Origin of the sequence: Roseovarius marisflavi (assembly GCF_900142625.1) — a bacterium.
GTDB lineage: Bacteria > Pseudomonadota > Alphaproteobacteria > Rhodobacterales > Rhodobacteraceae > Roseovarius > Roseovarius marisflavi.
The window spans coordinates 112,045-155,027 of record NZ_FRBN01000007.1; the positions used below are offsets into that span (position 1 = coordinate 112,045).

Here is a 42,983-nt window from a genome sequence, read left to right on the forward strand (position 1 = left end):
CTGAAGAGCAAATTCCACCCCGCCGACCGTCGCCTGCTGGATCACGCCGCCGAACTGGAACGACAGGTCGGAAAAGCTGTCTACTGAAAGCTCAAAAATCACCGCTTCGATAAGGACCTGATCGGGACGCTGATCAAGGCCACGCACGGCAGTCACAATCGCCTTTACCCGATCCGAGGGCGCGGTGATGATAAGCGCGTTTTGCTGTGGCTCGGCCACGATGGTGATCGCAGAATTGCCCGTGACGCCCCCTTCCGCCGAGGTCGCCTGAGCGCCAAAGCTCTGACGGACCACATCGGCAAGGTCACTCGCATCGGCATAGTTCAGACGCACCACCTCGGTTGCGATGCTGCGCTGTGGTTTATCAAGCTGATTAACAATATTGCGCACCCGATCACGGAATTCAGGCGTGCCCGACACGATAAGCGCATTCGAACGGCTATCGGCCGACAGGCTTGATCCGGCCGGTGTAATCGCAAGGGTGTTGATCACCCCAAGCATGTCTGACGCATTGCCATTGCGCAGCGGGATGGTTTCAATCGAATTGCGGCTTGGGGTGTCAAGGCGGTCGACAAGCTTGACGATCCGCTGAAAATTCTCGCGCCGGTCCGACAGGATCATAAGCCCCGCATCCGGCACCGTCGACAGCACCGCCTCGGCAGGCAAAAGCGGGCGCACCACCTCGGCAATATCGGCGACCGGGCTGTTGCGCACGACGATGACGCGGGTTTCATAATCCCCGCCAAGCCCACCGCGCTCCTGTCCGGGGGCGAGTTCGCGCGCCACATCAATCGGTACGATCCGGTCAGTTTCTTCGCCTTCGACAATGGTCAGGCGGTTAAGCTCCAGAACATTAAGGAAAATCTCGTAGATGGCAGAGGGTGACACCTCGTTTGGCGCGACCACGGTCACACTGCCCTGCACCCGGTCATCAAGGATAAAATTGCGCCCCGTGGATTGCGCCACGATCTGCACGAAATCACGCAGACTTGCATTGCGCAAATCCAATGACACCTGAGCCGTTGCAGGAAACACCTGCGCGAGCCAGATAAAAGCCCCTAGGGCCAGAACCTTAAAAAACTGCATCGCTATAAATTACGAACATCATCAATTGATACCGCCCGTCTGTTTGTATTGCCTCAGGAATCCAACCGCCGTTTATCGACGGTTTTTTTTGCTATTACGCGGGCATACTATCCGATTTCATATGACGTTTCTATTGTTAAACGGCATCTGGCACACTTATGACTCACCTTTGAGATTTCTCACTCATACCCCGGTTTTTCCTTGGCCCGCCTCTCTTGGGTCGTGATAGGTAAGGCTCATTAAGGTTATCAGGAGGGCGCATGCGCTTTCATTTCAACAACAGCCCATTGATTTTGATGCCGGTTTTGATGGCCCTTGCGGCCTGCGAGCCGAGCGCAATCAGCGAGGGCAACAATTTTCAGCGCAAGTACAGCACGGCGCGCAAGGCGCTTGAGGCGGGCAATTACGACACCGCAATCAACAGCTATGCCTTGCTCATCCCGCAATCCGGCCCGCTCGAGCCGCGTTTGCGGCTTGAATATGCGCATGCCCTGTTACGCGCAGGGCGTTATGACGAGGCGGCCCAGGTCGCCGACACCCTCGCCAGTACCCGCAAAGGCAGTGATCGCGCTGCGGCCCTCGCGGTCAGCGGTGCCGCGAATCACGAAAGTGCGCTCGCCGAGATCAACGCCGGTACGGCCGGGCCGAAAACCGTGGCCAAGCTGCGCGCGGCAGATGCCGCCTTAAAGGAAATGATGGCGCTTGACGGCGACCTTGATCCGCTTGGGGCCATGGCCTCGCGGCGCCGGGATATCAAGGTCGAACTCAAACAGCTTGGCGCGCGCGGCTAACGCGCGCGGCATAGGTCACAAAAGCGGCCAGTCCAGCGACAGATCCAGATCACGGCGCACAATCCAGGATGTACCGTCCTTGCGCGCCACCCGATCAAGCGCCTCGCGCCAGTCGGCGGGCATCTCGCCTACATCCTCGATCCGCATGTCAAGCACCGCGACCGGCGCACCAAAGCGCCCCTCAAGCGTGCCGCTGGCGGTGATCACGTCACCCTCAAGGCTAAAGGGCGCGCGCCAGCCGCCACCCTGATCCGACAGAACCGTCATTTCGCCGGTGCCGATGTCCTGGCCCTGGATCCGCGCCCCGGTCCAGCGGATATCAGCACTGAACGCCCGCAGGGTCCGAGCGGGCAATGCAAGCTCGGCGCGCAGACCGCTGACGTTCAACAAACCGCCCAGGGCCACGCCCCGGACAAGACCCGGCCAATCCCCAAGCAGTATCTCGGCGCGCCCATCGCGAAGCTCGGCCCGGTCCCGCGCCAGAGGCAGGCCAAGCTCGCCCCCCCCGGTAAGGCCCTCTGCCACCGCTGTCAGGGTCCAGACTGCGCCGGGCGCCCCGAAGCGGGCAAACCGCCAGTTCACATTGGCCTCGACCGGAAGACCCATCGGGCGCACCCCGCGCGCGCGGCCCGTCCAAAGGGTTGCATCAGAGTCGATCGGCGCAGCCCACCCCGGCACCATTTGCGGTGCAAAGGCGCGCAAATGCCCGACCCGCCCCTCGCTCAGCAGCACAAGACCAAGGCCGCACAGAACCCCGACAACAATCAGAAGAAAACGGGTCATTGCGCAATCACCAGACGCAGATCGGCGGCGACCACGTCTTCGCGCTCGCCCCTCTCAAAGGTAAACCCGACAAGCGTATAGCCCCAGTTTGCCTCTTGCAGGGTCAGCCATTCGGCAAGCTTGGTAAAGCGCACCGCGTCAAACCGCATGGTGATGCCACCATCGGCGGCATTGGCCAGTTCGCTGGCCTGCGCGCGCAACCCGGCCTCGACAAGGCTGGCCTCGATCCCGCTGATGCCGATGGGCGGGCCGCCGTTTGCCCCCTCGCCCGCATTGCGCAGCGCCGTGGTTTCCGAGGCATAAAGCAGCGATTGATCCGCCACCCAAAGCTCTGTCGCGCGGGCCTCGGCCACGGCGCGCTGTGCCTCCTGGCGCGCATCCGCAAGCGGCAAGGCCACTCCGTAAACCACCCCCAAGGGCAGCGCCACCAGCGCCAGCACCGCAACCAGTAGCCGTTCACGCCCACTCAGGCCAAGCAAGGCCCCGATGATCGCGTCCATCATCCCCGTCATCGTCGGGCCCCGTTCTGTGTGACCGCCATCGCCAGCACCGCCTCGATGCCCGCCCCCTCGCGGGTCACCGATTGTGCGACGCGCGGCTCCACCCCCGTTGTGCGCAAGGCACTGACAAGCGAATCGAGCGCCGCGAAATCCGCCAGTTGAAGATCAATCACCAGACCCGCTCCGGGTTGATAGCTGACCCGCGTGATGGTGCCATCATGATCGGCCAGAACCGCCCCTGCGCGGCGCAACACATCCAGCGGGCGCGCCTCGGCGTCGCCCTCTCTGCTCGCGGTTCGGGCGCGTTCAAGGCGCTGTGTCACCTGAGTTCGAATGTCCAAAATAGGCCCCGTCGGGATCATCACGTCGCGCAGGATGCGCTCGGCGTTCTGGCGATAGGCCAGCGATTGATCGCGCAAATCGCGGGTCTCCATCACCGTGGCCGCGACCCAGCCCACCAGCCCCAGAACCGCCAATCCCACCGGAAGGCGCAACTGGCGCAAGCGGCGGCGCATTTCGGCGCGCTCGGCGCCTGGATCGCGCGCCAGATCAAGCGCAAACTCGCCATATCCAAAGATCTGCGGATCGGCCACGCCATGGCTCGCCAGCTCTGACGCCGCACCACAGACGGCAAGGTTCTGCGCGTCAAGATAGGCGTCAATCCCGGGCAAAACCGCGCCAAGCCGAAGCACCGCGCGCGGCGGCGATAGCGCCGCCGCCTTTTCAAGCAGGGCAAGCGCAAGATCGGCCTCGCCGGAAAAGCCATCCTCGGGCCCGAGACGCGCGCGAATTTGCCCGCCGCGCGCCTCGATCACCCAAAGATCGGGCGCGGCGGGCAAGGCAAGGTAGTCGGGCAGAACCGCACGACACAGCGCCCCCGCCGGGGCCACGGCGCGGGCCCAATCCTGACGCTCTGCGATATCGGTAACCAGCACCCGGCTCCAGCCATCACGCGTGCCTGCAAGGCGCGCCGGGCGAAGATCAAGCCCCGCATCCAAGCCGCCGTAGGCATCGCGCAATTGCCGCGCCGCCACCCGGTCGCGCGCTTGTCCCTTGAGGGCCTCGGGCAGATCAAGCCCCACCAGCGGCGCCGCCGTCCCCGGCACCAGCGCCACGAACGGATGTGTCGGCAACGCCCCGCCAGATGCAAGATCATGGGTTTGCACCGGCGCCGCCTTGCTGCTCTTTTTACGATTTAAAACAAGGGTCATAGCGGATCCGCCCGGCGATTTTTGATTTCTACTGCACCCGTCAGCGAGGATCGTTCTACAGTCACGATGCGGCTTAGCATACGCCCATCGAGCGCGAGGTCAAACCGTACCTGAAACCAGCGGCTTGTGACGCCAAACCCGCCCTTGGGGGCCTGGGATTGCTCGATTACGCGCGGGTGCAGCAAGGTCTCGGCGCGCTCTCTGAAGTCTGCTGCATTGGCGAAGGGCAAGCGGCCGCGATCCGCAATCAGGCGCTCGATCCCGGCCGGGTTGGCCGTGGGCAAAACCGCGCCAAGCACAGCGGCAGGGGTGGTATTTACGTTTAGGGAGACGCCCGCAGGCAGGGCCGCGACGAAGGGCAGAAGGCGGGCGTAATGCTCGGCCGTCATGCCACGCACAAGGCGCAATTCCTCGATCGCGGAAATCGGCCCGCCCGGCGGGCGCAGCGGGATGGCGCGCGCGGCGTATTCCTCAACCAGAACCGGGCCGCGCACCTGCACGAAACCGGCCACTTCGCGCGCCAGGGCCACCGGAAGACCAAGCCCGCGCAACAATCTCTCGAACGCCTGCACCGCCGCAAGATCGCTTGGATTGCTCAGAGCGTTGACGTTGAAAAGCCCCTGAAGGTCAGTGATTGTTCCCGCCAGAACCGCGCGATCAATATCGGCGCCGAACCTCTCGAGCGCCCAGCCTTCCAGCAGGTGATCAAGGTTCTGGTCGCGCTCCCAATCGGCCCGCAACACCGGATCAATCAGCATTTCCGCCGCATCCAGATGCAGCATCGCCTGCTCGCTGATCTGCACGTGCTCGACCCGGCTCCGGCTTGTTTCGGCGCGCAGCATAAGCCCGGCCGCCACAGCAGAAATCGCCGCCACCATGATCAGCGCATTCAACAAGGCTATGCCGCGATCCTGTGTCATCAAAAGCGCACCATGACCCGCAAAGGCCCGTAAACATCCGAGTCAAACTGAATGTCGACCGCATCGGGCAAATTCGGGCGGGGCAATGGTCCGGGCACGCCCCAGCCCGCAACCCAGCCTTCTTCGGGGCCGGCGTAGGCGCTGACGCGAAAGCTTGCGATATTGTCAAAGATCACCGTTTCCGGCGCAAGTGCGGCCTCGGAGGCAGGCCGCAAAACCGGCCAGACCTGACGGATAAGACGTTCATCCTCGCGATCATAGCGCCAGATCACCCGTGACTGCCCCGCCGCCTGATCATCGGGCAAGACCGGCTGGCCGGAGGTCGAAAAGGCAAGGCGGCCCTCATCCGCGCTCTGATCCAGAAAAGCGGGCTCGGCCTCGATGCTTTCGGGGGGCCAGAACGCGAGTGCAGCGACGGATTTCAGATCATTGCGCAACAGGACAAGCCCGCGCGACAGGGCCGCCGCCTTTTCATCGGCGTCGGTGATACGATCGCGCGCGCGCATCATGCCGCCAAGCGCCTGAAGCCCCATGACCGCGACCATCGCAAAAATCGACAGCACCGCGACGAGTTCAAGCAGGGTCAGCCCCCGGTCCTGCGCCCTGCGCGGTGGGTTTGGCGCGCTCATTTCACCACCTCGGCCACCACCTCGGTCGGCGCGATCACCACGACGCGGCCGCCCGGCTGATCCGGGCTGCGCGCGGTGATCGTGGCCTCGGTAAACCCGGCGCGCGTGGCCTCTTCACTGACCGCGACCTGCCAGTTATAGGGCCCGTAAACGACCCGGTTGCTCAGGCTGCGCGCGCCGACCGCCCCCAAAAGCCGAAGCTCTTCAGCCCGGTTCAGGGCCACCTGCATGGCCATGACACGAGCCGCCTCGCCGCCCAGAACGCGGCCGGCCTGATCGGCGCTGCGCAGGGCGGCGATGGTGCCGATGGAGAGCACGAAAACAGCGATCACCAGTTCCAGAAGGGTCACGCCGCGGGTGCCATCATGAGGTTTGATACCGGGGGTAAGGCGCGTCATATCCCCTCGCAAATCAGGCCCGAAAGCCCGCCCGACGCACAGCTGATGAGCGTGCCATTGCCGATAAAGCTGACCTCAAAGCGGGTCACCTGACCATCGGGAAGGAACACCAGATCGGGTATGGGTTCGCGCGCCAGATCCTCGGGGAAAATCGGCCCCCTCGCTCCTTTAAACCGCACCTCGCCGCGAAATTTCTGAGCCCTGCCATTGGGTTGCCAGCCCTCGGCCTCGGCGCCCGGAGGTGCCGGCAAAAGCACTTGCCAGCCGTCAGGCAAGAGCGCGACACCGCGTGCGGAATGGCCCAGAATCGCCGCGTCGCGCAGCCGGTCATAGGCCGCGCCAAAGCGCAAGACATCGCTGTCACCGCTGTTGCGCTGCGTCACGGAAAACGTCGCCGTGATTGACAAAACGGCGATCACCGCCACAACAATCACCATCTCCAGAAGGGTAAAACCACGCTCGGATGCTGGTCCTATTCGCTCCATGAGCCGATATCCGCATCAACGCCATCCCCGCCCGAGACGCCATCCGCGCCAAGGGTGAAAATATCAAATTCGCCGTGAATGCCTGGCTGCAGATATTGATAGGGATTGCCCCAGGGATCCTGCGGCAGGCGATCGATATAGCCGTTTGACGCGTAATTCTGCGGCACAGGCGCGATTGTCGGCGCCTCTCTCAGGGCAAGCAGGCCTTGTTCGGTGCTGGGATAGCGGAAATTGTCGAGCTTGTAGAGCTTGACCGCCCCGCTCAGCACCGCAAGATCCGATTGCACCCGCGCCACGCGCGCCTGATCGGGCCGGTCAATGATGCGCGGCATCACCACGAGCGCGAGAATCGACATGATGACCACCACGACCATCAGTTCCAGCAACGAAAACCCGGCCTCGCCATCGGGTTTGGCAGGTTTGGTCATCGGGTGTGACGTATTGATTTTCATGGTAAAATCGGTCCGTAAAAAATATAGGATACAAAACAAATCATAAACCAACGACGCGCCTTGCACAATCAAAGCCTTGCACCCGCCGCCCCTTTTCAAGCATCGGATTGCCCATGCCAGCCACAGCCCCCCTTGCCTTTTTCCTGATCCTGAGCGGCGCGGCGGTCGGATCATTCATGGCCGCCTGGGCGGACCGTCTTCCACGGGGGGACAGCGTGGTAAGCGAACCATCGCGGTGCCGCGGATGCGGAACAAGGATTTCCTGGCGCGACAAAATGCCGATCCTGTCCTGGCTCATATTGGGCGGCAAATGCCGGACCTGCGAAACGGCAATCCCCAAGCGCCTGTTTTACGCCGAGATTTCAGGGGCATCTCTGGCGATAGCGGCAATCTGGGGGGCGCAATCGCCGCTGCATATGGTGCTTGGGGCACTTTTTCTCTGGCTTCTGCTTGGCCTGGTGATGTGTGATCTGGCCGCCTTTCGCCTGCCCAACGCGCTGACCGGGCTTTTGTTTGTCACCGGTTTGGGGCTGGCCTGGGAGAACCCGTTTCGTGCCCCCCTTGACGGGCTTATCGGCGCCGCCGCCGGGGCCGGTGCGTTTCTTCTTATTCGTGTTGTTTATCAAAAGCTTCGCGGGCGCGAGGGGTTGGGATTGGGCGATGTCAAACTGATGGGGGGAATAGGCGCCGCCCTGGGCGTAACCGCCCTTCCGGTGGTGGCTTTGATCGCCGCGATGGCCGCTATGCTTGTTGCGATCCTGGTTGGCTGGCGCAAAGGCGAGCGCCCCGGATCGACCGAAGAAATTCCCTTTGGGGCCTATCTTGCCGGCGCCGCAGGTCTTTGGTTTCTGATCGGCTAAATCACCAAAATCATCGAGGCAAAAAACATGGGCGGCGGGTTTCCCCACCGCCCACTGCGTACCGTTAGAGCCCATTACTCAAAACCCTAGGGTACGATCCAATCACTGACGACGCGGAAGCCAACCCGCTCTTCCGGTGCCAGCTCTGCGATGAACGCTCCTTTAGAGGCGAAGCGTTGCCCCGGTCCAAGACCCAGTTCGGGATGGGTGCCGGGATTTAGCTCATTTTCTGCCTCATGTTCAATGATTTCAAGCACATAATCGCGATAAAAATCACTAATTGCATGCATGAGGCCGAATTCCATCAGTGTCAGCGCATAGTAAGTTTGCAGTTGGATACGCGGATGGGTGACATCCAGCCTGCGGGTGTGCATCCAGCCCCTTATACGATATTTTCGCGGATGATACGAGCCCGGTTTGTCATAGGGCCAGATCAATTTGGTGCGCGCAATCATGTCGCTTGGGAAGGCCGCGTTGGCGAAATCCTTGCTGACCGACGGCAAGGTGATCAGCGCAGCCTTCGGGTCGACATCGACCAGAACCTTGACCGCTTCGGCGGCATCCTCGGGCCAGATCACAAGTGTGTCGGCATCGGCGTGACGTTCCAGAGCCGCCTTAAGCCCGGCGGCGTCAGCGTATTCGACGGTTTCAACCTCGGTTCCCTCAAGCACCATGTTCAGGGTCTCTTGAAAGGCCGCCGCAGGACGTGTGCCTTGCGGACCCGCGTCGTGGATCTGGACGACGCGGCCAAGCGGAAGCGCCTCATCCCCGAAATGAATCGCCAGGGCCTCGGCCTCGAGCGCGATACCGCGATTGAAAAACACCGAATAACCATAGCGCCCCTCGCCCGGTGTGGGCAATTCGGCGTTCGGCAGGACGCAGGGCAAACGCTTGTCGTCGCAGAACTTGCCGATTTCATCCCACGGGCCTTTGACCAGACCGCTCAAAGACGCAAAGACCGGCTGTTCGGCATATTTCGCCTCAAGCTGGGCGCGCCATGTTTCGGGGGCCCCCTCAAGCTGCCAGACGTGCAGGTTCCAAAGGCGATAGGCGTCCACGAAGTTCGAGCGATAGTTCGGCGAAAAGGTCGGTTTCGTGGTGTCGCCCTCGGTGTCGATGTTCATGTAGGTAAAGAAAACCTTCATCGTGTCCAGCATCGCCTTCGCCTCGGCAGGATCAGCATCCGGGCCGATGATCGTGGCAAAGTGAATGTTCTTGTCGTCAACGCCGGGGTCAAGGTCGCCCGACAGATCCTTGAGGAAGGCGGCGAGATTGGCAACATCGGCCGAGGACAGCTCGTAGCGGGGCATGATCGGGTCAAACTCGTGACCGCCCGCATCCACACCGTCGCGCAACGCACGCGCCAAAAGCACCTCGTCATAGGCCGGGCGCATGCGCGGCTGGCGCACGCGGGCCCAAAAGTTTGGCGGTTGCACCTCTTGATAGAGATCCTTGAAGATACGGTTGCGATCCAATTGCTTTTTGTCGAACAGGATATTTCCCATGATCGGCGGCACATAGTTGCCCCCCTCAGAGGTGCCAAAACCGCTTGGGCGGTGACAGTTCACACAAGAAAACTGTGCCCCGGAAATCTCGACATCGCCCTGGGTCACGCCAGTGACCGGCTTGCCGTCGGCACCGATCCCTTCCCAGTACAAGCGACGCCCCAGTTCGGCATCGCCCGCCTGCCCTGCCCCGGCCAAAACCGGTGTCACGGCCAGCACAAGCGCCAGGCCGGTGCGGCGCAGTAGTTTGTAAATCGAAGACTGTCCCGGCATCAGTTCACCTCGGGGCGAAGCAGGTTGGCATATTCATCTGCCAGTTCCTCAGAGGACAGCAACCCCTCAAGCCGAAGCCAGGGCGCCTCTTTGGATTTGCGCAGGAAGGTCAACGGGCGGTGGTACATCTTGTTCTCGCCTTTATAGACGGCATCAAAGTTGCGCACGACGGTGAAGATATCGTCAAACTGACCGGTCAAGAGCACCCAATTGTCGCGCGCATCATGCAGTTTGGCATAGTCGCGCAAGCGGCGGGGGGTGTCATATTCAGGATCAATCGAAATCGATACCATCAGATAATTCGGATCAATGGCCACCAGATCATCCTGGGTCTGGCCAAAGGTCGCCGTCATCACCGGGCAGATCGTGGCACAACTGGTGAAGACGAAATTCAGCAGCACAGGCCCGTCATAGGCCATCAGATCAGCAAAGTTGACTTTGCGAGCATGGGAATCGCGCAGGGTGACATCCGACATTTGATAATCATTCAGGGTACGCTGGTACTGATACCCGTCGATCATACCATTCTGGCTGTCATTCGCGGCTTGGCTGCTATTTTCGGCATCCATACCAAGATGAAGCGGCATACGGTGATCTTCGGCATCTGTGCCGTGATCGGTTCCGTGGCCTTGCATGGCGGCGGCGGTATTGTCATGGGTCTGGACGGAATTTGTTCCGTGTCCCGAGTCGTGGCCTGAGTGCTCGCTTCCGGCAAGGGCAGGCGCAGAAAATCCGACAACTGCGGCAAGGGCAAAGGCCGGAACAGCACTCAGAGCAGCTCTGATATGGTTCATTTCAAGTCTCCGTCGAGAAAGTAATGTCTCAAAATGACGGGCACCGGCGAGTTTCCCCGCCGATACCCTTGTTCTTATAGTCGCTTAGTGAACCGACCACACGGCCGTGTCGTGGTGCAGAGCATCGAACTGATACATCCGCAGACGACGGGACGGCTCGTAGCTGAACTGAACGGTCAGAGAATGTTTACCAACACCGTCGGTGTTAACATAGTCTGACATCGCATCCGGCGTACCGCCCATCGCTGAATAGAGCGGGTCTGTCCAGTGATGGTTGCCCTTCTTCGAGCCGATCACGTCAGCCAACGCGTTCGCCACGGGTGTCGGCGAAAGCTGTTCCGGGCGTACCGCATTCGGGATCGGGATAGCCCCTTGACCCGCAACATGGATCCAGAAGGCGTTCCGGCCGAAGGTAAAGAGCGGACCGGCACCACCGACAGGCAGGGTGTTGTGGAAGGTATTTTCCCAGCCACGCAGACCGCCAAAGTCAACCAGAACATAGGCATGACGGAAGTAGTCGCCATTCAGAAGCTCAATTTTGACTTCGTCACCACGTTTATCCCAGACACCGTCAGTCATGCGAACTTCTGCAATACCGTCATGGTCTTTGAGCTGACCATAAATGGTGTTGTTCAGGAACAGAACAGTCATGTCATAACCTTCACCCATCTCATAGCCGGTGGGCAGCTGTTTACGATTGCCCCAGTCGTAGAAGGCTTCGCGAATCTGAGCCATCTGCGCCTGAATGACCGAACCGTTCAGACCCTGGAAGTAACGACCGTGAGCACGGTTGGTGTTCATGTTCGCAAGTTCGCGGAACATGGCCCACATCCGCTTGGCCGGTGCCGTGTCGCCGATCTGTTCGATCGCCGCCAACTTGGTGGCTTCGCTTTCACGCGGGTTTTTCCCAAACACACCGATCTCGGCAAAGTTACGACGGTTGCCAGCAATCGGCACCAGAACGTTTTCAACGACCTGAACCCGCGGCGGGTGATTCCGCCAGCCCCAGTGATAGCTGAGGTTCCAGAAGCGTGCCGGGGGCATCTTCATGTTGAGGGTGTACATCAGGCCTTCCTGCATCGGGAAGAAAGTCTGATCGAAACCGACGTTCGGGATACGTGCAACGCGCGTGCCCCCTTGCGTCAGGTCGGGCCCGCCAACATCCGTAAGGTTTAGTTCCTTCGGATCATCAAAAACCATCGCATAAGGCGCAAAGTCTTCGTGCCCACGGTTCAGGATCTTGACGTTGTACTTGATGGTCCACTCTTCGTCGTTCACCACTTCCGGATCGATATAGGCGGTGTCGGATTCGATATGGGTATCGTACCAGATCTGGTTGACGGTCACCGACTTGGTCACCGGATCAACCGCTTTTTCCTTCAGCCCACCGAGATAGTGCAGCAGCGGGAAACCTTCGTATTCCCGGTTGCTAAGGGGCCCGGTAAGATCATTGCCCTCGATGATATCCACGGCATGCCGCGCAAGCTTGCTAAGCTGATCCTGGTCAACACGGCGCGGATACTTGTAGCAGTGGCGGTTGCCACGGAAGCTACGGCAGGCGCCGTAGGGTTCCGACATTGCCTCGATCTGATCCATGATCCAGTCAAGATCATCGGTCGGCGAGGTTTTGTCGATCTCCGTAACGATCGGGTCGTCATGAAGATTGTAGGGGTTTTCCGGCGTGGACGGCAACGTGTTGGGAATATAGTTGCCGCGACAGCTCTTGAGGTTTTCGTACACCGTCGGGATCATGTTGGACGGGTGCGGCGTAAAGCTGTCCCCGTTCGGATAGTCCGGGTTTTCCGGAAAAACCGACGTGCCACCCGCAGTCGTCAGATGGGTGGCAGTTCCATCTGGACTAATGACGCGTGTCTCGAAAGGCACGCGCGGTTGTTGTCCGGAACCGAATTTATCGATACAGAACTGGTTGATGCCGGCAAGACCCTGCGCCGAAGCAGTGGTCCCTCCGAGAGTGGCTGCGACTGGCAAAGCCACCACCGCCGCCCATCTAATAGATTTGAGAAACATTTTCATAGTCTCCGTTTGAATGCTGTGCTGGGATCCCGGTTGCCCGGGGCCAGTGGCTTAGACTTCGCGGTTGTGGTTGCGCGGATCCTTGAGATCGAACACACGCGGACCGGCACGACGCATTTTTCCATCCGCTGGGATGGGATGCGGCATAACCCACGAAACCCGGCTGGCGGCATCATCGGCTTGAATATCAACCGGGAATGCGCCCCAAAGACCGGCACTGCCGTTGCCATAGAAGATGACATCGACCTTGCGGTTGTTGCTGGGTTTCGCGCTATGACCCATCCGGTACATCCGGAAGGCCAGATCCGAGCTGTTCTCACGTGAGCCTGTCAGGAATGTCCAGGCTGCCGGTGCGTTGAACTCGGCCGCGAAAGCCTTGAGGCGATCGGGTGTATCATGGGCAGGGTCACGCGTGATGGAGACGATTTGAACTTCGCTCCCCACTTTGTCACCCAGCTCGGCCACAACCTTGCTCAGCTTTTCGGTAATCGGAAATGATGCTTCGTCGCGGATGCTGAAGAAGTTCATAACCACAATGCGGTTCTCGATATAGTTTTCGTAGAACGCTTTGGTTTCCCCGTGCTGGTTGGTCAATTCCAGATGCGGGAAGGAATCCCGCTTCGTGGAATCAATCACGTTGCTTGTCCTGGTGACTTGCCCGTGATGCATGCGCTCCATGGCCGCTTTGGCCTCGTGCGCCGCCCGTTCCGAGGACGAACCCGCCGTGGTAGTAAAGCCCACCGCCGCGGCAACCGGGAGTCCGGTCAAAAATTGACGTCTATTCGTCATGATAGTCTCCTCTCTTTCTCAGAGATTTCCGTATTCGGTGAAGCTTAATCGCCCTGACCCGGCTCAACGATGTCCCAACGGATCATCATGGCATGGTCTTCGTGGACAACGTTGTGACAGTGCATCACGTGCTTACCGAAGAAGTCGCGCCAGCGGCTGAAGAACGTGATTTCGTCTCCAGGTCCCAGCGATACCACGTCCTTGCGGGCACGCTCTACCGCGCTTGGCGGACGACCGTTGACCTCAAGAATCTGGAACTCTTCGAAGTGGGTATGTACAGGGTGTGCCCATGCATTGCCTTCGTTGCGGAAGGTCCAGATCTCAGCAGAACCCTGCTCGATCTTTACGTCCACGCGGTTGGGATCCATCAGGCGACCGTTCACCGTCCACAGACCGTTGTCATAATCGAAGACAAACAGACGCTTGCGGCGGACTTCCGACATACGGATCTTGGGAAGCTTGCGCATCTTGGCAGGAATTTTCGACGGATCAGCCACATCACCCGGTTTGCAGCGGAACTGCATCACCGGCATCATGTTGTCGCCCTCAAGCGTATAGCCGGTCGGGCCAGCGCCATCGGTACGAATTTCCTTGGTGTTCCAAACCTCGACAAGATCGCCATCGCCGTACTTCGAGAAGTCGACAATCACGTCAAAGCGGTTTGCAACCCACAGCTCGAACGACGGTTCGATCAGCGGAGCTTCGAGCAGGTTACCGTCGTTCGACAGGATGACCCAATCGTCGAAATAGGGCTCACCACCACCGGCAGGGGTAATCTTGAGCACCAGCGTGTAAAGACGCGACGGCCCGCCGTTCAGGAAACGGAAACGGTACTTGCGACGATCCACATCCAGATAGGGCTGAATGATGCGGTTCACGGTGATCTTGTCGCCTGTCATACCCTGTGTGGTGTACTCAAGACGGTTGGGACCGAACGTATCCAGAGCCCCCTGAGAGTTGCCCACCTCTTCGGGATCTTTGGGGTCAGGCTCAAGCGGATCATCGGGCATGAAGAAGTCCCAGATCACCTGACCGTTCTGCTGGAACTGCACGTCATGCAGGATCAGCGGAATGTCATAATCGCCCGACGGCAGGTTGAAGGCCCGCGGGTTCGGATCGTTTTCGTTGTTTGAATCACGCTCATCAAACAGCAGGTAGAAGCCCGAGAAGCCCGCGTAAACATTGGTCGCCGTGAAATCGAGGCGGTGGTCGTGATACCACAGCGTGTTCATGATCTCGGTGTTGTCATAGTCCCACCCATCGGGCGAACCCGCAGGGAAGTTGCCATAGTGGTGATCCCAGAATTCACCAGGATTGAAGAAATCCTGCGGAATACCGTCCGATTCAGACGCGGTATGGCCGTTATGCATGTGGATCGTCGGCGAGGGCAGCGCGAAGCTCACGTTGCCTGTGCCAACGGGCGGCAGCAGGTTGTTGCGACGCAGGAAAAGCGCTTCGCCATAGTTGGATTTATACGTCTCACCCGGCGTAATGCCGTTGAAACCCCAGTGCCAGGAGCCAACATTCTCATCACCGTCACGGCCAACAACACCCTCGGTGCCGTCGCCATACGGGGGCTGCCAGTGATACTTCCAGCGGAATTCGGTCATCACTTCTTCGTAATGATTGACCGGAGGGAAATCGTCGAACCGCTGATGGCGTTCAGGCTCGATCGGCGGATCATATGTCGCCGGATCGATCGGCTGCGCCGTTGGCATAATGTTGAGCGGCGCGGTAAACGGCTCGACATCAGGGCTCGGTGACGAGACGATGCTCGGTACAAAATTGTCCGGGAATACCAGACCATCCTGCGTCAAACCGTCAGCAGCGCTGTCCGGCCATTGTTTGATCTCGGCCCCGGCCTGCGATGCTACAGCAGTAGCGCCCGCAACACCCAGGCCAAGCTTCAATGCTTCTCTTCGTTTCATGCTTAGTCCTCCAGCAGAAAAAGCTCGCGAATATTACTTTTGTCACGCGTCAGACATAACGCGATCGCCCTCGCGCCAAATGTGCCGCGAGTAAGAAGGGCCAAAGGACCCCGGCTTCAGAACGGCCTAATGCCGCCTTATCTTAAGGTTCGAGCCGAGGCTCGTCAGGTGGGATTACAGGCCGGTAGAGGTGAGTAATGTGTGGCCCGCGCAGATCCGTGACCTGCGAATTTTGTTTTAATAGTTTAAGAGCAAATGCTCCTTGGCTCCGTGCACAAAGGCAGCACGGCGTTGCCGTCAGTTGAAACGACAATGCGCGTCAAATTGACACCCTTGTCATTCACCATGACACCACAAAAAGAAAGGCCCGACAACGGTAACATTTTCGTTACCCGGCGAGTAAAAGCTTGCGGCGCGACTTTTGAAGTCCGTCGCGAACACAAGCTATTGTTTAAAAGTGATAAATTGGGACTATATCCAGATCGGCAACAATCAGAAAAAATCTTTACTATGTGTTAAGTGGGAACTGAAAATTGGTTTTCCAGTGGGTTAAGCAAGAAAAGTTCACACTGTCCTTGAATGCGTACATCTTAAAGATGTTTTTCGAAGCAATCGCAATACCGAAAGGTGATAGGCTCGCGCAAAACGCAAATCTAACTCGGGCGCACTCTCCGGCGCTAGCTGCGGCCCGTAATCTTGACGGTAATTGTCCGGCGTTGTCCCCTGCGCAGAATATCAACCGCGAACTCATCAGAGCTGCGCAAAATCTGCGCGGCATTGGCAAGGGTTTCAGGGTCGGAAACCGAATAGCCATTCACCCGAAGCACCATATCGCCGCGCTGTAGCCCGATAAGGTCATAAATCTGGCCTTCGCGCACCCAGAGGATTTCGGGGAACTTCTCACCCTGCCCGCCATTGGCGGCCACCATGCGCACGCTACCCGCGCGCCCAAGCACCCGGCGCATATCACGCCCTGAAAACGCGTCTATGGGCACGTCGACATTATCGCCATCGACCGAGCCATTGGACATCACCCGCGCCATCATCTCGTTCGCGGTTTCCTCAAAGCGGATCAGAACCCGCTTTTCCTCGCGCTCGATCCAGACGCCGTTGGCCTCGATCTCGATCACCTGCTCGCCACCGATAAGCCGGTCCCCCGCACGCACAAGCACATCCCCATCCGAGGCGGTCATGATCGCCCAGGCATCCTTGCCCCCGGCCACAAGCCCGACAAGGCTGTATTTCTCTGCCTTCTTGGGCGGGGCCTGCGCGCGCGGCGGATCGGGCACATAGGCGTCAAACACTGGCGGCCACTCTGCCGGCAGGGCCTCGGGGGTGGCGGCCTCGACTGCGGCAAGCTCCGCCCCGATCTGAACCGGGGCCGCGCCCTGCGTGCCCTTTGACGCCATCACAAGCGCAAGCTGTCCACCGCCATAGCCAAAGGCGACAGCCGCGGCAAAGGTCAGGATTCCAAGCCCGCGCATCCGATCAGATCCGGTCGGCAGCACCGCGAATGACGCGGTCAGGATATTGGGGCGTGACTGGCAAAATTGGCGGTCCCTTTTGGAAAATGGGTCGAGTGTCTTGTAAAATCGCTTTCAATAACGCAGGCGATCATAGCCCGGTGCGCCCCGCGCGACAACAGGCTATGACCGCCCTAGCCCATCGGCGCCACCTGCACAGGCCGCGGCCAATCCGCAGGATTGCTCAGCTCGTCAGCGGGGCGCGCCAAAAGAACCTGCGCATGAAAATGCCCGGTGGTTTCCACGCCTTCGGTGTCATGGCCCTGCGCGCGCGCATTGGCGATGGCGCGCGCCTGCTCGTCGGCGCTCTCAAAACGGCGGTGGATAAAGGGCGGGATCGGCAGCCGTTCGACCACCAGCCCATGGGCCCGCAACACCTCGGCCGCCTCAGGCCCTTCGTTGCCGCGAATGGGAGAGGTCATCACCCAGGGCTTGCGCGGCCCCGCCGCCGCCAAAAGCCGGTCAAGCGCATCCGGCATAAGCTGAGCAACGCTGCCGCATTCAACGATCATGTCACATTCCGCCAGTTCGGCCGCCAAGGCGGGCGAGGCCGCGTTTTCCTGCAGATCCTCGACAAATCCCGTATCGAAAAGCCCCGCCGCCGTGCCATAGGCCACAGCATTGGGCGCCACATCAATGCCGACAAAGCGCATCGGCGGCGCCGCGCGCCGGATGCTGTCGAACCACGCGCGATCCTGTCGGATCACCTCGGGCGCATCCAAGCCGTCAAAGCCCGGCGCGCGATAGCGGTCAAACACCTGCGCCAGCGTCAGATCATGCCCCATCAGCGCACTGACGATGCCATAGCTGCTGGCAAAATCCACGATCCGCGCAGAGCAAAGCCCGCGCAGGCGCATCAATTCGGCCAGCCCGGCCCGAAAGGCCACTACCGCGTGATGCTGATTGCGATAGCCAAGCGCATCCATCATCCGGAAATACGCCCGGCAATCAGGCTGATTGTAGGTGTCGTCAAAAATCGTGACGAAGCCACCCTTTGCGCCATCCGATAGCTCTGTCATGTCCTGCGCTCCGCTTCGTCGTTTCAGTTTGCCTTGGGCCGTCTCGGCCCGCCATAGGGCTCAACCTTGCCGCAGAGCGGCGGTATTACAACCGAAATCACGCAGATTTTCACGTCTGACCACACAAGCGTTATCGGCGGACCGGATTTGAAACAATATTACGTGCCGCTATCGGCAACGTGACGCAGAGGTGTGCAACCGTGCATTGAACAAACCCGACATGAGGCGCATTTTAGATGTGTAAACCCATTTCAGATCAGGACTCTTATTATGAGCAACGCCACCACTCAAACCCTGCCCGATCAATCCAGGATCCTGCTGGGCGCTTCGCTGGCATGGGTTGCGGTCATTATCTATGCCTCGTCGAACTCGCTTGTGTCACTGCTGGCCGATATCGGGTCGCACAACAGGGTCATGGGGCGCAATGTCATTACCTATTGCAACCTGCTGTTTGTCGGTTCGCTGATGTCGATGGTGCCGATGGTGTTCATGTTCTGGCGCGACTGGACATTTGAGAACCTGCGCGCGCTGACCGCCAAGCACTGGGTTATCCTGACGCTCTCGGCGTTTCTGTCTTCGGCGCTCACACCGGGGCTTTTCTTTTATGCGCTGGAACATACCTCCGTGACCAACGTGGTGCTGATGGGGCGGATCGAGCCACCGCTTTTCCTGCTGGCGACCTATTTCCTGCTGCGCGAAGAGTTCGAGCCGTGGTCCTTTGCCGCCGGTCTTGTTGCCCTCTGCGGTGCGGCGCTCATGATCGCGCTCAAGAGCGGCGACAACAGCTTTGTCCTCGGCAAGGGCGAGATTGGCGCGCTGCTTGCAACCCTGTCCTATATTGCCTCGACCCTGGTGGCGCGCACCGGCCTGCGCGGCATTCCCCTGGGCATCTTCTCGATCTATCGCACGGCCGTGGGCACAACGTTCTATTTCTTTCTGGCGATCTACCTGTTCGGGCCGAAACACTTTCAGGACGTGTTCCATCCCATCGTCTGGCAATGGGTCTGGATCTATGCGCTGATCGTGGTCATCGGCGGTCAGTTCGCCTGGGCGCTAGGCCTGAAATATGCCCGCTCCGGCGATGTGTCGCTGGCGACGTCGTTCTCGCCGCTGGCCGCTATCCTGATCGCCATGCTCATGCTGGGCGAGGATCCCGGCCCCGGCCTGATCCCCGGCGGCGCAATTATCCTTTTGGCCGTTGGTATCGGCCAATATGGCCGCATCCGGCGCAACCGTGCCGATGATCGCCAGAAGGCGGCGCAGGAGAATGCCATGCAACATGAGGGCGAAGTGAACTTCAAAGGCGCCTGACCACGTATCTCCGGGACCACGAAAAAGCGGCGCAGGTCAGATCAGGCCCGCGCCGCTTTGTTCAGTGTACCCCCGCCCGGAGCAACAGGTGAGGTCAGCCTTCAGCCAACCGCGGGGCGTTTCGCCTCTGGCAAAGAGGCATAGCTTTGAAACACCTCGCTCGGCGGCGGACTATCCGACACCCTACCCTCAAGCCGGATCAGCGCCTCGCGTTTGATCGCCAGACCGTCCTGGTTTTCAATGACAACATCCGGGCGGAACCCGGCCCTCTCGCGCCCGGCCTCTTGCGTCGGCATCAGCAGCATCGCCGGGGCAAGGTCACCCGCCCCGGCATGCAACCGCGTTGCGGCCTCAATCGCCCCGGTCTCGCCGCCCTGCGGAAAAGGCGCAAAGACGCAAAGCCCGGTTGCGTTGGCACCCGGAGCAAAGCCGCTGGCCGCCGCAAGCGGCAACACCTGCGCTGTGGGATAGGGCGCAAGAACGTCACGCAACACCTGTGCATAAGGCCCCTGATCATCTGCAAGATAGATCGTGACCCGCCCGCCAGCGACCGCCCTGGCAGCCAAAGTGCCAAGGGCGTGGCGGATCACCTTGGTCCCATCCTGCGCCATCGCCACCATCTCGGTGGTGATATCGCGCTGCTGTCGGCTCAGAAAGAAGGCCAACAGCTCTTCGGCCATGGCATTGTAATGAGGCACATCGCGCGGATCATTCTCGATCCGGCCGATGTCAACCTCGGCCACCTCTGCCCCCGCCGCATAGACCCGCAGCATGATATCTAGATCAACCGCATAATCGCCAACCAGCGCATCCTGCGCGATCAGCGATTTGTTGAACAGGTAAAGCCCGGAATTGGGCGCGCGCAAATGGCCAAGACCCTGAAACATCAGACGGATCGCAGGCATCACCAACAGCCGCGTCATCGGCATGTTGTCCCCCGGATCATGCCAGGCGCCCTTGACCAGCCCGATGCCGGGGCCACGCGCTGCGGGCATGCGTGCGAAAAGCCCGGTGTCGAATTTATCAAGATCGGCATCGACCTTCATCACCCAGTCGTATTTTGTCGCCGCAATGCCAGTGCGCACCGCGTGGCCCATGCCGGCGCGCGTCTCGGACACAACCCGTGCCCCGGCGGCGCGCGCCTCGGTGGCAGTGTCGTCGCCTGATGCATTGTCGATCACCACGACTTCGCCCACATCCGGCATCGCCAACATGACCGATACAACCTTGCGGATGGTTTCGGCCTCATTTCTGGCCGGGACAATGACAGAGACCGGATCGCTCATGAAGGCTCCTTCGGCCCAAGGGCACGTCAAGTACGGGCTTGAAAAGTAATATGATCAAAGGGCGTTAACAATAGCCGATGGGCTCTCGCAGGCGAAACCGGCCGTGCCCCAGAGCGAGAGGGGGCAAGCAGACCGCCTAAAATCCCAAAGTCGCCTCAACCGCCCGTTTCCAGGCCTCGGTCTTGGTCTGGCGCAATGTCTCGTCCATCGCGGGCAAAAACTGTCGTTCAAGCGCCCAGGTGGCGGCGAACTCTTCCTGGCCGGGGTAAAGCCCGATCTGCATCCCCGCAAGCCAGGCCGCCCCAAGCGCCGTGGTTTCAAGAACCTCGGGGCGATCCACCGGCGCGTCGATGATATCCGAGAGGAACTGCATCGCCCAATCCGACGCGCTCATCCCGCCATCGACCCGCAGGATCGCATCTGCGCCCTCTCCGGCCCAATCATCGCGCATCGCCTGCAACAGATCACGGGTCTGAAAGCCGACGCTCTCAAGCGCCGCACGCGCAAGTTCTTCGGGCCGCGTGTTGCGCGTAAGGCCGAACATCGCGCCGCGACATTCGGCATTCCAATAGGGCGCTCCAAGCCCGGTAAAGGCCGGCACAAGCACCACGTTCTGTTGCGGGTCGGCGCGTTCGGCCAAGGGCTGTGTCTCGCTTGCCTCGCGGATAATCTTGAGCCCGTCGCGCAGCCATTGCACCACCGCCCCGGCCACAAAGATCGAGCCTTCAAGCGCATAGGTCGGCTTGCCGTCAAGCTGATAGGCGATGGTCGTCAACAGCCGGTTCTTCGACACGACCGGCGTGTCACCTGTATTCAAAAGCGCGAAACATCCGGTGCCATAGGTCGATTTCAACATGCCCGGCTTGAAACAGGCCTGCCCGACCGTCGCGGCCTGTTGATCGCCGGCCACCCCGCGAATGGGGATCTCGCGACCAAAAAGATCGGCCCGCGCATGGCCGAAATCATCGGCACTATTGCGCACCTCTGGCAGCATCTGCATCGGGATATCCAACAGATCACAGATCGTCTTGCTCCACCGGCCCTTGCGGATATCGTAAAGCAGGGTGCGCGCGGCATTGGTGGCGTCGGTGGCATGCATCGCCCCGCCGGTCAGCTTCCAGATCAGGAAGCTGTCAACTGTTCCGAACAGCAACTCGCCCGCCTCGGCACGCGCTCGTGCGCCCTCGACATTCTCGAGTATCCAGCGAAGCTTGGTGCCCGAGAAATAGGGATCAAGCAACAATCCGGTGCGCGCGCGGACCATCTCTTCGTGGCCCGCATCACGAAGCGCGCGGCAATAATCGGCGGTGCGCCGGTCCTGCCAGACAATCGCGTGATGCACGGCCTGCCCGGTCGTCTTGTCCCAGACAACGGTTGTCTCGCGCTGATTGGTGATACCGATCGCGGCCACATCCGCGCCCGTAAGACCCGCCTTTTCAATCACCGCACGACAGGTTCCTGCCGTGCTTGACCAAAGATCGTTGGCATCATGCGCCACCCAGCCCGATTGCGGAAAATGCTGGGGGAATTCTTCCTGTGCCGTGGCCACGATCCGCATGTCTTCATCAAACAGGATCGCCCGGCTTGATGTGGTGCCCTGATCAATGGCGAGGATATGGGTCATTGTCTTGCCCCTTCAGGTCTTACGAAAAATGCGGTCGCCGAAAAGGATCGACGACCGCAGTCTAGCGCGACAAACGTGCCGCGCAATGGGGATTGGGCGGGGGCCATGCACCGGCCCCTGCCCGCGTGGTTTACTGCCAGGATTTTATCAGCTCGTCATAGGCGACGGTGACGGGCTCTTCGTCCTCGTTGGCAAGCTTGGCCTTGGGCGATCCGGGCTGGCTCAGCCAGTATTCCGGGTCCTGCTCGTCGTTGAGCTTGGGACCGACATCACCCTGAATGCCGGCACGTTCCAGACGGGCAAGCACCTTTTCCTGATCCGCGCAAAGGCTATCAAGCGCCTCTTGCGGGGTCTTTGCGCCCGACATGGCATCGCCGATATTCTGCCACCAGAGCTGTGCCAGCTTGGGGTAATCGGGCACGTTGGTGCCGGTCGGCGACCACTGCACCCGTGCGGGCGAGCGGTAAAACTCGACCAGACCGCCAAGCTTGTCGGCGCGGTCAGTAAAGCTCTGATGCTGGATCGTGCTTTCGCGGATAAAGGTCAGGCCGACATGGCTTTTCTTCACATCCACGGTTTTCGAGGTGATGAACTGGGCATAAAGCCAGGCCGCCTTGGCGCGATCCACCGGCGTCGATTTCATCAAGGTCCAAGAGCCGGCATCCTGATAGCCGATCTTGGTGCCCTCAGACCAATACGCACCATGCGGGCTTGGGGCCATGCGCCATTTCGGCGTGCCGTCCTCGTTCATCACCGGCAGGTCAGGCTTGACCGTGGCGGCGGTAAACGCGGTGTACCAGAACATCTGTTGCGCGACATTGCCCTGTGCGGGAATGGGCCCCGCCTCGGAGAAGGTCATGCCGGCGGCGGCGGGCGGTGAATACTTTTCAAGCCATTCAATCGCCTTGGTGACGGCATAAACCGCCGCCGGGCCGTTTGTGGCCCCGCCACGTGCCACGCAAGAGCCCACGGGCTGTGAATTCTCATTCACCCGAATACCCCATTCGTCGACCGGAAGGCCGTTGGGTTCGCCCTTGTCTCCCATGCCGGCCATCGACATCCACGCATCGGTATAGCGCCAGCCAAGCGAGGGGTCTTTCTTGCCGTAATCCATGTTGCCAAAGACTTCGCCCTCGACACCCAGATGGCTTAGGTCGCGCCCGGTGAAGAATTCCGCGATATCCTCATAGGCCGACCAGTTGACCGGAACCCCAAGGTCATAACCATACTTGGCCTTGAAATCCGCCTTGTTCTTGTCGTCGTTGAACCAGTCATAGCGGAACCAGTAGAGGTTCGCGAACTGCTGATCCGGAAGCTGATAGACCTTGCCATCGGGGCCGGTGGTGAACGACAACCCGATGAAATCCTTAAGGTCGAGATTGGGGTTGGTCACATCCGCCCCCTCGCCCGCCATCCAGTCGGTCAGGTTGCGCGCCTGCTGATAGCGCCAGTGGGTGCCGATCAGGTCAGAGTCGTTGATATAGCCGTCATAGATATTCTCGCCCGATTGCATCTGGGTCTGAAGTTTCTCGACAACATCGCCCTCGCCAATAAGGTCATGGGTGATCTTGATGCCGGTAATGGCGGTAAAGGCCGGGGCCAGCACCTTGGATTCATAGGAATGGGTGTCGATGGTTTCCGACACCACCTTGATCTCCATCCCCGCCAGCGGTGCTGCGGCGTCAATAAACCACTGCATCTCGGCCTCTTGATCGGCGCGGCTGAGCGACGAGAGATCGCCGATCTCGCTATCGAGAAACGCCTTGGCGCTCTCCATATCCGCCAGTGCCGGACCAGCCGCCAAGGCCAGCGCCACCAGCGCGGTTGAGGTTTTCAGTCGAAAGTTCATCTTGGTTCCTCCCTAGGTCGAACTTCGTTATTTATAGTCTCCGGCCGCTCGCGCGCCCGAAGGGTATTCTTCACCGGGTCAAACCCAGCGAAACACCGCCGCCGCGTAGATCGCGCAGACGATCATCGCATAGGGCTGATTTGTGCCCACGAACCCGAGCCAGGCCAGATTGATAAAGGCCGAGCCCAAGAGCGTGATGAAAAGCCGGTCACCGCGCGTGGTCTCAATCCGCAAAACCCCGACACGCGGCGTCTCGGGGAACTTGATTGCCAGCACCGTGAAAGTGACCAGCAGACAGGCAATCACCCCGAAGAAGATCGCCGTCGGTAGGGTCCATGCCATCCATTCCATATCAAAGCCCCCCTTGAATCGTTGTGAGCGAAGGAACGTCACCCTCGGGATTGTGGTTAACAAACCGTTTCATCACACCCTCCCCAGGGCAAAGCCCTTGGCGATGTAGTTGCGCACGAAATAGATCACCAAAGCCCCTGGCACGATGGTCAGAACCCCGGCGGCGGCGAGCACGCCCCAGTCAAGACCAGAGGCCGATACGGTGCGGGTCATGGTGGCGGCGATGGGCTTGGCGTCCACGCTCGTCAGGGTGCGCGACAACAGCAATTCGACCCATGAGAACATAAAGCAGAAGAACGCCGCGACGCCGACACCGCTGGCGATCAGCGGCATGAAAATCTTGATGAAAAACCGCCCGAAGCTATAGCCGTCGATATAGGCGGTCTCGTCGATTTCACGCGGCACGCCGCGCATGAACCCCTCAAGAATCCACACCGCCAAAGGCACGTTAAACAGGCAATGCGCAAGCGCCACCGCGATATGTGTGTCGAACAAGCCGACGCTTGAATAAAGCTGAAAGAACGGCAAGGCAAAGACCGCAGGCGGCGCCATCCGGTTGGTCAAAAGCCAAAAGAACAGGTGCTTGTCGCCCATGAAGCTGTAACGGCTGAATGCATAGGCCGCCGGCAGGGCCACGGTGATCGAAATCACCGTGTTCATCACCACGTAAATCAGCGAATTCACATAGCCCATATACCAGCTGGCATCGGTCAGGATGGTCGCATAATTGGCAAACGTCAGGTTCTGCGGCCAGAGCGAAAACACCCCAAGGATTTCGTCATTGGTCTTGAGGCTCATGTTGATCAGCCAATAGATCGGCAACATCAGGAACAACAGGTAAAGCCCCATGACGATGGCCTTGCCATTGAGACGCGAAGCGTTTGCAGCAGCCATCAGTTCCCCTCCCGCTTATCAAGGTTGACCATGACGGTGTAAAACACCCATGAAATCAGCAGGATCACCAGAAAATACATGATCGAGAATGCCGCCGCCGGGCCAAGGTCAAACTGACCAAGCGCCATTTTCACAAGGTCGATACTGAGGAAGGTCGTGGCATTGCCCGGCCCGCCGCCGGTCACCACAAAGGGCTCTGTGTAGATCATGAAACTATCCATGAAGCGCAACAGAATGGCGATCATCAGAACACCGGCCATTTTCGGCAGTTCGATATAGCGAAACACCGCCCAACGGCTCGCCTGATCAATCTTGGCCGCCTGATAATAGGCATCGGGGATAGATTGAAGCCCGGCATAGGCCAGAAGCGCCACAAGCGAGGTCCAGTGCCAGACATCCATCACGATCACGGTGATCCATGCGGCGGTTATATCCTGCGTGTAATTATAGGAAACCCCTATCTTATCAAGGGCATAGCCCAAAAGCCCAATATCGACCCGGCCGAAAATCTGCCAGATGGTGCCAACCACGTTCCACGGGATCAACAGCGGCAAAGACATCAGCACAAGGCAGAGCGAGGCCCAGAACCCTCTCTTCGGCATGTTGAGCGCCACGAAAATCCCGAGCGGAATTTCAATCGCCAGAATGATCGCCGAAAACGCCGCCTGTCGCGCAAGCGCATCCCACATTCTCTCGGAGCTTAGCATGTCGTCGAACCATTCAAGCCCGGCCCAGAAAAACTGATTATTTCCGAAGGTATCCTGCACCGAATAATTGACCACGGTCATCAGCGGAATAACGGCGGAAAATGCCACCAGGACAAGCACCGGAAGCACCAGAAACCACGCCTTTTGATTGACGGTCTTGTCCATTACGCGGCCTCTTCTGCGGGGGATTTCGGGCTGACGCGCCAGTCGTCGGCATAGACATTGATCGCGCGCGGATCAAAGATCAGTTGCGTCATATCGGGCGAAATGGCCTGACCCTCGGCGGCGATCACATTGATCTCGGCGCCCTGAAAATCACAGCGCAGGATCTTGTGGCGCCCCACATCCTCGACCCGGCGCACAGTGACGGCAAGGCCCGTATCCCCGGCCGCCAAAGTCACGAATTCGGGGCGCACGCCGATCTGAATCCGACCCTTGGGGCGGCCATAATCGGCGCCAAGCGCCACCTCGGTGCCCGCCACAATCGCGGTTGTGCCGCTTACCTCGGCGTCTAAAAGGTTCATGCCGGGGCTGCCGATGAAATAGCCCACGAAGGTATGTTCGGGGCGCTCAAACAACTCTTGCGGCGTGCCCATCTGCACCACCCGCCCGTCATGCATCACCACCACCTTATCGGCAAATGTCAGCGCCTCGGTCTGGTCATGGGTGACATAGATCATCGTATGGCCAAACTCGTGATGCAGCGCCTTGAGCTGGGTGCGCAATTCCCATTTCATATGCGGGTCGATCACCGTCAGCGGCTCGTCAAACAAAAGCGCGTTGACATCCTCGCGCACCATGCCGCGGCCAAGCGAGATCTTCTGCTTGGCATCCGCCGTCAACCCGCGCGCCTTGCGGTTCAACTCGGCCTCCATGCCGATCATGGCGGCAATCGCCTGCACCCGGTCGCGGATATAATCGGGCGACGCGCCCCGGTTCTTGAGCGGAAAGGCAAGGTTGTCGCGGACAGTCATCGTGTCGTAGACCACCGGAAACTGAAACACCTGCGCGATATTGCGCGCGGCGGTGGCCTGCGCGGTGACGTCGTGATCGTTGAACAGGATGCGCCCCTGTGAGGGATGCAACAGCCCCGAGATGATGTTCAGAAGCGTGGACTTGCCACAGCCCGACGCCCCCAAAAGCGCGTAAGCCTCGCCATCGGCCCAGACGTGGTTAAGCTCCTTGAGGGCATAATCGCCCTCGCCCGCCGGTTTGGGCAGATAGCTATGGGCCAGATTATCAAGCGTGATTTTTGCCATGTTCCCCCCTCATGCCGCCAAAGCATAGGCCGCAGGGGCCACAAGCGCGCCGTCTTGGGCAAAGACATAGACATGGGCCGGATCAAGATAGACCCGAAGCGCCGCCCCGAGTTTCAGATCGCGCACGCCATGCACAAGCCCGACCCACCGCGCGCCGTGATGATCAAGATGCACAAAGGTCTCCGAGCCGGTGATCTCGGTCACGCTCAGGTGCGCGTCAAACACAAGGCTGTCACCGCCCTGTTGTTCCAGCTCAAGGTGGTTGGGCCGAAACCCCGCCAGATACGGTCCGTCGCCCAAATCGGCCATGCTACCGATAGCGGGGGCGGATTGGCCGTCGCCGAAAAGAATACGATCCCCCGCCTTGGTGACCTCAAGAAAATTCATCGGCGGATCGCTAAAGACCCGCGCGGTGGTGGCATCATTCGGGCGGCGATAGACCCCCGGCGTCGGGCCGAATTGCGTGACCCGCCCTTCCCAGAGGGTGGCGGTATTGCCGCCCAGCAAAAGCGCCTCTTCGGGTTCGGTGGTGGCATAGACAAAGATGCTTCCGGCCGCCTCGAAAATCTTGGGGATCTCGGCGCGCAATTCTTCGCGCAGCTTGTAATCAAGGTTCGCCAAGGGTTCATCCAGCAACACAAGCCCGGCATCCTTGACCAATGCGCGCGCCAGGGCGCAGCGCTGTTGCTGCCCACCAGACAGCTCAAGCGGCTTGCGATCAAGCATCGGCGAGAGCTGCATAAGATCGGCGGTGTTGCGCACGGCGGCGTCAATCTCTGCCGACGTCTTGCCCATAAGGCGCATCGGCGAGGCGATGTTGTCATAGACCGTCATCGACGGATAATTGATGAACTGCTGATAGACCATGGCGACGCGGCGATCCTGCACGCGCATGCCGGTTACGTCCTGGCCCTGCCAAATAATGCGCCCGGTGTCGGGCACATCCAGCCCCGCCATAAGCCGCATGAGCGAGGTTTTCCCCGACGATGTCGGCCCCAGCAGCACGTTCATCGTGCCCGCCTCAAGCGTGAGGTCGGTGGGATGGATATGCACCCGCCCATTCGCCGACTTCGATACGCCCTTAAGTTCAAGCGTCATTGATCCAAACCCTTGTTCATCCCTTGGCCACCGCACGCGCGCCGGCGCTGCGCCGTTCCTGCTTCATCCAATCGTCAAGCGCGGCAATCTGCGCCTCGCTCATCCGCAGGCCCAGCCGCGTGCGCCGCCAGACCACATCGGCGGCCTCGCGGGCGAATTCGCGGTTCATCTGCCAACGCACCTCGGCCCCCGTCAGGGTGGCGCCAAAATCCGGGCCAAGATCACCGGCCTCGCGCGCATCGCCAAGGATATCCACCGCCTCGCTGCCATATGCGCGCACAAGACGGCGCGCCCAAGACGTGCTCAGGAAAGGATAGCCCCGTTGCAGGCCTATCACCAACCCCTCAACCCCATCGACCGGAAAATCCCCGCCCGGAAGGGCCACGCCCGCCGTCCAGCCGTCCGTTGCGCCGGGAAAATGCGGCGCGAGCTTGGCCAGGGCCGCCTCGGCCAGCTTGCGATAGGTGGTGATCTTGCCGCCAAACACATTCAAAAGCGGCGCGCCGTTCGTGTCATCCAGCGACAGCACATAATCGCGCGTCGCCGCCGTGGCCGATTTCGCGCCGTCGTCATAAAGCGGGCGCACGCCCGAATAGGTCCAGACGATATCGTCGGTCGTCACCGGAACCTTGAAATATTCGCTGGCGAACCGGCACAGGTACGCGGCCTCTTCCGGCGTGCACTCCGGCTTTTGGCTGGCATCTTGATGCTCGGCGTCGGTGGTGCCAATCAGGGTAAAGTCATTCTCATAGGGAATGGCGAAAATGATCCGCCCGTCCGCGCCCTGAAAGAAATAGCATTTGTCGTGATCAAACAACCGCTTGGTCACGATATGGCTGCCGCGCACAAGCCGCACGCCTTCGGTCGAATTCAGCCGGAGCGTGCCTGAGATCACATCCTTGACCCATGGCCCAGCCGCATTCACAAGGGCGCGCGCACGCAAGCTGCTGCGATGGCCGGTCTCTTGATCGACCAGCGTGATGCGCCACAAATCACCGACCCGCTCGGCCGACTGCACCTTGGTGCGGGTGCGGATCACCGCGCCGCGCGCCGCCGCGTCGCGCGCGTTCAGCACCACGAGGCGGCTATCCTCGATCCAGCAGTCGGAATATTCAAACGCGCGGGCGAACTTGTCCTTGAGCGGTAGCCCCTCGGGCACGCGCGTCAGATCAAGCATTGTCGTGCCGGGCAAAATCTTGCGCCCGCCAAGGTGGTCATAAAGAAACAACCCAAGCCGGATAAGCCAGGCCGGACGCCGCCCCTTCATCCAGGGCATCACCAGATTGAGAATGCGCGAGGCCGGTGTCTCGCCTTCAAAGCGCATGTCCTTGTGATAGGGCAGCACAAAGCGCATCGGCCAACTGATATGCGGCATCGCCCTGAGCAGGGTTTCGCGCTCGATCAGGGCCTCGCGCACAAGCCGGATTTCGAAATATTCAAGATAGCGCAAACCGCCGTGAAACAGCTTGGTCGAGGCCGAAGAGGTCGCCGATGCCAGATCGTTCATCTCGGCCAGTTCGACCGACAACCCACGCCCCGCCGCATCGCGCGCAATGCCACAGCCATTGATCCCGCCGCCAATGACGAACAGATCGACAATCCTGTCTGCGTTGGCATCCGGCACCGATTTCCCCCCACGATATGCCCCAAAGCGAACCACCAATCCGCCCAACCGTCAAGAAAAGAATATTCGTTTGCGTTCCATTTTTCCCGCATTGATTGTTTTCATTGTTTTTTAGCAGAGCTACCGCACCCACCCTTGCGCCACTTGGGTCTCGCCCACCTGCTTGACGCTGCGTTACCCCGCTTGATTCGTCGCCGGACACGGCGATTTCAGAGTTGCCGATGCCCCATCCCCTTGCGCGGCGGACAAAAACGAACATAATCGAACGAAACCTAGCCAAGGACAGCCGCATGTCACAAAGCTTTCGCCAACCCGACATCCTCGAAATCGCGCGCGCCGAGGGCAAGGTGACCGTCGAGGGGCTGGCAGAGCGTTTTGACGTCACGGTTCAGACCATCCGCCGCGACCTGACCGAGCTTGCCAGTGCGGGCAAGCTTGAGCGGGTGCATGGCGGTGCGATCCTGCCCTCGGGCGTCAACAATATCCTCTACGAGGAACGCCGCCGCCTGAACGAAGCCGCCAAGACCGCCATCGCGCGCGCCTGTGCCGCCGCGATCCCCGACGAGGCCTCGGTGTTCCTTGATATCGGCACCACGACCGAGGCAGTCGCGCGCGAATTGCTTGATCATCGCAATCTGATGGTGGTCACCAACAACATGAACGTGGCACAGATCCTTCTGGCGAACAAATCCTGCAACATCGTGGTCGCGGGCGGTGCCCTGCGGCGGGCCGATAACGGGCTCGTCGGCAATCTGACGGCGCGCACCATCGAGAATTTCAAGTTCGACTACGCGATCCTTGGATGCTCGGCGATGGACGTCGATGGCGACCTGCTTGATTTCGACATTCAGGAGGTCGTCGTCGGCCAAACCCTTCTCAACCGCTCGCGCGAGGTGTTTCTGGTCGCCGACGCTTCTAAGTTCCAGCGCAGCGCGCCGGTGCGGATCGGTTCGCTGCGTGATGTGCATCAGGTGTTCACCGACCAGCCCCTGCCGCCGCGCCTTGCCGAGCAATGCACCGGCTGGGGCACACGCGTGCATGTGACTGGCCCCGCCCCCGACGAGCCCAGCCCCTAACCGCGCAGGAAGCTGGCAAACGGGATATAGCGCACGCTGTCGCCGGGTTTGATCTCGGCGCCCGCCTCGGGCAGCTCGACCAGACCTTCGGCCCAGCTTAGCCCGCTGATGCGACCGGAACCCTCGGATTTGAACACCTCGGCGCGCCCCTCGCGCATGCGCGCGCGCAGATATTCGCGCCGTCCGGGTTTCTTGCGCTTCTCAAAATTCGCTTGCACATCAAAACCTTGCGGCTCGAACCACCCGGCCCCTGAGAGTGAGGCCATCGCCGGGCGCGCAAAGATCAGCGCGCAGACAAGCGCCGCCACCGGATTACCGGGCAGGCCGAACACCGGCGTTTCGCGCCAGAGCCCAAGCGCCAGAGGCCGCCCTGGTTTGATCGCGATGCGCCATTCCGCCATCGCGCCCGCATCGTTCAAAAGCGCCGAAACATGGTCCTCGTCGCCCGCCGAGGCCCCGCCCGAGGTCAGGATCACATCCGCCTCGGCCGCGCCGCGATCAAGCGCGCGGCGCAGGGTCTCGCGGTCATCCGCCACCTTGCCAAGATCAACCACCTCATAACCGAAATCGCGCACAAGCGCGCTGAGCATCGGGCGGTTGGCGTCAAAAATCTGGCCCTCGCGCGGCGTCTCTCCGGCCTCGGCCAATTCATCCCCGGTCGAAATGATCGCCACCCGAAGCCGCAGGCAGACCTCTAGCCGCGCCACGCCCACGGCGGCGCAAAGCGCAAGGTCGGCAGGCGTCAGAACCCGGCCCGGCGCAAGAATGGTCTCGCCCTCGCCCACATCCTCGCCCGCGCGACGGGTGTTCGCCCCCGGCTTTATGCCTGCGCGAAAGGCGATCTCGCCGCGTCCAACGCTCACATCCTCTTGCAGGATCACCGTATCAACACCGCTCGGCAAGGCCGCTCCGGTCAGCACCCTGATCGCAGACCCGAACGGCACGTCGCCCGCGTAAGGCACCCCCGCCGCCACGCGGCCCGCAATCAGCGGCAAGGTCTGGTCGCCCTCGCCAAGGCTGGCATAGGCAAAGCCATAGCCATCGACCGCCGTGTTGGGATGCGGCGGATTGGCGCGACGCGCCGTGACAGGCGCACCAAGCACCCGGCCCAAGCCGCTTGCCAAATCGACCGGCTCCTGCCCCACCACCCGGTGCAGCCGCGCGCGCAACAGAGCCAACGCCTGATCCGCCGGGGTCCAGTCGACACCGCCCGGCAGCGCAAAGCAATCATCGCGCAGCGGGGGTGGCTTTAGCCCCTCTGCCGCGCGGCTGAATTTCTCTTCATGTCCAAGCCCCATGATCCAGCCCTCCTCGGGTGCGTCGATGGCCAACATGGCCGCCAGATCCGTTTCGGGCAAGCGCGCAAGCGCCCGCGCCATCAGCCGCACCTGATGCGCGTCGCGCACCCCACCCGCCGCCTCCGCCTGTTTGACCACCTCATTGATCAGCCCCGGCCAGATTTCAACGAAGGCCACCGGGCGCGCCAGATCCTCGAACGGCCAGACCGCCACATCGCCCGCAAAGCGGCGGCGCAACCGGTTGAGCACCGGCAGGCCGGTCAGGACCTGCCCGCCAACGGCACCGGCGCCACCCATCTGCCAACAGGTGAAGGTGCCGGGCGCATCTGCCGCCCGCCGCTCGCGCTGCCCATGCCCAGCGCGCGTATCGCGCCGCTCAAGCCCGGCAATATCGCGCCTTAGTCCGTTGAACCAAAACGGCCCCGTGCCGGGGAAAAGCCCATTGGCCATTGCCGCCACATCAAAGCGATTGTTCGCGCTTGGGTCATCGGAAATCCTGTCCTCGAACCAGTCCCAGACTGCGAAGGGATCGGCCCGCCCGGTTAGGCCCTCCGCAAAACCCGCAGGAAAGCCAAAGGGAAAGTCGAACCCGACCATAAGCCGACGCCCGGCGCAGCGCTCGGTCTCGATCAACTCGGCAATCGCCTCTTGCGCCAGCGCGCGATTGCGCAGATAGCGCGGCGGCTCCTCGCGCCCCTGACGCACCAGACCAAGCCAGATCGCATCACGACGCGGGCGCGGCCCGGTATCATTGCCGCCGGACCAGTCGACCATCGCGAAACTGTCGAATGGGATCAAAGGCCAACCTCGGCCAGGATGAAATCGGCAATCGAAATCGTATCGTCCAGATCGAAAACCGGACGGTCAAGGTCAAGCGGGCTGTCGCTTGCAACCGCGCGGATGGTCGGGTCGTTGGTGGCAATCAACGGGTTGCCAGTCTCTGCACGAAAGGCCTCGACCTTGGGGTGCGTGTCGCGTTTATAGCCCTCGATCAACACGAGATCGACCGGCGCCAGCTTGTCGAGCAACATCGCGAGCGATGGCTCTTCCTCATCGCGCAGCTCGTGCATCAGCGCAAAGCGGTTGCGCGAGGCCAGCAAAACCTCGGTCGCGCCGGCCACCCGGTGGCGGTGGCTGTCCTTGCCCGCGTGATCCACGTCAAAGGTATGATGGGCGTGTTTCACCGTCGAGACACGGATGCCGCGCCCGGTGATCTCGCTTACGAGCCTCTCCATCAAACCGGTTTTGCCCGCATTCTTCCAGCCGGTCACGCCGTAAAGCCTCATACCTCTGCCCCTAATCTGTCCCGCGCCCGTTCAAGGTCTTCGGGAGTATTCACGTTGAAAAACGGATCGCCCGCCTCCTCGAAAAGCGCCTCGCGCCCGCCATGTTTGTCCGTCCAGATGACCACCTTGCGCAAGCCCTCGGTGAGGGCCGCGCGCAAGTCATCGCGCAAGGCCACCGGCCAGAGCCCAAAGGTCGGATGCCGGATCAGGCCCGAGCCGGTCATCGACTTGGTCTCTTGCGCGCCCCGCGGCGTCGCGGCCAGAACCAGCGGATGCGCCATGCCCTCGGCCGCCAAAAGCAGGCGCGCCACCAGATCGCAGGGAAAGAACGGCGTGTCCGCCGCCACGGTCACGATCGTATCCGCATCCCGTTCCGCAGCCCAGTCAAGCCCCGCCAGCACACCGACCAACGGCCCGGCAAAGCCCTCGATGCTGTCGCCCAGAACCGGCAGCCCAAGCTCCGCAAACCGCTCCGGGGTGCCATTGGCATTCAGCGCGAGCCCTGCCACCTGTGGCTCAAACCGCGCGATCACATGGTCAAGAATGGTTGACGATCCAAGCGGCAAAAGCCCCTTGTCGCCACCGCCCATCCGCGTGGCGCGTCCACCCGCGAGAATGACACCAAGCGGCGGCTTCATGCGTCCTGCCCTCGCAACCAGCCAAGAAAATTATCCGAATTTTCTTGGACATTTTCTTGGTTCAAGAAAATGACCCGCGCCCGGCCGATCATTTAGGCGCTCCCTTGCGACGGTGTTTGTGATCCTCATCGTCCACCGTATCGGGATCAGCGTCGCGCAAAAGCCGTTCTTCTCCGGACAAACACACGAACCGCTTGCCCCGCATCCGCCCGATCAGGGTCAACCCAACCTGCCGCGCAATCTCGACCCCCCAGGCGGTAAACCCCGAGCGCGACGCCAGAACCGGGATGCCCATCATCGCCGTCTTGATCACCATCTCGGAGGTCAGCCGCCCGGTCGTGTACAAAATCTTGTCACCCGCCAAAACACTCTCGCTCAACATCCAGCCGGCGATCTTGTCCACCGCGTTATGGCGCCCGACATCTTCCATATAGACCAAGGGTCGCGCTCCCTCACAAAGCACCGTGCCGTGGATCGCCCCCGCCTCAAGGTAAAGCGAGGGGGTGCGGTTGATCTGCGCTGCCAAGGCGTAAAGATCAGAGGTCTTAACCTCGACCTTCGGCAATTGCACGCCCTCTAACCCCTCCATCATATCACCAAACACCGTGCCCACCGCACACCCGCTGGTCCGGGTCTTCTTCTTCAGCTTTTCCTCATAGGTGGTCTGCCCATCGGTGCGCACCACGACGGTCTCCAGATCTTCGTCATAATCGACGCCCCGGACCACCTCGCCCTTGGCAAGCATCCCTTGATTGCGCAGAAACCCAAGCGCCAGATATTCCGGGTAATCGCCAATCGTCATCGCCGTCACGATCTCCTGACCGTTCAGGAAAATCGTCAAAGGGCGCTCCTCCACCACGGAAATGCGCATCGGCTGCCCTGTGTGATCCACGCCCTCAACCGCCTGCGTCAGGCGCGCCGCACCGGGATCAGGCGCGATCAGGTAACCGGACATATCATCGCTCAAGGCCAATTGCATCTCCTCCTTGCATTGGGTACGCCCTGCCAGAGCACAAGGGCAACTTAGGGGCAAGCAGTGCCAAGGCAAACCACCAAATCGATCTATTGGCAAGGTGTGCGCGATGGCGCGCCCTTTATTCTGGTGATTGTCCCCTTTTCCGTCCTCTTCGGCGTTGTCGCCACCGAGGCGGGGCTGAACGTTCTTGAAACCATGAGCTTTTCAGTGCTTGTCATCGCCGGCGCGGCGCAATTCACCGCACTTCAGCTTTTGTCAGACGGCGCACCCACCGCGATTGCGCTGATTTCGGCGCTGGCCGTCAACCTTCGCATGGCGATGTATTCGGCCTCGCTTACCCCCTATATCGGCGGGGCGACCTTGGGCCAGCGCGCGCTTGCAGCCTATTTCACCGTCGATCAAAGCTATGCCTGTGCGATTATCAAATTCGAGGCCAACCCCGGCTGGTCGATCCCACAACGCTTGGCTTATTTCTTTGGCGTGGTCACGCCGATCTGCCCGCTCTGGTATATTTTCACCCTCGTCGGCGCGCTTGTCGGCACCTCTATCCCACAGGGTTTGGCGCTTGATTTCGCTCTGCCGATCACCTTTCTTGCGATGATCGCGCCGATGCTGCGCACCCCGGCCCATTTGGCAGCGGCCTTCACGTCTGTGGCCCTGTCGCTCGTCTTTGCGTTTCTGCCCTATAACCTCGGCCTGCTGATCGCAGGGGTGGTGGCCATGGTTGTCGGCGCTCAAGTCGAACTCATCCTCGAGCGCCGGATTGCGCCACCCAAAGGGGATGCAGCATGATCGACAAAACCAGCCTTTGGATCGTTATCATCCTCCTCGGTCTCGGAAGCTTCGGCCTGCGCTTTGTCTTCACCGGGCTTATCGGCGACCGCCCCCTGCCCGCTTGGATGCTGCGCCACCTTCGCTACACCGCCGTGGCCGTTTTACCGGGGCTGGTGGCGCCGCTTGTGGTCTGGCCCGCAGCCACCGGTGGCACCTTGGATGCCCCTCGCATGGCGGCTGCGATCATCACGCTGGCGGTGGGTTATTTCACCCGCAACGTGATCCTCGCCATCGTTCTGGGCGCGCTCACCCTTTATGGCGGCCTCGCCCTGCTCGGCTAACACCCCGCACACACCTTCTTCTTGGCATAAATACTCCGGGGGAGTCGCGCTTCGCGCGACGGGGGCAGCGCCCCCTAGTCTCTCGGGGCCGCTGCGCGGCGCAAGCGGTCATTGATCGCGCGCCCCAATCCATGATCCGGAATCGGTGAGACCGCAATCACGCCTGCGCCTCGCGCATCAAGCGCATGCAGGTGGTGAAACAGATTGGCCGCCGCCTCGGTCAAATCCCCCGAGACCGACAGGTTAAGATCGGCCTCAACCGCGCCGAACCCCAGCAAAACCTCACCCTCCCGGCGCTCTGCCGCGTTCATCCGCACAAGGCCGCCGGGGGCATAATGTGACTTCATCTGCCCCGGTGCACTCAGAGGATCACCCGTGCCATGCAGGCGCAAAGGCCGCTCCAGAGCCGCCTCTATCGCCTCAACCGGCAATCCGCCGGGGCGCAAAAGCACGGGCGCGTCGGCCAGGCCAACAATGGTTGATTCCACCCCGACCGGGCAGGCGCCACCATCCAGAACCGCCTCGATCCGCCCCGACAAACCGGCCAGCACATGCGCCGCCTCGGTCGGGCTTATCTTCCCCGAAGGATTGGCCGAGGGCGCCGCCACCGGGCCACCAAAGGCCTCAAGCAATCTCTGCGCCACCGGATGCGCCGGCAGGCGCACCGCGAGGGTCGGCAAATCGGCGGTCACAAGCGGCGACAGGCCCGCATCGGGTTTCAACGGCAAAACAAGCGTCAGCGGCCCCGGCCAAAACGCGCGCGCAAGCGCATCCGCAAAATCGTTCCACTCGACATAGGCCTGCGCGGTCTCAATACTGCTGACATGCACGATGAGCGGGTTGAACCGGGGCCGCTCCTTGGCCTCGAAAATCCGCGCCACCGCGTGATCCTGACGCGCATCCGCGCCAAGCCCATAGACCGTTTCGGTCGGAAAGGCGACAAGCCCGCCCTCGCGCAAAATCGCCGCGGCTCTTGCAAATCCCTCTTCGTCGGGCGAAAGACATGTCGTTTCCAAGTTCAAGCGGCCCTTTCTGACGCGGCGTAGCAGTTGAAGGCAGGCCGCGATTGATTACGCTCAGGTTCAAGGTAAGTTCCATATAGGGGCGCGGCCACGCTGCCAAGTCGCCCGCACAATAGATCAGGAGATTTCAATGCCGTATCGTGCCCCGGTCGAGGAATATCAGTTTCTGTTCGATCACGTTGTCGACCTGGAAAGGGTCGCCGCCACCGATCGCTTTGCAGAGGCCACCCCGGATATGACCGCCGCCATTCTCTCCGAGGCCGGGCGCATGTGCCAGGACGTACTCTATCCGCTGCAACGCCCCGGCGACCTGCACCCGGCGCATCTTGAGAATGGCGTTGTGCGCACCTCGCCCGGTTATGGCGACGGCTATCGCGCGATTGCGGAAGGTGGCTGGGTCTCGATAAGCGCCAGCCCCGAACATGGCGGCATGGGCCTGCCGATGACGGTGACGACGGCGGTGAATGAGATGATGTCCTCGGCCTGCCTCTCGCTGCAACTCAACCCGCTGATGACCCAAGGCCAGATCGAGGCGCTTGAACATCACGCCAGCGATGCGCTCAAGGATATCTACCTGCCCAAGCTGGTCAGTGGCGAATGGTCCGGCACCATGAACCTGACCGAGCCGCAGGCCGGATCGGATGTCGGCGCGCTGCGTTCAAAGGCCGAAGACAATGGCGACGGCAGCTATGCGGTCACCGGCCAGAAGATATATATCAGCTGGGGCGACAATGATTTCACCGAAAACGTCTGTCACCTCGTGCTTGCGCGGCTACCCGACGGCGTGCCCGGCACCAAGGGCATCAGCCTGTTTCTGGTGCCTAAATTCATTCCCGACGAGACCGGCACACCGGGGCGCGCCAACTCTCTCAAGGTGGTCAGCCTTGAGCATAAGATGGGTCTGCACGGAAGCCCCACGGCGGTGATGCAATTTGACGGCGCGACCGGCTGGCTTGTGGGCAAACCGCATGATGGGATGCGTGCGATGTTCACGATGATGAACAACGCCCGCCTTGGCGTCGGCGGTCAGGGCATCGGCGTCGCCGAAGGCGCCTATCAGCACGCGCTTGCCTATGCATTGGATCGCAAACAGGGCCGGACCCCTGTTGAGGGCGGCACCGGCACGATCATTGATCACGCCGATGTGCGCCGCATGCTGAGCACGATGAAGGCCGATATCTTTGCCGCGCGCAGCATCGCGCTGACCTGTGCGGCGGCCACCGACATGCAGACCGCCACCAATGATGCCGGCTGGGGCGCACGCGCCGCCTTCCTGACGCCGATTGTCAAGGCCTTTGGCACCGAAACCGGCATGGCGGTCTCGGAAATGGGCGTTCAGGTGCATGGCGGCATGGGCTTTATCGAAGAAACCGGCGCGGCGCAGTATTACCGCGACGTGCGCGTCACCGCGATTTACGAGGGCACCAACGGCATTCAGGCGATGGACCTTGTCGCGCGCAAACTGATGGATGGCGGCGAAGCGGGCTTTGCCATCCTCGACGAGATCGAGACCCTGGCCGAGGCTGCCCGCGGGCAGCTTCCCGATCTGGCCGAGCCGGTCTGGCAAGCCTCAGAGAGCCTGCGTGAAGCGATGGAATGGATGTTGGAAAACAGCGATCTCAACCAGCGCTTTGCCGGGGCCAGCCCGTTCCTGCGCGCCTTTGCGCGGGTGCTTGGCGGGCATTTCCACCTCAAGGCGGCCCTCGCCGAGGGCGGCAACGGCGCGCGCACGCGCCTTGCGCGGTTCTATATCACCCGGCTTTTGCCGGAACATGCCGGGCTTTTGGCCCACGCCACATCGGGCGCCGATGACCTTTATGCGCTGAGTACCGAGGATCTTGGCGCATGATGGACGGCGGCGCCGGGATCATCTGTTATCCTTGGGCCGAGCCGCCCGCAGCGGGCGAGGCAATCACCGTCGCGCCCGGCGTGCTCTGGCTGCGCCTGCCGTTGCCGATGGTGCTTGATCACGTCAACATCTACGCGCTTGACGAGGGCGACAGCTGGACCATCGTCGATACCGGCATCCACTCCAAACGCAGCGTGGCCCTGTGGGAAACCCTTCTCGCCGGCCCGCTTGCGGGCAAACCCGTCAGCCGCGTGATCCTGTCCCACCACCATCCCGATCACATCGGCATGGCGGGCTGGCTGATGGAGCGCTTCGGTGCCGAGCTTTGGGCAACACGTACCTCCTGGCTCTTGTCGCGGATGCTGATCCTTGATGTCGAGGATGAACCGACGCCGCAGGCGCTGGAGTTCTGGCGCAGCGGCGGGATGGACCCCGATGTGTTCGAGGCGCGCCGCGCAGAGCGGCCGTATAATTTCGCCGATATCTGTTACCCGCTTCCGGTGGGTTATACCCGCGTGCAAGAGGGCGAGGTGATCCGCGCGGGCGGGCGCGATTGGGACGTGCGGCTTGGCGGCGGGCATGCGCCCGACCACCTGACCCTCTGGAGCCGCGACGACGCCCTGGTCATCGCGGGCGATCAGATACTGCCCTCGATCAGCCCCAATATCGGCGTCTACCCGACCGAGCCCGAGGCCGACCCGCTGGCCGATTGGCTGGCGGCCTGCGCGCGCCTCGCCAGCTTTGCGCGCGACGATCATCTGGTGCTTGGCGGGCATAAACTGCCCTTTACCGGCCTGCCGATGCGGATGCGCCAGCTTAGCGAAAACCACCACGGCGCCCTGTCGCGCCTGCGCGCATATCTCAAGACGCCGCGCACCGCAGCGGAGTGTTTCCCGCAGCTGTTCAAACGAAAAATTGATCGCGGCACCTATGGATTGGCCCTTGTCGAGTCGGTTGCGCATCTCAATCATATGCATCAGGCTGGCGAGCTCAGACGCTGGCGCCGCGACGATGGGGCCTGGCTCTGGCAGGTATGTGACAGTTAAGGGGGATCAATCGCATGGACGACAAGATCGACACTCCGGCCGAAGCCGCCGAGGCACAGGCGATACCGCGCTGTCACGAAGTTCATTCCAATCCCGATCAGCCCTGTATCGGCGCCGCCGCCAAAGCGCTTAGCGAGAAACCGAATGCTACGAAAAGCCCGGCACAATGGGCCTATGAACGGATGATTCTCTATATCCAGAATTTTGAGAAAACACTCGACGAGGAACATGAGGTGGCGATGGGATTTGTCGGCGGCAATGCTGGCGTTCTGCGGATCGAAGGCATGGGCTATTTCGACCCCGATATCGTGACCTTTTACGGCGAGGATACCAGCGGTGCGCGCACCCAGCTTGTCCAGCATGTCGGTCAGCTTAGCGTGATGCTGCGGGCCCTGCCGAAACCGGCCAAGGTGGCCGCGCCCAACCGCATCGGCTTTCGCCTTGCCGAGGACCTTGCAAAAGCGTGACCCCCTGTGACAGCTTGGGTGGTGACAGCCCCGATCAAATACAGTATTCAGCCGCGAGATACACAGATTCAGTTATGAAAGAGGATACCCAAATGGCCGATCACAAGCATGGTGAGATGGATATTCAGGTTCAGGAAAAGACTTTTGACGGCTTTGTAAAGGCCACGACCTACAGCGTCATCGGCATCATCTGCCTCTTGGTCTTTATCGCAATCGTCAACGGCTAAGTCGTGCTTGCGCGACCGGACGAGCGTTTAAGGTAAAGGGATTCCCATGCGTGGTTGGATGATTGCGATTGCGGCTGTGTTTGCGCTGGCCGGTTGCGCCGCCGAATCGGTATGGGCCCCGGATGAGGCGGTGACACGCGCTGCGTACCGTCATGACGGGCCGCCTAGCTTGACCCTGTTCACGATGCTCAACAACCATACTGACGCGGGCGCGCATACCGCGTTGATGATCAACGGCTCGCAGCGGGTGATCTTTGATCCGGCCGGGTCGTTCAAACACGAGACCATCCCAGAGCGCAATGACGTGCTCTATGGCATCACCCCGCCGGTGGCCGATGTCTATACCCGCTATCACGCGCGCAAGACCTATCGCGTGCGCATTCAGCGCCTCGATGTCTCGCCCGAAACTGCAGAGCGCGCCATCGCGCTTGCCAAGGCCGCAGGCCCGGTGCCCTCGGCGCAATGCTCGCTGGCAACCTCTCGTATCCTCGCAGAGCTTTATCCCGGTCAGGTCAAAACCTCCTGGCTTCCGCGCAAGACCGCGGACGAGTTTGGCGCCATTCCCGGCGTGAGCACCAAAGAGCTCTATGAATACGATGACGACGACAACAGCAAGGTTCTGCGCGCCTGGACCCCACCCAAGACCTGAACCTTTCGCAAATCCTGCACCCGTCGCCGATAATTGCGCGGCACCTTCCTGGGGGCAAGGCCTATGGCCTGCCCGCGTCCTTGACAGGTCTGACGCAGCTCAGGTGATAGCATTGGTTTGCCGCTGAACGCCCTCTTGCTCAATCCACCGCGTGATCAATGGCGCCTTATGGCGAATGACGGCTACGCGGGACACACCGGCCTGATGCGTTTGCGGCGGAGATCATGGCCTCAGCACACGGCCCAAACCCACAGGTTCTGCGGCAGCGCAGCGAAAAATCCCCAAACCGGACGTTGACATCATGCCAAGTCGACAAAATCCAATCCGGTCGTTCGCTGCGCCCACTCTCGATGTCTCAGTTGCGGGACTTTGCTGCCGTTCGCAAAAAAGCCAAGGCTTGCAAGCCTTTCTCTATCGCAGCCGTTCAGTTTCACGTTGGTAGAGCAACTATGGCAGGTGACAGGCAACAAATGTGCCAAAAGTCTTTGCCGGTTCAGCTGATTGCTCTACCAATCAGGATCAAAAGAGATTGGTGAAATATGTCACTGGACTGGGTTATGGCGCAATTTGCCCAATATATTGGGCATTGGAGCGAATTGGCAGGCTATCTGGCGTCTGTCCTTGTTTTTCTGACCTTTTGCATGAAAACTATCGTACCGCTGCGCGTGCTTGCCATATCTTCGAATATTGCTTTTATCGTCTATGCTGCGGCTGCCGGTCTGATGCCCGTATTGCTGTTGCATGCTGCCCTGCTGCCTCTGAATATATTGCGTACCATGCAGCAGATAAGCCTTTTCCGGCGGGTTCGACGTGCCTCAATCGGCAGCGCCAAGATTGAAGCACTCGTACCCTTTATGACGATCAAGACCTATCCAAAGGACACACTGCTTTTTCGCAAAGGAGACGTGGCTCTGAAAATGTGCTTTCTGCACAAGGGACAGGTTTTGGTACCGGAGATTGGAAAATACCTTCAGCCCGGAACGCTTTTCGGAGAAATAGGACTGTTCACACCGGAAAGGACTCGGACTGCGTCGGCAACTTGCTCCGAAGACTGTGAAATATACGAGATCAGTGATGACGATTTAGTGCAGCTCTGCCTTCAAGATCCAGCGTTTGGATTGTTCCTGACCAAACTAATTGTTGCGCGTATGTCTGATAATCTCACGCAGTCAGAGACATCCAACGACCCTATCACGCCAAGCGCTTGGCGGGCGGGCACTCAGCAAACTCCGGCATCGTTTATCGAATGATCTTTTCTGGTCTTGTCGCGGTTTAGTTCCGGCCTCTTTCGAGCAATGTTTGCTATGAAGGAGATAAGGAATGGCAAAGCGATACACAGACGAGTTTCGCC

The 42,983-nt window shown here is 60.7% G+C and carries 42 protein-coding genes (1 of these 42 running past the window's edge); 12 read left to right on the top strand and 30 right to left on the bottom strand.

The window, feature by feature from the left end:
- Positions 1-1,086, bottom strand: partial view of a type II secretion system secretin GspD gene (gene gspD, locus BUB78_RS08715; protein ID WP_073197129.1) — the 5' portion only. 855 nt of this gene lie to the left of the window's left edge; 1,086 of the gene's 1,941 nt are visible here — the first part of the coding sequence; the start codon lies at positions 1,084-1,086; its stop codon lies beyond the left edge, outside the window.
- Between the two features lie 260 nt (positions 1,087-1,346).
- On the opposite strand from gspD, the gene BUB78_RS08720 reads away from it, so the two are divergent.
- Entirely contained in the window at positions 1,347-1,877 is a 531-nt protein-coding gene (locus BUB78_RS08720; RefSeq protein WP_073197131.1) for a tetratricopeptide repeat protein, read from the top strand.
- A gap of 15 nt (positions 1,878-1,892) precedes the next feature.
- Here the strand turns inward: BUB78_RS08720 and BUB78_RS08725 are convergent, their stop codons facing one another.
- The 8 genes from BUB78_RS08725 to gspG are packed head-to-tail and all read right to left on the bottom strand — an operon-like array spanning position 1,893 to position 7,231.
- Complete coding sequence (locus tag BUB78_RS08725; protein ID WP_073197133.1) at positions 1,893-2,660, bottom strand: hypothetical protein; 768 nt, start codon at positions 2,658-2,660, stop codon at positions 1,893-1,895.
- A complete protein-coding gene (gene gspM / locus BUB78_RS08730) occupies positions 2,657-3,172 on the bottom strand; it encodes a type II secretion system protein GspM (protein ID WP_073197135.1) in 516 nt (171 codons plus the stop codon). The genes BUB78_RS08725 and gspM overlap by 4 nt, the downstream gene beginning before the upstream one ends.
- Positions 3,169-4,371, bottom strand: coding sequence for a type II secretion system protein GspL (gene gspL / locus BUB78_RS08735; protein WP_073197137.1), 1,203 nt, complete (start codon positions 4,369-4,371; stop codon positions 3,169-3,171). Before gspL ends, gspM begins: the two co-directional genes overlap by 4 nt.
- Positions 4,368-5,291, bottom strand: a complete 924-nt coding sequence (gene gspK, locus BUB78_RS08740) for a type II secretion system minor pseudopilin GspK (protein ID WP_073197139.1) — start codon at positions 5,289-5,291, stop codon at positions 4,368-4,370. Before gspK ends, gspL begins: the two co-directional genes overlap by 4 nt.
- A complete protein-coding gene (locus BUB78_RS08745) occupies positions 5,291-5,920 on the bottom strand; it encodes a type II secretion system protein GspJ (RefSeq protein WP_073197141.1) in 630 nt (209 codons plus the stop codon). Before BUB78_RS08745 ends, gspK begins: the two co-directional genes overlap by 1 nt.
- Positions 5,917-6,318 carry a type IV pilus modification PilV family protein gene (locus BUB78_RS08750; RefSeq protein ID WP_073197143.1) on the bottom strand — a complete coding sequence of 134 codons (402 nt, stop codon included), beginning with the start codon at positions 6,316-6,318 and terminating at the stop codon, positions 5,917-5,919. The genes BUB78_RS08745 and BUB78_RS08750 overlap by 4 nt, the downstream gene beginning before the upstream one ends.
- Entirely contained in the window at positions 6,315-6,803 is a 489-nt protein-coding gene (locus BUB78_RS08755; protein WP_073197145.1) for a prepilin-type N-terminal cleavage/methylation domain-containing protein, read from the bottom strand. Before BUB78_RS08755 ends, BUB78_RS08750 begins: the two co-directional genes overlap by 4 nt.
- Positions 6,791-7,231, bottom strand: a complete 441-nt coding sequence (gene gspG / locus BUB78_RS08760) for a type II secretion system major pseudopilin GspG (RefSeq protein WP_073197230.1) — start codon at positions 7,229-7,231, stop codon at positions 6,791-6,793. The genes BUB78_RS08755 and gspG overlap by 13 nt, the downstream gene beginning before the upstream one ends.
- 137 nt (positions 7,232-7,368) lie before the next feature.
- Here gspG and BUB78_RS08765 point away from each other — a divergent pair, with 137 nt between their 5' ends.
- On the top strand, positions 7,369-8,115 hold the full coding sequence (locus tag BUB78_RS08765) for a prepilin peptidase (RefSeq protein ID WP_073197147.1): 747 nt from the start codon (positions 7,369-7,371) through the stop codon (positions 8,113-8,115).
- 86 nt (positions 8,116-8,201) lie between these two features.
- Here the strand turns inward: BUB78_RS08765 and BUB78_RS08770 are convergent, their stop codons facing one another.
- The 7 genes from BUB78_RS08770 to BUB78_RS08800 all read right to left on the bottom strand — a co-directional run bounded on the left by BUB78_RS08770 (position 8,202) and on the right by BUB78_RS08800 (position 17,980).
- The gene (locus tag BUB78_RS08770; RefSeq protein WP_073197149.1) at positions 8,202-9,893 is read right to left on the bottom strand and encodes a c-type cytochrome; all 1,692 of its coding nucleotides are present in this window, start codon (positions 9,891-9,893) and stop codon (positions 8,202-8,204) included.
- The gene (locus BUB78_RS08775; protein WP_084732811.1) at positions 9,893-10,687 is read right to left on the bottom strand and encodes an SCO family protein; all 795 of its coding nucleotides are present in this window, start codon (positions 10,685-10,687) and stop codon (positions 9,893-9,895) included. The genes BUB78_RS08770 and BUB78_RS08775 overlap by 1 nt, the downstream gene beginning before the upstream one ends.
- Before the next feature lie 84 nt (positions 10,688-10,771).
- On the bottom strand, positions 10,772-12,721 hold the full coding sequence (locus BUB78_RS08780) for a hypothetical protein (RefSeq protein WP_220083994.1): 1,950 nt from the start codon (positions 12,719-12,721) through the stop codon (positions 10,772-10,774).
- A gap of 51 nt (positions 12,722-12,772) precedes the next feature.
- On the bottom strand, positions 12,773-13,510 hold the full coding sequence (locus BUB78_RS08785; protein WP_084732812.1) for an SCO family protein: 738 nt from the start codon (positions 13,508-13,510) through the stop codon (positions 12,773-12,775).
- Positions 13,511-13,554: 44 nt separating this feature from the next.
- A complete protein-coding gene (locus BUB78_RS08790; protein WP_245813415.1) occupies positions 13,555-15,438 on the bottom strand; it encodes a multicopper oxidase family protein in 1,884 nt (627 codons plus the stop codon).
- 677 nt (positions 15,439-16,115) lie between these two features.
- The gene (locus tag BUB78_RS08795) at positions 16,116-16,922 is read right to left on the bottom strand and encodes a hypothetical protein (RefSeq protein ID WP_139279293.1); all 807 of its coding nucleotides are present in this window, start codon (positions 16,920-16,922) and stop codon (positions 16,116-16,118) included.
- 173 nt (positions 16,923-17,095) lie between these two features.
- On the bottom strand, positions 17,096-17,980 hold the full coding sequence (locus BUB78_RS08800; protein WP_073197159.1) for a hypothetical protein: 885 nt from the start codon (positions 17,978-17,980) through the stop codon (positions 17,096-17,098).
- 270 nt (positions 17,981-18,250) lie between these two features.
- On the opposite strand from BUB78_RS08800, the gene BUB78_RS08805 reads away from it, so the two are divergent.
- A complete protein-coding gene (locus BUB78_RS08805; RefSeq protein ID WP_073197161.1) occupies positions 18,251-19,291 on the top strand; it encodes a DMT family transporter in 1,041 nt (346 codons plus the stop codon).
- Between the two features lie 101 nt (positions 19,292-19,392).
- On the opposite strand, the gene BUB78_RS08810 is transcribed toward BUB78_RS08805, so the two are convergent.
- From BUB78_RS08810 to glpD, 9 genes are all read right to left on the bottom strand, one after another.
- The gene (locus tag BUB78_RS08810) at positions 19,393-20,577 is read right to left on the bottom strand and encodes a glycosyltransferase (protein WP_073197163.1); all 1,185 of its coding nucleotides are present in this window, start codon (positions 20,575-20,577) and stop codon (positions 19,393-19,395) included.
- 136 nt (positions 20,578-20,713) lie between these two features.
- The gene (glpK, locus tag BUB78_RS08815; RefSeq protein WP_073197171.1) at positions 20,714-22,201 is read right to left on the bottom strand and encodes a glycerol kinase GlpK; all 1,488 of its coding nucleotides are present in this window, start codon (positions 22,199-22,201) and stop codon (positions 20,714-20,716) included.
- Positions 22,202-22,331: 130 nt separating this feature from the next.
- Positions 22,332-24,050 (bottom strand): ABC transporter substrate-binding protein, encoded by a 1,719-nt coding sequence (locus BUB78_RS08820; RefSeq protein ID WP_073197173.1) that lies wholly within the window; start codon positions 24,048-24,050, stop codon positions 22,332-22,334.
- A 78-nt stretch (positions 24,051-24,128) separates the two neighbouring features.
- The gene (locus BUB78_RS08825; RefSeq protein ID WP_073197175.1) at positions 24,129-24,401 is read right to left on the bottom strand and encodes a DUF2160 domain-containing protein; all 273 of its coding nucleotides are present in this window, start codon (positions 24,399-24,401) and stop codon (positions 24,129-24,131) included.
- Between the two features lie 72 nt (positions 24,402-24,473).
- A complete protein-coding gene (locus BUB78_RS08830; RefSeq protein WP_073197177.1) occupies positions 24,474-25,295 on the bottom strand; it encodes a carbohydrate ABC transporter permease in 822 nt (273 codons plus the stop codon).
- Positions 25,295-26,167, bottom strand: a complete 873-nt coding sequence (locus BUB78_RS08835; protein WP_073197179.1) for a carbohydrate ABC transporter permease — start codon at positions 26,165-26,167, stop codon at positions 25,295-25,297. Before BUB78_RS08835 ends, BUB78_RS08830 begins: the two co-directional genes overlap by 1 nt.
- Positions 26,167-27,261: an ABC transporter ATP-binding protein gene (locus tag BUB78_RS08840; RefSeq protein ID WP_073197181.1), complete on the bottom strand. Its 1,095-nt coding sequence runs from the start codon at positions 27,259-27,261 to the stop codon at positions 26,167-26,169. The genes BUB78_RS08835 and BUB78_RS08840 overlap by 1 nt, the downstream gene beginning before the upstream one ends.
- Before the next feature lie 9 nt (positions 27,262-27,270).
- Positions 27,271-28,359 carry an ABC transporter ATP-binding protein gene (locus BUB78_RS08845; protein WP_073197183.1) on the bottom strand — a complete coding sequence of 363 codons (1,089 nt, stop codon included), beginning with the start codon at positions 28,357-28,359 and terminating at the stop codon, positions 27,271-27,273.
- Between the two features lie 16 nt (positions 28,360-28,375).
- Positions 28,376-29,983, bottom strand: coding sequence for a glycerol-3-phosphate dehydrogenase (gene glpD / locus BUB78_RS08850; protein WP_073197235.1), 1,608 nt, complete (start codon positions 29,981-29,983; stop codon positions 28,376-28,378).
- A 290-nt stretch (positions 29,984-30,273) separates the two neighbouring features.
- On the opposite strand from glpD, the gene BUB78_RS08855 reads away from it, so the two are divergent.
- On the top strand, positions 30,274-31,059 hold the full coding sequence (locus BUB78_RS08855) for a DeoR/GlpR family DNA-binding transcription regulator (RefSeq protein ID WP_073197237.1): 786 nt from the start codon (positions 30,274-30,276) through the stop codon (positions 31,057-31,059).
- On the opposite strand, the gene BUB78_RS08860 is transcribed toward BUB78_RS08855, so the two are convergent.
- The 4 genes from BUB78_RS08860 to BUB78_RS08875 form a co-directional block, all read right to left on the bottom strand.
- Positions 31,056-33,131 (bottom strand): molybdenum cofactor synthesis domain-containing protein, encoded by a 2,076-nt coding sequence (locus BUB78_RS08860; RefSeq protein ID WP_170865044.1) that lies wholly within the window; start codon positions 33,129-33,131, stop codon positions 31,056-31,058. The genes BUB78_RS08855 and BUB78_RS08860 overlap by 4 nt on opposite strands.
- 20 nt (positions 33,132-33,151) lie before the next feature.
- Positions 33,152-33,643 carry a molybdopterin-guanine dinucleotide biosynthesis protein B gene (gene mobB / locus BUB78_RS08865; RefSeq protein WP_073197185.1) on the bottom strand — a complete coding sequence of 164 codons (492 nt, stop codon included), beginning with the start codon at positions 33,641-33,643 and terminating at the stop codon, positions 33,152-33,154.
- Positions 33,640-34,281, bottom strand: a complete 642-nt coding sequence (gene mobA / locus BUB78_RS08870) for a molybdenum cofactor guanylyltransferase MobA (protein ID WP_073197187.1) — start codon at positions 34,279-34,281, stop codon at positions 33,640-33,642. Before mobA ends, mobB begins: the two co-directional genes overlap by 4 nt.
- A gap of 88 nt (positions 34,282-34,369) precedes the next feature.
- On the bottom strand, positions 34,370-35,260 hold the full coding sequence (locus tag BUB78_RS08875) for a formate dehydrogenase accessory sulfurtransferase FdhD (RefSeq protein WP_073197189.1): 891 nt from the start codon (positions 35,258-35,260) through the stop codon (positions 34,370-34,372).
- 57 nt (positions 35,261-35,317) lie between these two features.
- Between BUB78_RS08875 and BUB78_RS08880 the strand changes: the two genes are divergently transcribed.
- Entirely contained in the window at positions 35,318-36,049 is a 732-nt protein-coding gene (locus BUB78_RS08880) for an AzlC family ABC transporter permease (RefSeq protein ID WP_073197191.1), read from the top strand.
- On the top strand, positions 36,046-36,372 hold the full coding sequence (locus BUB78_RS08885; protein ID WP_073197193.1) for an AzlD domain-containing protein: 327 nt from the start codon (positions 36,046-36,048) through the stop codon (positions 36,370-36,372). Before BUB78_RS08880 ends, BUB78_RS08885 begins: the two co-directional genes overlap by 4 nt.
- Before the next feature lie 74 nt (positions 36,373-36,446).
- Here the strand turns inward: BUB78_RS08885 and BUB78_RS08890 are convergent, their stop codons facing one another.
- Positions 36,447-37,388: an L-threonylcarbamoyladenylate synthase gene (locus BUB78_RS08890; protein ID WP_139279294.1), complete on the bottom strand. Its 942-nt coding sequence runs from the start codon at positions 37,386-37,388 to the stop codon at positions 36,447-36,449.
- Between the two features lie 136 nt (positions 37,389-37,524).
- Here BUB78_RS08890 and BUB78_RS08895 point away from each other — a divergent pair, with 136 nt between their 5' ends.
- From BUB78_RS08895 to BUB78_RS08920, 6 genes are all read left to right on the top strand, one after another.
- On the top strand, positions 37,525-39,243 hold the full coding sequence (locus BUB78_RS08895) for an acyl-CoA dehydrogenase (RefSeq protein ID WP_073197197.1): 1,719 nt from the start codon (positions 37,525-37,527) through the stop codon (positions 39,241-39,243).
- The gene (locus BUB78_RS08900) at positions 39,243-40,289 is read left to right on the top strand and encodes an MBL fold metallo-hydrolase (protein WP_139279297.1); all 1,047 of its coding nucleotides are present in this window, start codon (positions 39,243-39,245) and stop codon (positions 40,287-40,289) included. The genes BUB78_RS08895 and BUB78_RS08900 overlap by 1 nt, the downstream gene beginning before the upstream one ends.
- A gap of 14 nt (positions 40,290-40,303) precedes the next feature.
- A complete protein-coding gene (locus tag BUB78_RS08905; protein WP_073197201.1) occupies positions 40,304-40,756 on the top strand; it encodes a hypothetical protein in 453 nt (150 codons plus the stop codon).
- A gap of 74 nt (positions 40,757-40,830) precedes the next feature.
- Complete coding sequence (locus tag BUB78_RS08910) at positions 40,831-40,983, top strand: aa3-type cytochrome c oxidase subunit IV (protein WP_425442161.1); 153 nt, start codon at positions 40,831-40,833, stop codon at positions 40,981-40,983.
- A gap of 46 nt (positions 40,984-41,029) precedes the next feature.
- Positions 41,030-41,632, top strand: coding sequence for a hypothetical protein (locus BUB78_RS08915; RefSeq protein WP_170865042.1), 603 nt, complete (start codon positions 41,030-41,032; stop codon positions 41,630-41,632).
- Between the two features lie 539 nt (positions 41,633-42,171).
- Positions 42,172-42,882, top strand: a complete 711-nt coding sequence (locus BUB78_RS08920) for a Crp/Fnr family transcriptional regulator (RefSeq protein ID WP_084732813.1) — start codon at positions 42,172-42,174, stop codon at positions 42,880-42,882.
- The last annotated feature ends 101 nt before the right edge of the window (positions 42,883-42,983 follow it).

Excerpts from the sequence above, each read along its gene's own strand:
- BUB78_RS08885 (WP_073197193.1), top strand. The coding sequence starts at position 36,046 with ATGATCGACAAAACCAGCCTTTGGATCGTTATCATCCTCCTCGGTCTC.
- gspM (WP_073197135.1), bottom strand. The coding sequence starts at position 3,172 with ATGACGGGGATGATGGACGCGATCATCGGGGCCTTGCTTGGCCTGAGT.
- BUB78_RS08820 (WP_073197173.1), bottom strand. The coding sequence starts at position 24,050 with ATGAACTTTCGACTGAAAACCTCAACCGCGCTGGTGGCGCTGGCCTTG.
- gspL (WP_073197137.1), bottom strand. The coding sequence starts at position 4,371 with ATGACCCTTGTTTTAAATCGTAAAAAGAGCAGCAAGGCGGCGCCGGTG.
- mobA (WP_073197187.1), bottom strand. The coding sequence starts at position 34,281 with ATGAAGCCGCCGCTTGGTGTCATTCTCGCGGGTGGACGCGCCACGCGG.
- BUB78_RS08825 (WP_073197175.1), bottom strand. The coding sequence starts at position 24,401 with ATGGAATGGATGGCATGGACCCTACCGACGGCGATCTTCTTCGGGGTG.
- BUB78_RS08920 (WP_084732813.1), top strand. The coding sequence starts at position 42,172 with ATGTCACTGGACTGGGTTATGGCGCAATTTGCCCAATATATTGGGCAT.
- gspK (WP_073197139.1), bottom strand. The coding sequence starts at position 5,291 with ATGACACAGGATCGCGGCATAGCCTTGTTGAATGCGCTGATCATGGTG.
- BUB78_RS08765 (WP_073197147.1), top strand. The coding sequence starts at position 7,369 with ATGCCAGCCACAGCCCCCCTTGCCTTTTTCCTGATCCTGAGCGGCGCG.
- BUB78_RS08785 (WP_084732812.1), bottom strand. The coding sequence starts at position 13,510 with ATGACGAATAGACGTCAATTTTTGACCGGACTCCCGGTTGCCGCGGCG.
- BUB78_RS08750 (WP_073197143.1), bottom strand. The coding sequence starts at position 6,318 with ATGACGCGCCTTACCCCCGGTATCAAACCTCATGATGGCACCCGCGGC.
- BUB78_RS08845 (WP_073197183.1), bottom strand. The coding sequence starts at position 28,359 with ATGACGCTTGAACTTAAGGGCGTATCGAAGTCGGCGAATGGGCGGGTG.
- glpK (WP_073197171.1), bottom strand. The coding sequence starts at position 22,201 with ATGACCCATATCCTCGCCATTGATCAGGGCACCACATCAAGCCGGGCG.
- BUB78_RS08855 (WP_073197237.1), top strand. The coding sequence starts at position 30,274 with ATGTCACAAAGCTTTCGCCAACCCGACATCCTCGAAATCGCGCGCGCC.
- BUB78_RS08725 (WP_073197133.1), bottom strand. The coding sequence starts at position 2,660 with ATGACCCGTTTTCTTCTGATTGTTGTCGGGGTTCTGTGCGGCCTTGGT.
- BUB78_RS08790 (WP_245813415.1), bottom strand. The coding sequence starts at position 15,438 with ATGAAACGAAGAGAAGCATTGAAGCTTGGCCTGGGTGTTGCGGGCGCT.
- BUB78_RS08910 (WP_425442161.1), top strand. The coding sequence starts at position 40,831 with ATGAAAGAGGATACCCAAATGGCCGATCACAAGCATGGTGAGATGGAT.
- BUB78_RS08840 (WP_073197181.1), bottom strand. The coding sequence starts at position 27,261 with ATGGCAAAAATCACGCTTGATAATCTGGCCCATAGCTATCTGCCCAAA.
- BUB78_RS08805 (WP_073197161.1), top strand. The coding sequence starts at position 18,251 with ATGAGCAACGCCACCACTCAAACCCTGCCCGATCAATCCAGGATCCTG.
- BUB78_RS08915 (WP_170865042.1), top strand. The coding sequence starts at position 41,030 with ATGCGTGGTTGGATGATTGCGATTGCGGCTGTGTTTGCGCTGGCCGGT.
- BUB78_RS08770 (WP_073197149.1), bottom strand. The coding sequence starts at position 9,893 with ATGCCGGGACAGTCTTCGATTTACAAACTACTGCGCCGCACCGGCCTG.
- BUB78_RS08835 (WP_073197179.1), bottom strand. The coding sequence starts at position 26,167 with ATGGACAAGACCGTCAATCAAAAGGCGTGGTTTCTGGTGCTTCCGGTG.
- BUB78_RS08780 (WP_220083994.1), bottom strand. The coding sequence starts at position 12,721 with ATGAAAATGTTTCTCAAATCTATTAGATGGGCGGCGGTGGTGGCTTTG.
- BUB78_RS08810 (WP_073197163.1), bottom strand. The coding sequence starts at position 20,577 with ATGAGCGATCCGGTCTCTGTCATTGTCCCGGCCAGAAATGAGGCCGAA.
- BUB78_RS08830 (WP_073197177.1), bottom strand. The coding sequence starts at position 25,295 with ATGGCTGCTGCAAACGCTTCGCGTCTCAATGGCAAGGCCATCGTCATG.
- gspG (WP_073197230.1), bottom strand. The coding sequence starts at position 7,231 with ATGACCAAACCTGCCAAACCCGATGGCGAGGCCGGGTTTTCGTTGCTG.
- BUB78_RS08775 (WP_084732811.1), bottom strand. The coding sequence starts at position 10,687 with ATGAACCATATCAGAGCTGCTCTGAGTGCTGTTCCGGCCTTTGCCCTT.
- BUB78_RS08755 (WP_073197145.1), bottom strand. The coding sequence starts at position 6,803 with ATGGAGCGAATAGGACCAGCATCCGAGCGTGGTTTTACCCTTCTGGAG.
- BUB78_RS08745 (WP_073197141.1), bottom strand. The coding sequence starts at position 5,920 with ATGAGCGCGCCAAACCCACCGCGCAGGGCGCAGGACCGGGGGCTGACC.
- BUB78_RS08900 (WP_139279297.1), top strand. The coding sequence starts at position 39,243 with ATGGACGGCGGCGCCGGGATCATCTGTTATCCTTGGGCCGAGCCGCCC.
- BUB78_RS08895 (WP_073197197.1), top strand. The coding sequence starts at position 37,525 with ATGCCGTATCGTGCCCCGGTCGAGGAATATCAGTTTCTGTTCGATCAC.
- BUB78_RS08800 (WP_073197159.1), bottom strand. The coding sequence starts at position 17,980 with ATGACAGAGCTATCGGATGGCGCAAAGGGTGGCTTCGTCACGATTTTT.
- BUB78_RS08905 (WP_073197201.1), top strand. The coding sequence starts at position 40,304 with ATGGACGACAAGATCGACACTCCGGCCGAAGCCGCCGAGGCACAGGCG.
- mobB (WP_073197185.1), bottom strand. The coding sequence starts at position 33,643 with ATGAGGCTTTACGGCGTGACCGGCTGGAAGAATGCGGGCAAAACCGGT.
- BUB78_RS08860 (WP_170865044.1), bottom strand. The coding sequence starts at position 33,131 with ATGGTCGACTGGTCCGGCGGCAATGATACCGGGCCGCGCCCGCGTCGT.
- BUB78_RS08795 (WP_139279293.1), bottom strand. The coding sequence starts at position 16,922 with ATGCGCGGGCTTGGAATCCTGACCTTTGCCGCGGCTGTCGCCTTTGGC.
- BUB78_RS08720 (WP_073197131.1), top strand. The coding sequence starts at position 1,347 with ATGCGCTTTCATTTCAACAACAGCCCATTGATTTTGATGCCGGTTTTG.
- BUB78_RS08875 (WP_073197189.1), bottom strand. The coding sequence starts at position 35,260 with ATGCAATTGGCCTTGAGCGATGATATGTCCGGTTACCTGATCGCGCCT.